The organism is Pseudolysinimonas sp., from assembly GCF_051954455.1.
GTDB lineage: Bacteria > Actinomycetota > Actinomycetes > Actinomycetales > Microbacteriaceae > Pseudolysinimonas.
Genome location: NZ_JBQCHS010000034.1, coordinates 1 through 56,791, shown reverse-complemented (window position 1 = coordinate 56,791; position 56,791 = coordinate 1). Strand labels below are relative to the sequence as shown.

The window sequence follows — 56,791 nt, the reverse complement described above, 5'->3', positions numbered from 1 at the left end:
ATCACGCCCGGGCCGCGTCGCGCCGGTAGCGCCAGACGATGAGCGCGCCGAGCGCGAAGCTCCAGACGACGAGCACGATCGCGGGGGTCATCGCGTCGCCCGAGCCGAGCGCCCCCATCTGGCCCAGCTTGTTGAGCCAGTACGACGGGACCACCTGCGCCACGTTCGAGACCCAGGCCGGCATGATCTGCAGCGGCACCCACAGGCCGCCGAGGATCGCCATCCCGAAGAACACGACCATGAACAGCGGCTGCGCGAACTCGGGCTTGGCGAACTGCCCGATGAGGATCGCGATGAGCGCGAACGGCACGATCCCGAGCCAGAGCGCCACGCCCGCGAGCGCCCAGTCGCCGGCCGGCAGCGAGGTGTGGAGCACGGCCATCGAGACCCCGAACACCAGGGCGATCGAGATCGCGGCGACCGCGAGCGCGGAGGCGACCTTCGTGACGAGGTAACCGGCACCGCTCAACGGCGTGATGCGCAGCTGGCGGTTCCAGCCGAGCGAGCGCTCGTTCACGATCGTGAACGCCTGCCCGAGCGCCGACATCATCGCGCCGTAGCCGGCCATCTGCACGGTCGTGACGACGAGCCACGGCAGGTGCGTCGTGTGGTCGACGCTGCCGTTGCCGCCGTAGGCGCCGCCGAAGATCAGCAGCATCACGACGGGCAGGGCGAACGTGAAGACGAGGTTGCGCACGTTCCGGAGCTGGCGCAGGACCTCGAGGGCGACGTAGCGGATTCTCATCGGACGGCTCCTTCGAGCTCGGAGGACTGGGTGAGGGCGAGGAAGGCGTCGTCCATCGTGCGCGAGAGCACCTCGACGTCGTGGGCGGCGGGGTAGTGGGCGAGCACGGCGCGGAGCGTCGCGTCGGAGTCGGCGGTGCGGATGCTGACGCGCTCGCCGCGGCTCTCCACCTCGGTCACGCCCGGCAGCGTCGCGAGCGCGTCGTGGAGACCGGCCGGAAGGCCGTCGAGCGAGAAGCTGACGACGCGTCCCGAGACCACCGACTTCACCTCGGCGGGCGTGCCGTCGGCGACGACCCGGCCGTGCGCGAGGATCACGATGCGGTCGGCGAAGGAGTCCGCCTCCTCGAGGTAGTGGGTGGCGAACACCACGGTGCGCCCCTCGTCGGTGAAGGCGCGCATCGACTCCCAGAAGACGTGCCGGGCCTCGACGTCCATCGCGGCGGTCGGCTCGTCGAGGATCAGCAGGTCGGGGTTCGAGACGACGGCGACCGCGAACCGCGCCCGCTGCATCTGGCCCCCCGACAGCTTCGCCACCCGTTGTTTGGCGATGTCGGTGACCCGCGCCCGCTCCATCGCCTCGTCGACGGGGAGCGGGTGGCGGTGCGCCGCGGCGACGAGCTCGATGCTCTGGCGGACGGTGAGGGTCGGCAGGAGGGCGCCGCCCTGGAGCATCGCGCCGACACGGCCGGCGACGATCGCGGACCGCGGGGTCCCGCCGAACAGTTCGGCCGTCCCCTCGTCCGGATTCGAGAGACCGAGGGCGAGGTCGATCGTGGTGGACTTGCCGGCGCCGTTCGGGCCGAGAAGGGCCACGACCTCGCCGCGGCCGATCTCGAGCGAGACGCCGTCGACGGCGGTGAGCTGGCCGAAGCGCTTGCGGAGTCCGCGGAGCGCGATGGCGGGGGTGTCGTTCATGTCCACCACGATGCCGGGGCTGCGGGACCCGCTCGTAGGGCCCCCGTCACGATCCGACCGTGACGTTTGTCACGCCCCCGCGACGTCCCCTGCCCCTCGACCGACGCCCCCACCCCCTCGAGTCGTGCGAAACCGCCGGTCGGGGCGGCCGGCACCCGCGGTTTCGCACGATTCGACGGGGCGCGGGAGGGCGCGGCGGCGGGAGGCGCGGGGCCGGGTACCCTGAACCGACGCTTCGGACGAGAGGGCGCGCGTGTACCTGAAGAGCCTGACCCTCAAGGGGTTCAAGTCCTTCGCGCAGCCGACCACGTTCGCGTTCGAGCCCGGGGTGACGTGCGTCGTCGGGCCGAACGGATCGGGCAAGTCGAACGTCGTCGACGCACTCGCCTGGGTGATGGGCGAGCAGGGCGCCAAGACCCTCCGCGGCGGCAAGATGGAGGACGTCATCTTCGCCGGCACGGCGACGCGCGGTCCGCTCGGCCGGGCCGAGGTGATCCTCACGATCGACAACGCCGACGGCGCCCTCCCGATCGAGTACAGCGAGGTCACGATCTCGCGCACCCTGTTCCGCAACGGCGGCAGCGAGTACGCGATCAACGGATCCCAGGTCCGGCTGCTCGACGTGCAGGAGCTGCTCTCCGACTCCGGCCTCGGGCGCGAGATGCACGTCATCGTCGGGCAGGGGCAGCTCGACCAGGTGCTGCACGCGACCCCCGAGGAGCGCCGCGGGTTCATCGAGGAGGCGGCCGGCATCCTCAAGCACCGCCGCCGCAAGGAGCGCACGCTCCGCAAGCTCGACGCGATGCAGGCGAACCTGACCCGGCTCTCCGACCTGGCGGGCGAGATCCGGCGGCAGCTGAAGCCGCTCGGCCAGCAGGCCGAGATCGCCCGCGAGGCGCAGACCATCGCGGCGATCGTGCGCGACGCGCGCGCCCGGCTCCTCGCCGACGAGGTCGTCGAGCTGCGCGCCGCGATCACCAACGTCAGCCGCTCGGAGTCGGAGCGCAAGACCCAGCGCCTCGTGCTGCAGGAGCAGCTCGACCAGTCGCGCCTGCGGCAGGAGCGCCTCGAGGCGTCGATGACCGGCGATGCCGTGGACGACGCCCGCCGCGTCGCGTTCGGGCTCGAACAGGTGCAGGACCGCCTCCGCTCGCTCTACACGCTCGCCAACCAGCGCCTCACCCTGCTCGCGCAGCAGGCGGAGCTGCCCGGCATGTCGGCGACCGTGTCGCCTCGCATGGTCGAGGACGCGCGCGAGGAGGCCGTTCGTCTTCAGGGCGGCGTGACGCAGGCCGAGGCCGCCCTCGGCGCCGGCAGCGCCGCCACGGCGACCGCGCGGGCGGCCCTCGACGCCCTCGACGAGGAGATCAGCGCGCAGAGCGCCCTCGTCTCCCAGCACGACCTCGAGCAGGGCCGGCTGACCGGTGCGGTCGACGCCGCGGAGTCGCGCGCCGCCGCGACCCGCGGCGAGCTCGACCGCCAGCGCGCCGCCCTCGAGGCCTCGGAGGCCCGACGCGAGCAGGCCCGCCTCGAGCTGCTCGAGGTGGAGGACGACGGCTCCGGGGTCGACGCGGACGTCGACCTGAACGAGGCCGCCGCCGCGGCGGAGGCGGCGGTGCGCGCGCTGCAGGCCGAGGTCGAGACCCTGCGCGACGAGCTGCACACCGCCGAGCGGGAGCGCGACGCCCTCGCGGCCCGCACCGGCGCGCTCGCCCTCGCCCTCGACCAGCGGGACGGGTCCTCGACGATCGTCGGGGCGACCGGCATCCGCGGGCTGGTCGCCGAGCACCTGACCGTCCGGCCCGGCTTTGAGGCGGCCGTCGCGGCGGCGCTCGGGTCGCTGGCCGAGGCGGTGCTCGCCGACTCCCGTGAGGCAGGCCTCGCCGCGCTCGGGCAGGCGCGTGACTCCGACGCCGGGCGGGTCGAGATCGTCGTCGCCGATGCGTCCGACGCCGCACCGACCACTGCGCTCCCGCCGGGCGTCGAGGCGGCGGCCGACCTCGTCGACGCCCCCTCCGGCATCCGCGGGCTCCTCGCCGGCATCGTCGTCGCCGACGACCTCGACGCCGCGCGCGCCGCCTGGCCGCGGCTGGCCCCCGGATCCACGGTCGTGACGCGCGACGGCGACGTGCTCACCGAGCACGTCCTCCGCGGCGGGTCGGGCGGCGGCCGCAGCCGACTCGAGCTCGTCGCCGAGCGCGACGCCGCCCAGGCCCGGCTCGTCGAGGTGACGACGCAGATCGAGCGGCAGCGGTTCGCCCTCGCCGAGAAGCGCGAGGCGCTCGACACGGCGCAGATCGATCAGGCGCAGGCGGTGGCCGCGCTCAAGGCCTTCGATGCGGCTCTCGCGCAGCGCAGCGAGGCGCTGGGCCGCTCGCGGGTCGCCCTGGAGGCGGCGACCGCCGAGGGCGAGCGCCTCGCCCAGGCGGTCCGCGCCCTCGAGGAGTCGGTGGCCGAGGTCGACGCGGCTGTGGCCCAGGCGGTCGCCGCCCGCGACGCGCACGCGGCGACGCCCCGGCCGATCCTCGACGTCTCGGCGCGCGACGGCCTGCTCGCGGAGCTGGAGGCCGCGCGGGCGGCCGAGGTCCAGGCCCGCGTCGAGCTGGAGACGGCGCGCGAGCGGGTGCGCGCGCAGGTCGCGCAGGCCGAGGCGCTGCAGCGCCAGCTCGAGGCGGAGCGCACCGCCGCCGAGGAGGCGGCGAGGCTCGCGGTGCTGCGCCAGCACCAGGTGGCGGCCGCCGAGGACGTGGTCGCGGCGCTGCCGGCGGTGCTCGACGTCGCCGACCGGTCGCTCGCCGAGGCCCGGGTGCGGCTCGCCGCCGCCGAGGCGGAGCGCGCGAAGCAGAACGAGGAGCTCGTCGAGCTGCGCCGCACCGAGGCCGGCCTCCGCGACCGGCTCGGCGCGCTCAACGACGACGTGCACGGGCTCGAGATGCAGGCCTACGAGAAGAAGCTGCACCTCTCGACGCTGCTGGAGCGCGCGGCGGAGGAGCTGGGGCTCGTCGAGGACGTGCTCGTCGCGGAGTACGGCCCCGAGGTCCCGGTTCCGCTCGACGTCGCCTCGGGTGACGAGGTCGCTGAGGGTGGAGAACCTGCGACCGAGCCCTTCGACCGCGCGAAGCAGCAGGCCCGCCTCGCCCGCGCCGAGCGCACGTACCAGCGGCTCGGCCGGGTGAACCCGCTCGCGCTCGAGGAGTTCGCGGCGCTCGAGCAGCGGCACAAGTTCCTCACCGAGCAGCTCGAGGACCTCACCGACACCCGCAAGGACCTGCTGACGATCATCGAGGAGATCGACGGCAAGATGCAGGACATCTTCGCCGGCGCCTTCGCCGACACCCGCGACGCGTTCGACCGGGTGTTCCCGATCCTCTTCCCGGGCGGCTCCGGCTCCCTCACCCTGACCGATCCGGACAACATGCTCACGACGGGCATCGAGGTCGCGGTCAAGCCGGCCGGCAAGAAGATCGAGCGGCTGTCGCTCCTCTCCGGCGGCGAGCGCTCGCTCGCGGCGGTGGCCCTGCTGTTCGCGATCTTCGAGGCGCGCCCGAGCCCGTTCTACATCATGGACGAGGTGGAGGCGGCGCTCGACGACGCCAACCTCGGCCGGCTGCTGCAGGTGATGGAGGGGCTCCGCGACAGCGCGCAGCTCATCGTCATCACGCACCAGAAGCGCACGATGGAGATCGCCGACGCGCTCTACGGCGTCTCGATGCGCCAGGACGGCGTCAGCGCGGTCGTCGGGCAGCGGGTCGCCGCCCGCGACGCGGAGCCCGCGAGCGTCTAGTTCTGGCGGACCGCCTACCCGGCCATCCCGGGCCAGTGACGCCCTTCGTCGTCGGCCGCCTCGCACGGCTCCCCGTTCACGGTGAGCACGTCCCAGCGCCCGTCGATGCGCTCGGCGGTGGAGACAGTGCCGTTCAGGATCCCGGCGATCGGATGCCCCGCGAGCGACGCGAGCGTGTACCGGATCAGCGTGCCGTGCGCCACGATCACGACCTGCTGCTCGCCGTACGCGTCGGCGATCTCGTCGAGGGCCCGGCGACCGCGGGTCGCCACCTCGTCGAGGGTCTCGGCGCCGGGGTAGTCGCGGTGCGGGTGCGCCGCGACCGCCGCGCTCGAAGAGGTGCCCTCGAGCGCTCCGTAGTCGCGCTCCACCAGGTCCGGGTACGACGGACCGAGCTCAAGGCCGAGGTCGCGGGCGATGATCTCCGCGGTCTCCCGCGCCCGCGACAGGGGGGAGCTGACGATCGCATGCCAGGTGCCGACGGCCGCGAGCGCGCCGGCGGCCGCGTGCGCCTGCGCCCGTCCGGCGTCGTTCAGCGGGATGTCGCTCGAGCCCTGGAGCCTGTCGTCGCGGTTCCAGTCGGTCTGGCCATGCCGGATGAGCGCGAGGGTCACCTCCCCATCCTCTCCTGGATGCGGCGGGGCGACCGTCACGTCAGGTCGTCGACCTCATAGCGGCGCGTGCCGGTGCGCTCGATCCGCATCGTCAGCCGCTCCTCCGGGTCGGGGCAGCACACCAGCGCGTCCCGCTCCAGCCAGTCGTCCGCGGCCAGGGCGCGCTGCTTCGCGGGCAGCAGGGGAAGCGCCGCCTGCAGCGCGAAGACGCAGAAGTGCTTGCCCTCGGGGATGCGCACCTGGCTGCTCTCGGTCAGCTCGAAGTAGTCGCCCACCGCGAGCCCGCAGACCGAGCGCCCCTCGATGCTCTCGACCGTGACCCGCAGGTCGTACAGCTCATAGCCCACGTCCGAGCACCTCCCTCAGCGGGCCGAGGCCCATCGGTCCGAGTCGCAGCGCCCGCATGTGGAACTCGCGGGCGTCGAATCCGTCGCGGGCCGCGGCGGCGGTCCGCAGCTGTCGCCACAGTCGCGCGCCGACCCGGAAGGCGAGCGCCTGCGCGGGCCAGCCGAGGAAGCGGTCGACCTCGAAGCGTGCCGTGGCGGCGTCGCACCCGGCCATCCGCTGCAGCAGCTCCACCCCGTCCTCGACGGTCCAGGGCGAGCCGTCGCGCATCGGGAACCCGAGGTGCAGCCCCATGTCGATGACGATCCGAGCGGCCCGCCAGCGCTGTCCGAACAGCATGCCGAGGCGCTCGCCGGGGTCCCGTAGCAGCCCGAACTCGTCGGCCAGTCGCTCGCTGTAGTGCGCCCAGCCCTCGGCGTAGCCGTGCACGTGCACCATCGACCGCTGGTACGGATGCAGTCCCGGCTCGGCCAGCGCGACGGCGATCTGCAGGTGATGGCCCGGCACGCCCTCGTGGTGGACGGTGGTGACCGCGTGCCACGTGCTCGTGCGCCCGTCGGCGGCCGGCGGCCACCACACGCGTCCGGGACGGGTGAACCGCGGATCGGGCGGCGAGTACGACATGACCCCGGCGGTCGTCGGGGGCGTGGCCGCCTGCGGTCGGCGGGCCTGCGGCGGCAGGTCGACGTGGACGCCGTCGATCGCCTCCACCGTCTCGTCGATGCGCCGCTGCAGCCATCCGGTGAGCTGGTCGTTGCCGAGAGCCCGCGCCGGGTCGGCGTCGAGCGCGGCGACGGCCTCCCCGATCGTGTCGTAGCCGAGCTCGCGGGCGACCTCGACCATCTCCGAGGTGAGCCCGTCGAGCTCGCTCCAGCCGAACTCGTACGTCTCGCGCAGGTCGATGCGCTCGCCGAGGAAGGCGCTCGCGGTGACCTCGTACAGCTCGGCGCCGACGGCGTCCCGCCGGGGCGCGCGCGGCAGCAGCTCGGTGCGCAGGAACGCGGCGAACTCCCGCGTCGCCTCCGACGCCGCGTCCGCGAGGCCGCGCAGCTCGGGCTGGTCGGCGACCAGGCGCGTGTAGAAGTCGTCGCGGGCGGGGTCGACCCATGTCTCGCACTGCTCCGCGGCCCCGAGCACCTGCCGGGCGGCGACGACCCGCGGCGCGGTCCGCAGCGTCTCGGCGTAGTCGCGGAGCGCCTCGGGCACGCGCGCCAGCTCGTCGGCGCGCTGCTCCGGCGCGACCTCGTCGAAGACTCCGCGGATCGCGTGAACGGGCGTCGCGAGCGGCGCCAGCAGCGCGGTCGTGAAGCCGGCGTCGTCGAGCGCGAGATCGGACGAGAGACGCTCGCGCAGCACCGTCGCGAGCACCGAGTCGTCGTCGCCGAGAGCCGCGAGCGCTCGGGACGCCGCCTCGTGCCGCGCGGCGAAGTGCTCGGGCGCGACGAGCGGCATGACGCGCTCGGGCGTCCGGCCCAGCGTCTCGGCGGCCGTCGGATCGAGCGGCGCCAGATCCTCCAGCAGCCGGTCCGCGACCTCCTCGGCGCTCACGAGTGCAGCTCCGGCAGCACGTGCTCACCCAGCAGCTCGAGCCCGTGGGTCGGCACGGCCGCGTGCGGCGTGCCGAACTCGATGCGCGAGGCGCCGGCGGCGACGCACTCGGCCGCGTGCGCGGCGATCTCGTCGGGGGAGCCGGCGAAGGTGAACTTGCGCAGCACCTCCTGCGGCACCGGCCCGTCGGGCAGGGCGACCGTCTCGTCGAGCGGGGCGACGACGTCGAGGTACATCTCGACCTCCGCGCGGGCGAGCTCCCAGGCCGCGGCGGACGACTCGTCGACCACCGTCACCGCGCCGGCGACGAGGCCCACGTGCGCGCCGCCGGCCGCATCCAGGCGCTCCCGGGCCAGTCGGATCATGTCGGGATTGGCGCATCCGCCGAGTTTCACCTCGTCGGAGACCCGCGCGGCCAGCGCGAGCCCGCGCGGACCCCAGGTGCCGAGCAGGACGGGGACCGGTCCGGGCGGGTCCTCCAGCCGAACGCCCGGCTCGAGCGGGAAGATCTCGCCCGGGTAGCCGCTGTCGTCGCCGGTCAGCAGGCGGCGCACGACCTCGATCGACTCCTCCAGGCGTCGCAGCGGCCGGTCGGCGCGGATGCCCACGCGGTCGAGCCACGCGCCGCGGGCGATGCCGACGTAGGCCCGCCCCTCCGACGCCGTCTGCAGGGCCGCGGCCTGGCCCGCGATCTCGACCGGATGCAGCAGCGACGGGTTCAGGCACGCGGCGCCGAGGCGCACCCGCGAGGTCGCGCGGGCCATCTCGAGCAGCGCGAAGATCGAGGGCTGGAATCCGAAGTCGTGGAAGACGGAGACGCCGTCGAATCCGAGGTCCTCGGCGAGCGCGGCCAGCTCGGCGTACTCGGCCGCGGTCTTGTCGGTCTGGAAGGCGACGGAGACGGCTACCACCCAGCGGCCCTGCCCTGATCGTCGCGGTGGACGACGCCGTCCTTCATGACGAGGTCGAGCGTCCGGAGCGCGGAGATGTCGCGGGTGGGATCGCCCCGCAGCACCACGAGATCGGCACGACGGCCGGGCGACAGCGATCCGAACACGTCCGAGGCGTCCAGCCACTCGGCCGGACGCGAGGTCGCAGAGCGCAGCACGTCGAGCGGCGACATGCCGGCCTCGACCATGAACTCCATCTCGCGGACGGTCGCCGTCGTGCCGTCGTACGGCTCGGCGGGCGCCATGTCGCTGCCCATCGCGATCGTCACGCCGCTGGCGATCGCGTTCTGCAGCGACTCCCAGTGCCGCGGGCCCGCCGCCAGTGCGCGATCCTGCAACCACTGCTCGACCCCGTGCCGCTCGAAGAACTCCCGGCTGCGCGAGACGACGATCGTCGGCACGTACCAGACGCCGCGCCGGGCCATCTCGTCGGTGAGCTCGCGACTCATCTCGTACCCGTGCTCGACGCAGTCGAGCCCGAGCTCCACCGCGCGCCGGATGACCGCGTCGGGCCCCGAGTGCGCGCACACCTTGCGGCCCCAGTCGTGCGCGGTGTCGATCACCGCCGCCATCTCCTCGTCGGTGAGCTGCGGGGTGTCGATGTGCTCGTGCTCCCCGGCGATGCCGCCCGAGATGCAGATCTTGATGCAGTCGGCGCCGGCCCGCAGCTGCAGGCGGGTGGCGCGCCGGAACCCGTCGGCGCCGTCGGCCTCGAGCGCGTCGGCGTCCCAGCCGTGCCCGCCCGTGCAGCACAGGGCGTGGCCCGCCGTGTAGATGCGCGGGCCGATCACCGCCCCCGCCTCGATCGCGCGGCGGAGCTTGAAGTCGGTGTACCCCGTCTCGCCGACCAGCCGCACCGTCGTCACCCCGGCCAGCAGCGTCGCGCGCGCCGTGCCGGCCATGTACAGCGCGAGGTCGACATCGGTCTCGGGCTGCGGCATCCCGGGCAGCGCACCCCCCAGGTGCACGTGCATGTTGACGAGGCCCGGGATGACGGTGTCGCCGCCGAGGTCGACGACGTGCTCGCCGTCCTGCGGCGCGAGGTCCGTTCCGACTTCCGTGATGGCGCCGTCGACCACCCGGATCGAACTGTCGGGCACGAGCGTCGTCCCGTCGAAGACCGCGCCGTTCGTCAGAAGACCCACGTATGCATCATGCCCGCTGCACGCGGGGTGGGAGCGCGACGCCCGCGTCGGCCCCGGTCCGTAGGGTCCGAGCATGACGCGCACGCGCTGGCTGCTCGCCGACCAGCTCGGCCCGCACTTCGACGACGGCGGCCCGATCGTCCTGGTCGAGGTGGTGGAGCTGTTCCGCCGCCGCCCGACGCACCGGCAGAAGGCGCACCTGATCCTGTCGGCGCTGCGGCACCGGGCCGCGGAGCTCGGCGACCGCGTCGAATACCGCCGCGCGGTGACCTTCGCCGAGGCGCTCCCGGACGGCGAGCTCGAGGTCATCGGCCCGACGTCATGGGCCGCACGCCGGCTCGCCCACCGGGTCGGTGCCGAGATCCTGCCGAGCCGCGGCTTCGTCGCGAGCGAGGAGGAGTTCGCCGGCTGGGTCGCGGGCCGCGACACCCGCTCTCTCGTCATGGACCGCTTCTACCGCTGGCAGCGGGAGCGGCTCGGCATCCTCATGGACGGCGCGCAGCCGGAGGGCGGCCGCTGGAGCCTCGACGCCGACAACCGTCAGCCACCGCCGCGCGGCGCCTCCGGACTCGGTCTGCCCGACCCGTGGATGCCGGTCGAGGACGAGATCGACGCCGAGGTGCGTCGCGACCTCGACGCACTCGAGGCCGATGGCGTCCGGTTCCTCGGGCGCGACGGACCGCGTCGCTTCGCCGCGACACGGCGCGAGGCGCTCCACCAGCTCCGCGACTTCGTCGACACCCGGCTCGCCGACTTCGGCCCCTACGAGGACGCGTCGCTCGCCGGCGACGACTGGATGGCGCACTCGCGGCTCAGCGTCGCGCTCAACCGGGGACTCCTGCACCCGATGGAGGTTGTCGAGCGCGTGCTCGCCGCCTCCCACGACGGCGCGGCGCCGCTCGCGAGCGTCGAGGGCGTCGTCCGCCAGCTCATCGGCTGGCGCGACTGGGTCTGGCACCTGTACTGGCACCTCGGTGAGGACTACGTCGCCCGCAGCAACCACCTCGACGCGCGCCGCCGGGTGAGCGATCCGTTCTGGGCGCTCGACGGCGCGGGTGTCGAGGCCGCGTGCCTGCATCACGTGCTCGACCAGGTGGGGCGCGAGGGGTGGACGCACCACATCCAGCGGCTCATGATCCTCGGCAACTTCGCGCTGCAGCAGCGGTACTCGCCGCGCGAGCTCACGGAGTGGTTCGCGGGCGCGTTCGTCGACGGCACGCCGTGGGTGATGCCCGCCAACGTGACGGGGATGTCGCAGTACGCCGACGGCGGCATCGTCGCGACCAAGCCCTACGTCGCCGGCGGCGCCTACATCGACCGGATGAGCGACTTCTGCGCCGGTTGCCCCTTCGACCCGAAGAAGCGGCTCGGCGACGACGCGTGCCCCTTCACCGCCGGCTACTGGGCCTTCCTCGACCGCAACGAGCGCCGGCTGGCCGGGAACCATCGGATGGCGCAGCCGCTCGCCGGGCTGCGGCGCCTCGCCGACCGCGAGCAGGTCGTCGAGCAGGAGGCGCACCGCACCCGCTGGTGAACCTAGGCTGGTCGCCATGGCTTCCTGGTCCCTCGGCGGCGCGCTCCGCGGCATGTTCGCGAAGCGCACCATCGACGACGAGACCTGGTCCGATCTCGAGGACGCCCTGATCGGCGCCGACTTCGGGCCGGACGTCACCGACACCATCGTCGAGGAGCTGCGCGGCAAGGTCGCCCGCTACCGCACGGAGGATCCGAAGGACCTGCAGCGGATGCTGCGCGAGACGATCGAGGAGCGCCTCGCCCGCCTCGACCCGACCCTCACCCTGTCGAACCGCCCCGCGGTCGTGCTCGTGGTCGGCGTCAACGGCGTCGGCAAGACGACGACGATCGGCAAGTTCGCGAAGTTCCTGACCAACTACGGCCGGAGTGTCGTCGTCGGCGCGGCCGACACCTTCCGCGCCGCCGCGGTCGAGCAGCTCGCGACCTGGGCGGAGCGCGCGGGCGCCTCGGTCGTGCGCCCCCAGCAGCAGGGGCAGGATCCGGCCTCCGTCGCGTTCCAGACGGTCGAGAAGGCGCAGCGCGACGGGATCGAGATCGTGCTCATCGACACCGCGGGCCGGCTGCAGACCAAGTCGGGGCTCATGGACGAGCTCGGCAAGGTCCGCCGCGTCGTCGAGAAGCTCGAGCCGATCGCCGAGGTGCTGCTCGTGCTCGACGCGACGACCGGCCAGAACGGGCTCAATCAGGCCGAGGCGTTCATCCAGCACGCCGGGGTGACCGGCCTGGTGCTCACCAAGCTCGACGGGTCGGCCAAGGGGGGCTTCGTGCTGGCGGTGCAGGAGAAGACCGGGATCCCGATCAAGCTCATCGGGCAGGGTGAGGGCATCGGCGACCTCGCCGGCTTCAGCCCGTCGCAGTTCGCCGCGCAGCTGGTGGGCTGAGCCGTGACTGCACCCTTCCTCATCGACGCGGGCGGCGATCCCGGCACCGACCCCCGGGCGTTCGCGGCCGGCGCGGCCGATCTCGAGGCCGCCGGCTACGACGGCATCTTCGCGGCCGAGACCCAGCACGACCCGTTCGTCTCGCTCACCGCCGCGGCGATGCGCACCGAGCGCGTCGCGCTCATGACCGGCATCGCGGTCGCGTTCGCGCGGAGCCCCATGACGGTCGCCGAGACCGCGAACGACCTGCAGCTGGTCTCCGAGGGGCGCTTCACGCTCGGACTCGGATCCCAGATCAAGCCGCACATCGAGCGCCGGTTCTCGATGCCGTGGTCGGCGCCGGCGGCGCGCATGCGCGAGTACGTCGCGGCGCTGCACGCGATCTGGGAGTCATGGCGCACGGGGGAGCGGCTCCGCTTCGAGGGTGAGCACTACCGCCACACGCTCATGACCCCGTTCTTCTCCCCGGGCGAGAACCCGTTCGGGCCGCCGCCGGTCTGGATCGCCGGGGTCGGCGCCGTCATGACCGAGACGGCGGGCGCCGTCGCCGACGGGCTGCTCGCGCACACCTTCACGACCGAGCGGTACCTCCGCGAGGTGACCTTGCCGGCGCTCCAGCGGGGCGCGGAGTCGGCGGGCCGGTCGCTCGAGACCTTCGGCCTCAGCATCCCGGCCTTCATCGCGGTCGGCGAGACCCCGGCCGAGCTCGACGTCGCGATCGAGGCCACCCGACGGCAGATCGCGTTCTACGGCTCGACCCCCGAGTACCTCGCGGTCATGGAGCTGCACGGCTGGTCAGGCGTGCACGAGACGCTGCACGCGGCATCCCGTCGCGGCGAGTGGGCGGAGATGGCGCGCGCCGTCGACGACGACATGCTCGCGGCCTTCGCCGCGGTCGGCTCGCCCGCGGAGGTCGCGGCGCAGCTCCGCGCGCGCTTCGCCGGCATCGCGACGCGGCTCTCCTTCAGCGCGGGCTACCCGATCCGCCCGGAGGTCTCCGCGGCGCTGCTCGCCGCCCTCCGCGCCTGACCCTCGGCGCCCACTCGGCCCCGCCGACCCCCTGCCCACCCACTCCGCATAAAAGCCCTGTGCCGCCACCGGCCCACAGGGCTCTTGTGCGGAACGGTGATGCCCCACCCGCCGCTGCGCGCCGGACTCGTCGCCGTGTGCGGTGCGGTGCGGTGCGGTGCCGTGCGGCGGGTCCAGGCGGTCAGAGCGCGCGGTGCTTCGCCGCGAGGTCCATGTAGACGGTCGCGTTGCGGTCGACGCGCGCCCGGACCTCGGGGTCCGTGATCTCCCCGCGCACCTTCGCCGGCACCCCGGCGGCGATCGCGTTCGCCGGGATCTCCTGCCCCTCCAGCACGACGGACCCGGCCGCGACGAGCGCCCCCGCACCCACGACCGAGCCGTTGAGGAGCCGCGCGCCCATCCCGATGAGCGCGCCGTCATCCACGCTCGCCCCGTGGATGATCGCGGCGTGCCCGATGCCGACGTGCCGTCCGATGCGCACCGGCACCCCGCCGTCCACGTGGATCACGGAGTTGTCCTGCAGGTTGCTGCCCTCGCCGAGCTCGATCTCGTCGAGGTCGCCGCGGATCACGGCGCCGTACCAGACGCTCGCGTTCGCGCCGATCCGCACCCGCCCGATGATCGTCGCGTTCGGGGCGATGAATGCGGTCTCGTGGATGTCGGGCACGTGGCCCTCGAACGGCAGGATGAGCGGCATCCCCCCACGGTAGCGACGGGCGCGGCCCTTTAGACTTGTCGCCTCATGGCCACCTTCGGATCCCTCTCGGATCGCCTCACCGCGACCTTCCGCAACCTCCGCACCAAGGGCAAGCTGACCCCGGCGGACGTCGACGGGACGGTGCGCGAGATCCGTCGCGCCCTCCTCGATGCGGACGTCGCCCTCGAGGTCGTCAAGGACTTCACCGGCCGGGTGCGCGAGCGCGCGCTCTCCGATGAGGTCAACAAGGCGTTGAACCCGGCGCAGCAGGTCGTCCAGATCGTCAACGAGGAGCTCATCGGCATCCTCGGCGGCGACCAGCGCCGGCTAGAGTTCGCGAAGAAGCCGCCGACCGTCATCATGCTCGCCGGCCTCCAGGGCGCGGGCAAGACGACGCTCGCCGGCAAGCTGTCGAAGTGGCTGAAGAAGGAGGGCCACACGCCGCTCCTCGTCGCCGCGGACCTCCAGCGCCCGAACGCGGTCACGCAGCTGCAGGTGGTCGGCGAGCAGGCGGGCGTGCCGGTGTGGGCGCCGGAGCCCGGCAACGGCGTCGGCGACCCGGTCAAGGTCGCGAAGCAGGGCGTGCAGGAGGCCGAGCGCCGGCAGTACGACACCGTCATCGTCGACACGGCCGGCCGCCGCGGCATCGACGCCGAGCTGATGAAGCAGGCGTCCGACATCCGCAAGGCCGTCGACCCGGACGAGGTGCTCTTCGTCATCGACGCGATGATCGGTCAGGACGCGGTGCAGACGGCCCGCGCGTTCCAGGAGGGCGTCGACTTCACCGGCGTCGTGCTCTCCAAACTCGACGGCGACGCCCGCGGCGGTGCGGCGCTCTCCGTCGCCTCCGTCACGGGGCGCCCGATCATGTTCGCCTCCACGGGTGAGGGGCTCGACGACTTCGAGCCGTTCCACCCCGACCGCATGGCGAGCCGCATCCTCGACCTCGGCGACATCCTCACCCTCATCGAGCAGGCGCAGTCGGCCTTCGACGAGGAGGAGGCGCGCAAGACCGCCGAGAAGTTCGCGACCGACTCGTTCACGCTCGACGACTTCCTCAAGCAGATGCAGCAGCTCAAGAACATGGGCTCCATCAAGGGGATGCTCGGCATGCTGCCGGGCGCGCGCGGCATGCGCGAGCAGCTCGACAACTTCGACGAGAAGGAGATCGTGCGCACCGAGGCGATCATCCAGTCGATGACGCCCGCCGAGCGCGCCAACACGAAGCTCCTCAACGGATCGCGGCGGCTCCGGATCGCGAAGGGCTCCGGCATGACGGTCACCGACGTCAACGGGCTCGTCAACCGCTTCGAGCAGGCGGCGAAGATGATGAAGACCGTCGCGAAGGGCGGGGTGCCGAACGTGCCGGGCATGGGGCCGATCCCGGGCGCCTCCTACGCCGGCAAGAAGAAGCAGCAGGCGGCGAGGAAGTCGAAGTCGGGCAACCCGGCGAAGCGCGCCGCCGAGAACGCGGCGCTCGCCGCGGGCAAGCCGGTCGGCAGCGCGGCGGCGCCGAGCGGATCGGGCTTCGGTCTGGGCGGCGGGCGCAAGCCCGACGCGGGTGCGGCGCCCTCCGAGGAGGAGATGGCCGCGCTGCAGCGGATGCTCGGCCGCCGCTGACGCCCCGCTCGACGGCCGCCGCCTAGGCTCGGAGCATGCCGTCCGAGAACATCCGCGTCGCGATCCAGGTCACCAACCAGCACTCGACGTACGCGGGCATCCGCGAGACGGTGCAGCGGCTCGAGGACCTCGGCGTCGACGTCGTCATGAACTGGGACCACTTCTTCCCGCTCTCGGGCGACCCGGACGGCCTGCACTTCGAGGCGTGGACCATGCTCGCCGCGATCGCCGAGCAGACGGAGCGCGTCGAGCTCGGCCCGCTCGTCAACTGCAACCTCTACCGCAACCCCGACCTGCAGGCCGACATGGCCCGGACCATCGACCACATCTCGGGAGGCCGGTTCATCTTCGGCACCGGGTCGGGCTGGTTCGAGCGCGACTTCACCGAGTACGGCTACGACTTCGGAACCGCCGGCTCGCGCCTCGACGCGCTGGCGACCGACCTGCCGCGCATCAAGGAGCGCTGGGCGAAGCTCAACCCGGCGCCGCTCCGTCGGATCCCGATCCTCATCGGCGGCGGAGGCGAGAAGAAGACGCTCCGGATCGTCGCCGAGCACGCCGACATCTGGCACAGCTTCTCCGACACCGAGACGCTCGAGCGCAAGCTCGGCATCCTCCGCGAGCACTGCGCCGCCGTCGGGCGCGACCCCGAGGAGATCGAGCTCTCGACCGGCGTCATGATGCGCCGCGGCGGCCGCGCCAACGACGGGCGCGGGATCGACACCGCGCAGCTCGAGCGGCAGTACGAGCTCGGGGTGCGGCTCTTCCAGACCGACTGCGACGGGCCGGATCACGACCTCGAGCCCGCCCGGCAGCTGCTCGCCTGGCGCGACGCGTTCCTCGGGCGCTGACCCGAGGTGCTCGGCTCGCGGACCCCGGTCCCCGGGCCGGCCGAAAGTCTGCCAGAATAGACCCTCGGTCCCGCCGCTCGACCCTCTATCCGGCGCCGGTGACCATCCCAGAGCTCTCTGCCGCGTGTGCCCCACGCGCACGGCCGCAGTTCACAACTCACTCACGCACACATACAGGAGAACCGTGGCTGTCAAGATCCGCCTCAAGCGGCTCGGAAAGATCCGCGCGCCGTACTACCGCATCGTCGTGGCCGACTCGCGCACCAAGCGCGACGGACGGGTCATCGAGGAGATCGGCAAGTACCACCCGACCGAGGAGCCGTCGCTCATCGAGGTGAACTCGGAGCGCGCACAGTACTGGCTCGGCGTCGGCGCGCAGCCGACCGAGCAGGTCACCGCGCTGCTCAAGCTCACCGGCGACTGGGGCACCTTCAAGGGCGACAAGGACGCGAAGTCCACCGTCAAGACCCGCGAGGACAAGGTCGCCTTCCAGGCCGACGAGAAGAAGAAGCCGGTCCTGAAGCCCAAGGCCGAGAAGGCGCCGAAGGCCGAGGAGGCCCCCGCGGCCGACGCCGCCGCCGCCGGTGCCACCGCTGACGACGCGGCCGCCGTCGAGCCCGAGGTCGCCCCGGAGTCCGAGGCCGTCACCGACGCCGAAGCGGCCGTCGATGACGCCGAGGGCTCGGGCGACAAGGAGTAGTACCGATCGTGCTGGCATCCGCCCTCGAGCACCTCGTCAAGGGGATCGTCGACCACCCGGACGACGTCCGCGTGCAGTCGTCCGACACCTCCCGGGGTGAGCTGCTCGAGGTGCGGGTCCACCCCGACGACCTCGGTCGCGTGATCGGCCGCGCCGGTCGCACCGCCAAGGCCCTCCGCACCCTCGTGACCGCGCTGGCCGACGGCCGTCGCGTGCGTGTCGACGTCGTCGACACCGACGAGGCGTGAGTCCCCGCGCTGAGGCCCCTCGGCCCGGAACCACGCAGCTGCGCGTCGCGCGCCTCGTCAAGGCTCACGGGCTGAAGGGCGCGCTCAAGCTCGAGCTCTACACGGACGATCCCGAGCGCCGGTTCCAGCCGGGCGCCACGTTCGCGCTCCAGGTGCCGACGTCCTCCGACTGGCACGGCAAGACCCTCGAGGTGCGGGAGCTCCGCTTCTACAACGGGCATCCGGTCGCATTCTTCGTCGGCGTCGACGACCGCAGCGCGGCCGAGACGCTCGTCAAGGCCATCCTCTGGGTCGACCAGGATGCGGCCGAGCTCCCCGAGGAGAAGGACGCCTGGTACGACCACCAACTGGTCGGGCTGCGGGCGCTCCGCGACGGGGTCGAGGTCGGTCGCGTCGCGCGCGTCGACCACCTCCCGGCGCAGGACCTGCTGGCTATCGCGACGGACTCCGGCGAGGTGCTCGTCCCGTTCGTGGCGGCGCTCGTCCCCTCCGTCGATATCGCCGCCGGCACGGTGACGCTGACGCCGCCGCCGGGGCTCTTCGAGGAGCTGCCGGACGACGACCCCGAGCCTCCGGCTGCGGGTCCCGCGGCGTCCGACGCCTGAATCGGTCACCCGACCGCCTGTCGCGGCTCAGATGCCGATCGCGGCGCTCCGCGCCACGCGGTCCCGCCCTCGAAGGCGGTGCTCCTCGCGCCCGATGAGGGTCAGCAACGCACTCTCGACCCCCGCCCAATCGTCGATCACGCGGCGATAGCTGATGCGCACGACGAGAAAGCCGCGCACCGTCAACTCGAGGTCGCGTCGCCGATCGACCTCGAAAGCCTCCGGGCTCGCGTGCCACGCCGCGCCGTCGATCTCGAGCACCAGACGCTCACCGATCAGAAGGTCCACGCGGCCGACGCCGGGCACGACGACCTGCGGTCGCAGTCGCACCCCGCGTCGGCCGAGCGCGAGCCGCGCGATCGTCTCCGTGCCGGACTGGCTCCGACCGTCGACGTGGTCCAGCAACCACCGTGAACGGCGACTGCGATCGAAGACCGTCGCCAGTGCCGATCGCGTGACGAGGGTGTGCTGCAGTGCTGAGTTCATGGCGATGACCGTCTCCATCGCGGACGCGCAATGGCTGAGCTGCTCCAGCGCCTCGAGCGGCGACTCGACGAGCCCATCGGTCTGCTCGGCGCGGAGCGTCCGGTGATGGATGCGGCGCCCCCGCTCCGATCGGCGGTGGGATCCGTCCCGGACCGCGACGTGCAGACCGTCCTCCCGCAGGACCCAGACGCCGTGCATCGCGAGTGCGGATGCGCAGGCGACCCTCCCGCCCGCCGCGACCGCCGACGCGACGCGCGGTTCAGCGAGAGGGCCCGCGAACCACCCGCGGCGCAGCCGTCGGAGCCGTCCAGCGGTCACCGCCGCGGCGATCGCGCGCTCGCTCATGCCCGCTGAACGGAGATCCTGGGTGGTCGCCAGGCCATGGCGGCTGGCATCGCTCGTGTGATGCATGCGACGAGGCTGCCGACCTCGCGTCGCCCGCGGGACGGCTCCCGCACTTCTGGGGACGTATTCGTCGGCGGCTGAGTGGGGAGGAGCGCCGGATTCGGCGTCTCCACCGCGAGCCACGATCGAGGTGCCGATCGCGGAGACGTCAGCGCCCGGCGAACACGAGCCAGGCGCCGACTACGCTCGACGGGTGCGGATCGACATCGTCACGATCTTCCCGGAGTTCTTCTCCGTGCTCGACGTGTCGCTCCTCGGCCGCGCGCGGGGCAAGGGCCTGCTCGACGTCGTCGTGCACGACCTCCGCGACTTCGCGCACGACCGGCACCGCACGGTCGACGACACCCCGTCCGGCGGCGGGGCCGGGATGGTCATGAAGCCGGAACCCTGGGGCGAGGCGCTCGACACCATCCTGACGCCGGCGTCCACCGTGATCTTCACGACGCCGGCGGGAGCCCTCTTCCGCCAGGCGACCGCGCGCGAGCTCGCGGACCGTGAGCACCTCGTGTTCTGCTGCGGCCGCTACGAGGGCATCGACCAGCGCGTCGTCGACTGGGTGCGCCGGGAGCACGAGGTGCTGGAGCTCAGCCTCGGCGACTACGTGCTGAACGGCGGCGAGGTCGCGGCGATGGCGATCGTGGAGGCCGTCGGCCGTCTGGTGCCGGGCGTCGTCGGCAACCCGGACAGCCTGGTCGAGGAGAGCCACGAGGACGGACTGCTCGAGTACCCGAGCTACACCAAGCCCGCCGAATGGCGCGGGATGCGAACGCCCGATGTGCTCCTGGGCGGCAACCACGGCGCGATCGCCGCGTGGCGGCGCCAGCAGCAGATCGAGCGCACCCGGCGGGTGCGGCCGGAGCTGCTCGACGATCCCGAGCTCTGAGCCGGTCGCGGCAGCGAGCCGCCGCTAGGACGCGCGCGCCGAGAGGACGACCGGTCCGTCGTCCGTGACCGCGACGGTGTGCTCCGCGTGCGCACCCCGCGAGCCGTCGCGCGAGCGCAGCGTCCATCCGTCGTCGTCCGTGTAGATCTTGTCGGTGCCGAGCATGAACCACGGCTCGATGGCGAACACCAGCCCGGCACGGAGCGGCAGCCCTCGGCGCGCGCGCCCGTCGTTCGGGATGTGCGGGTCGCCGTGCATCTCGCGCCCGACCCCGTGACCGCCGAAGTCCGTGTTCACCTTGAGCTTCGCGCGATGCGCGACCTCGCCGATCGCGGCGGAGATGTCGCCGATCCGGTTGCCGACGACCGCGGCCGTGATGCCCGCCTCGAGCGCGCGCTCTGTGGTCGCGATGAGCTGAAGGTCCTCGGGCCGGGGGGTGCCGACCACGATCGACAGGGCGGAGTCGGCCACCCAGCCGTCGACGGACGCGGCGAAGTCGAGCGACAGCAGGTCGCCGTCCTGCAGCCGGTAGTCGTGGGGCAGGCCGTGCAGCACCGCGTCGTTGACGGACAGGCAGATCACCTTGCCGAACGGCGAGGCGCCGAAGGAGGGGTGGTAGTCGATGTAGCAGCTCTCGGCGCCCTCTGACCGGATCATGTCGTGCGCGAGCGCGTCGAGCTCCAGGAGGTTGACGCCCACCGCGGCGGCGTCGCGCGTCGCCTCGAGGACGCGTCCCACGAACGCGCCGGCGGCCCGCATCTGCTCGATCTCGGCCGGGGTGCGCAGTTCGATCACCCCGCGAGTTTACGGGGGAGCCGGGAGTCTGGCATGATGGACCCTTGTGCCCGGCGGGCTCTGCCCCGGGGGAGCCGATTCTGACGCTCGGGCGCACATCCATTCTTCATCGAATCGCGTAGCGACCCGCGGCGCGCGCAGAGAGCGAACCACGCCATGCACATCCTCGACTCCGTCGATGCCGCCTCTCTCCGGTCCGACGTGCCGGACTTCCGCCCCGGTGACACCGTCAAGGTGCACGTGAACATCGTCGAGGGCAGCCGCTCCCGTATCCAGGTCTTCCAGGGCGTGGTCATCGGTCGTTCCGGCGAGGGCATCCGCGAGACCTTCACGGTCCGCAAGGTCAGCTTCCAGGTCGGCGTGGAGCGCACCTTCCCGGTGCACTCGCCGATCATCGACCACATCGAGCTCGTGACCCGCGGTGACGTCCGGCGGGCGAAGCTCTACTACCTGCGCGAGCTGCGCGGCAAGAAGGCCAAGATCAAGGAGAAGCGCGAGGCGTAATCCGCCTCGGACCTCCCACGACGGCGCGCGCGGCTTCGGCCTCGCGCGCCGTCGTCGTTCTCCGGGGTGAGGTTGCTTAGGATTGCCGCGACCCCGAGGGAGACATGACGCTGAACGACACCGCGGTGGCCGACCCGGCCGACGACGCGCCCGCCTCCTCCCGGCGTCGGGGCGGTGCCGCGCGATTCCTGCGCGACGTGCTCATCATCATCGTCGCGGCGATCCTCATCTCCTTCCTCATCAAGACGTTCCTCATCCGGTCGTTCTACATCCCGTCGCAGTCCATGGAGGACACGCTCCTCGTCAACGACCGGATCATCGTCAACGAGCTGCAGCCGAAGGTCTTCCCGCTGCAGCGCGGCGACGTCGTGGTCTTCAAGGATCCGGGCGGATGGCTGCCGCCGTCGCAGCCCGACACCAATCCCATCGACTGGGCGCTCTCGATCGTCGGGCTGACGGCTCCGGACTCCAACGACCACCTGATCAAGCGCCTCATCGGGCTGCCGGGCGATCACGTGACGTGCTGCAACTCGTTCGGCCAGATCAGCGTCAACGGCTCCCCGCTCGACGAGCCGTACATCAAGCTGCCCACGGGCGTGACGCAGGCGGCCAAGTACCCCTTCGACGTGACCGTTCCGAAGGGCTACATCTGGGTCGAGGGCGACAACCGCTACGACTCCGACGACTCGGTCGAGCACAACCACGACGGCAGCCCGGACCGCGGCTTCATGCCGATGAAGAACGTGGTCGGCCGCGCCATCCTCATCACCTGGCCGGTGGACCGCTGGACCTGGCTCGACAACCACCCGCTGACCTTCGCCGACGTCGGCACGCCCGGCGACGCGAAGGCCGGCGACGATCGGACCGACGAGTCATCGGCGCCGACCCCGACCGCGACGACGAGCGGCAGATGACCGTCGCGGATCCGACCCTGCGCGTCGAGCGGCGGATGATCCGCGAGGGCGCGGCCATGGTGATCGGCGTCGACGAGGTCGGGCGGGGCGCGATCGCGGGCCCGGTGGGCGTCGGGCTCAGCGTGTTCGACGGACACGGGCGTCGGATCCCGGACGGCCTCCGCGACTCCAAGATGCTCCCCGAGCCGAAGCGCGAGGCGCTGCACCCGCTCGTCCAGACCTGGTCGACGGCGCACGCCGTGGGCCTCGCCTCCAACGAGGAGATCGAGGAGATCGGGATCATCGCCGCCCTCGGCGTCGCGGCGCTGCGGGCGTTCGCCGGACTGCGGGCGGCGGGCGTGACGACGACGGATGCGGTGGTGCTCCTCGACGGATCGCACGACTGGCTCTCCCCGGCCTTCGACCGCGCGGGGGAGCGCCCGCGCCCGCAGGTCGTCACCCGGGTCAAGGCCGACCGCGACTGCGCGGTGGTCGCGGCCGCCTCGGTGCTCGCGAAGGTTCACCGCGACCGCATCATGATCGCGGCCGACGGCACGCATCCCGGCTACAACTGGGTCGGCAACAAGGGGTACGCGAGCGTCGACCACTACGCCGCGATCGACCGCCTCGGGCCGACGCCGCTCCACCGCTGGTCGTGGCTGCGGACCCCGTCACTGTTCGACGAGCTCCCCGCCTGACGTCGCGCTCCTCTGCGCCTGCCGCGCCCCCGGCGCTCGCCTAGACTCCCCTCGATGGACGACGACGAGATCGAGGACTACGACCGCGAGGTCGAACTGGCCCTGTACCGCGAGTACCGCGACGTCGTGAGCCAGTTCCGCTACGTGGTGGAGACGGAGCGCCGCTTCTACCTCGCCAACGAGGTCGCGGTGGACCGCAAGGACACCGAGCACGACTTCTACTTCGAGATCCAGATGAACGACGTGTGGGTCTGGGACGTCTACCGGTCCGACCGTTTCGTGAAGAGCGTGCGCGTCATCACCTACAAGGACTTCAACGTCGAGGTCCGCGGTGACAAGGACCTCGAGCTGCCCAAGGAGCTCGCGCTCGACGAATAGCGCTCCTCGTCCACAGCGGCGTTCGCGCGCCGCCCTCCACGGGGCGGGTCGCGGTCGCCGCGGGCCGCGGCGGATCCCGGGACGATCGTCCGCATGGCCGCCAAAGACGTCCTCGGAGCCCGAGGCGAACGCCTCGCCGCCGCGCACCTGACCCGGGGCGGGCTGCGGGTCCTCGACCGCAACTGGCGCGGTCCGTCGGGGGAGGTCGACCTCGTCCTCCTCGACGGCGCCTCCCGCGAGATCGTCGTCGCGGAGGTGAAGACCCGGGCGAGCACCGCCTACGGGCACCCGTTCGAGGCGATCACGGCGACGAAGCTCGCGCGGCTCCGACGGCTCGCGGGCGAGTGGTGCGCCGCTCACCCGGATCAGGCGGGCGCGCATCCGCGGGTGCGGATCGACGCGGTCGCCGTCATCGCCCCGCGGGATCGGCCGGCGGTCGTCGAGCACCTGCGCGGGGTGTTCTGATGCCGCTCGCCCGGACCCACGCGGTCGCGCTGCTCGGGATCGACGGCGTGATCGTGCAGATCGAGGCGGACATCTCGAGCAACCTGCCCGGTTTCGTGCTCATCGGCCTGCCGGACGCGGCGCTCGGCGAGGCGCGCGACCGCGTGCGCGCTGCCGCGCACAACTCGGAGCTCGCGATCACCGCGCGGAAGCTGACCGTCAACCTGTCGCCCGCGGCCCTGCCGAAGCACGGCTCGGCCTTCGACCTGGCCATCGCCCTCGCGGCGCTCGCCGCCGACGGCAAGGTGCCGGCCGCGTCGGTCGACCGGGTGGTGCACCTCGGAGAGCTCGCCCTCGACGGGCGGGTGCGTCCCGTCTCCGGCGTCCTCCCCGCGGTGCTCGCGGCGGCACGGGCCGGCTACGAGACCGTCGTGGTTCCCGCGGGCAATGCCGATGAGGCGCGGCTCGTCGAGGGCGTCCGCATCGTCGGCATGGCCTCGTTGCGCGACGCCGCGATCTGGCACGGGGCGGAGCTCGACCAGGTCGAGTGCGATCCGATCCCGGGCCCGGCGCCGACGGAAGAGCCGGAGGACACCGGCGATCTCGCCGACATCGTCGGCAACGAGGACGCGATCGACGCCGCCCAGGTCGCCGCAGCCGGCGGGCACCATCTGTTCCTGCTGGGGCCGCCCGGCGCAGGCAAGACGATGCTCGCCGCACGACTTCCCGGTCTTCTGCCCGACCTCGACGACGACGCCGCGCTCGAGGTCGCCTCGATCCGCTCGCTCGGCGGCTCCCCGGTGGGGGCCCGACTGACCCGGCGTCCGCCGTTCGAGGCGCCGCATCACACGTCGAGCGCCGCGTCCATGATCGGCGGCGGCAGCGGGTGGATCCGTCCGGGCTCGGTCGTGCGGGCGGCGCACGGGGTCCTGTTCCTCGACGAGGCCCCCGAGTTCCCCGCCGCCGCGCTCGACGCCCTGCGGCAGCCGCTCGAGTCCGGCGTCGTCGCGATCTCCCGCGTCTACGCGACGGCGCGGTACCCGGCCCGGTTCCAGCTCGTGCTCGCGGCGAATCCCTGCCCCTGCGGACTCGCGGGCGTCGACGACAGCGCCTGCACATGTGCGCCGTTCACTCGGCGACGGTACCTCGGCCGACTGAGCGGACCGCTGCTCGACCGGGTCGACATCCAGCTCACCGTTCGACGCATCACGGCGGCGCAGCTGCGCGCGACGCCGGAGCATCGACGGACCAGCGGCGACACGCGGGCCCGGATCGTCGCGGCGCGAGGGAGGGCCGCGGACCGCCTGCGCGCGACGCCGTGGCGGCTCAACGCGCAGGTGTCGGGGCCGTGGCTGCGGTCCCCGGCGGGCGCCCCCGTGCGTGGTGCGACCGCGGCGCTGGATCGCGCCCTCGAACGCGGCGCGCTCACCATGCGCGGGTACGACCGCGTGCTCAAGGTCGCCTGGACCGTCTGCGACCTCGAGGACGCCGAGCGCCCGACCGCGGAGCACATCGGCCGGGCCCTGTTCCTGCGGAAGGCGATGGCGGAATGAGCGCGTGCAGGCGATGAGCGAGAGGGAGACCGCATGACGATCCTGGGGATGCCCGAGACGGCCGTCGCGCCGCTCGTGCGCGCGGTGGCGGAGGCACCCGATCGGGCGGCGGTCGCCGAGCGATTCGCCCGCGCGGCCTGGAGCCGCGTGGTCGAGCCGGGCGACGGCGATGCGGGGCGGCTCGTGGCGGAGAACGGAGCCGAGGCCGCGCTGGCGGCGCTCGTCGCCCGGGTGCGGGGCGAGGGGGCGGCGGGCGCGCCCGTGATCCCGCCCTCGGCGCTGGAGCGCTGGCGTCCCCGGGTGGACGCCGCGCGGGTGCAGCTCGACCTCCGGCAGGCGGCGCGGTTCGCGGTGTCGCTCGTGATCCCGGGCGACCCCGAGTGGCCGACGCGGCTCGACGATCTGGGCGAGCATGCACCGCTCGCGCTCTGGGTGCGGGGCGACCGCGCGCGGTTGCGAGCGCTCCGCCGATCGGTCGCGATCGTCGGCGCCCGCGCCGCGACCGCGTACGGCGAGCACGTGGCGATGGAGGCCGCCGCCGGCCTCGTCGACCGCGGGATCGCGGTGGTCTCGGGCGCCGCCTACGGGATCGACGGGGCGGCCCACCGCGCGGCGCTGGCCGGGCAGGGAGCGACGATCGCGTTCCTCGCCGGCGGGGTCGACACCTTCTACCCGTCGGGGCATGACGGACTGCTCCGCACGATCGAGCAGCGCGGAGCGGTCGTCGCCGAGGTGCCGCCGGGAGTGTCCCCGAGCCGCTGGCGCTTCCTCCAGAGGAACAGGTTGATCGCCGCGGCGACCGGGGCGACGGTCGTCGTGGAGGCCGGCTGGCGGTCGGGGTCGATCAACACCGCCCACCACGCCGCGCAACTCGGGCGGCCGGTGGGCGCGGTGCCCGGGCCTGTCACGAGCTCCGCCTCGGCGGGATGCCATCGCCTCCTCCGCGAGAGCGATGCGATGTGCGTGACGTCGGCGGCCGAGATGGCGGAGCTGCTGGGGGAGGACGGGGTCGGTGACGGCGTCGCCCCGGCCCCTCTCGACGCCGATCGGCTCAGCGCGACCCGCATGCGGCTCCTGGACGCGATGAGCACCCGGGCCGGGCGCGCACCCGAGCAGCTCGCCGCGATCTCCGGGCTCGCTCCCGACCGCATCCGCGCGGAGCTCGGTCTCCTCGAGCTGGAGGGCCTCGCCCGGCAGCGGCCCTCGGGATGGATCCGCACGGTGGCCGAATCGGCGGCGGCCCGGTGACGTCGCCACGGTCGGACGATGCTGCGAGAGTGAGGGCATGGCCCTCGACCACCGCATCCAGCTCGGCCAGTACGGTGCGCCCCTGCATCGCATTGCGCATGTCAGCGACACGCACTTCCTGGGCGGTCGGCGCCCGCTCTACGGTGCGGTCGACACCGATGGGCACCTGGCGCGTGCCCTCGAGCAGTTGGAGCGGTCGGGGCGCCGACCCGAGGCGATCGTCATCACGGGCGACCTGGCCGACCTCGGCGAGCCCGAGGCGTACGAGCGGCTCCGCTCGCAGCTCGAGCCGGTCGCCGATCGGATGGGATCGCGGATCATCTGGGTCATGGGCAACCACGACGAGCGCGAGCCCTACTCGTCGATCCTCTTCGGCGAGGAGCCCAGCGCGGATCCGCAGGACCGGGTCTACGACCTGGACGGTCTCCGAATCATCTCGCTCGACTCGACCGTCCCCGGCTACCACCACGGCGAGGTCACCGACCAGCAGCTCGACTGGCTGCAGGAGGTGCTCGCCTTCCCGGCCGCGCACGGCACGCTGCTCGCCCTGCACCACCCGCCGCTGCCGAGTCCGGTCGAGACCATGGCGATCCTCGAGCTCCAGGAGCAGGAGCGGCTGGCCGAGGTGCTCGAGGGATCCGACGTCCGGGCGATCCTCGCGGGCCACCTCCATTACGCGACGCACGGCACGTTCGCCGGCATTCCGGTGTCGGTCGCGGCCGCCACCTGCTACACGATCGACACCAGCGGCCCGCCCGACGCGCTGCTCGGCGTCGACGGCGGCCAGTCCATCACCCTCGTCGACGTGTACCCGCATGCGGTGGTGCACTCGGTCGTGCCGGTGACGTCGGCGCCCCAGGTCACGGGCTTCGACGGCGCCGTGCTCGAGCGGCTCGCCGCCATGACGCCGCACGAGCGACGGGAGGCGTTCTCCCATAAGGCGTCGACGTTCACCCTCCTCGACGTCGAGGGCGGATCCCGCGAGTCGTGACGGGGGGCGCGTCGCGCGGGCGCGCGGCACGGTACGGCGAGACGATGTCCGGGTGAGGATCGACGCCGCGATCGACGCCTTCGTGCGTCAGCTGACCGTCGATCGCGGGCTGAGCGAGCAGACGGCCCGGGCGTATCGCGGCGATCTCGTGGACCTGGCCGCCTTCGCGGAGGAGGCGGGCGTCACCGAGGCCGAGGCGATCGACCTCGAGCTGCTGCGCGACTGGCAGTGGCACGTGAGCGATCGACTCGCGAAGTCGAGTCTCGCCCGTCGAACGGCGGCGGTCCGGGGATTCACGGCGTGGCTCGCACGGACCGGCGCCGCCGCCGGTGACGCGGGCGCTCGGCTCCGCGCGCCGAAGAGCGACAAGCATCTGCCGCGCGTCCTCGACCGGTCCCAGCTCGACGTGCTCTTCGCCCGGCTCGAGGGGCGCGCCGCCGGCGACGACCCGGTTGCGATCCGCGACCTCGCGATCGTCGAGCTGCTCTACGCGAGCGCCATCCGCGTGAGCGAGCTCGTCGGGCTGGAGCTCGGCGACGTCGACCGCACGCGCCTCATGGTGCGCGTCCTCGGCAAGGGCGGCAAGGAGCGGGTGGTGCCGTTCGGCGTCCCCGCCGCGAGGGCGCTCGACCGCTACCTCGGCGCCGGCCGGCCGGCCCTCCTGCGCGACGGGATCGACGCGCTCCTGCTCGACACCCTCTTCCTCGGCGCCCGCGGAGCACCGCTCACCGCGCGCACCGTGTACCAGCTCGTCGCCTCGCTGCTCGCCGACCTGCCCGGGTCCGGCCCGGCGGGGCCGCACACGTTCCGCCATACGGCGGCGACCCATCTGCTCGACGGGGGTGCCGACCTCCGCGCCGTGCAGGAGCTGCTCGGGCACGCGAGCCTCGCGACGACTCAGATCTACACGCACGTCTCGGCCGAGCGCCTGAAAGCCGCCTACGCGACGGCGCATCCGCGCGCCTGACCTCACCCGCCCCGCGTCGGATACAGCACCGCACGCCGAACGCCACCGAGGAAGATCATCGGGTTCACGTACTGACCGTCCACCCGCGCTCCGAGATGAAGGCACCCGGCATCCACGCAGTGCCCGGCGGCCAGCATCCCGACGACCTGGCCGCGATGCACCGCGTCGCCCGGGTGGAGCTCGCTCGTGACGGGCTCGAAGCTCGACAGCACACCGCCGGCGTGCTCGACCGAGAGCACCGGCCGATCGACCACGACTCCCGCGAAATGCACCACACCGTCGTCCGGCGCGAACACCGATGATCCCTCGACGGCGCCGATGTCGATGCCGCGATGCCCGGCCCCGTAGGGCGTCGGGGGCGCGAGGTAGGCGCGGACGACGGGGTGCGGCGAGGCGATCGGCCACGTCCAGACCGCGGCACCGTCCGCGACGCCTTCCCCGGAGCCGGAGCCGGAGCCGGGGCCGGACGGCGGTGCCGGGCCGGCCGCGGCCCCGCTCGGGCCCGTCGCGATCACCAGGGCGGCGACCGCGACGACCACGGCCGCCGCGGCCGCCCGGGGGAGTCGTCGCGATCGCATGGCGACCACCCTGCCGGCGACCGCGGTCGGCACGGGGCGGGGGATGCCGTCCGGTGCACGAACCGGCATGCGGGGGAACGGGGAAGGAGGCTACACTGACGATGCACTCCGCCCCGGCGGGGTGACTTCGCGTGCCATTCGGCCCCCGCATCCATTCGGTCCGGTCCCGTGCGTTCTGTTCACTCAGACGCTGTGGGTCCGGCGGGTGCGCGCCCGGCACCAGGGATCCCGGCACCCGCCGCGCGATCGACACAACCGAGAAGTCCCGCACCGCCCCCGGGCCGTGCGGGAGAAGAAGGAGAACGGCCATGGCCGTCGTCACCATCCGCCAGCTGCTCGACAGCGGCGTCCACTTCGGGCACCAGACCCGCCGCTGGAACCCGAAGGTCAAGCGCTTCATCCTCACCGAGCGCTCGGGCATCCACATCATCGACCTGCAGCAGTCGCTGTCGTACATCGACAAGGCGTACGACTTCGTCAAGGAGACCGTCGCCCACGGCGGCACCGTGCTGTTCGTCGGCACCAAGAAGCAGGCGCAGGAGTCGGTCGCCGAGCAGGCGACCCGCGTCGGCCAGCCGTACGTCAACCAGCGCTGGCTCGGCGGTCTGCTCACCAACTTCCAGACGGTCTCCAAGCGCCTCGCGCGCATGAAGGAGCTCGAGGAGATCGACTTCGACGACACGACGAAGGGCTTCACCAAGAAGGAGCTCCTCATCAAGAAGCGCGAGCTCGACAAGCTGCACAAGACCCTGGGCGGCATCCGCAACCTCACCAAGACGCCGTCGGCGATCTGGGTGATCGACTCGAAGCGCGAGCACCTCGCCGTCAACGAGGCGACCAAGCTCGGGATCCCGGTCATCGGCATCCTCGACACGAACGCCGACCCCGACGAGCTCCAGTACCCGATCCCGGGCAACGACGACGCGATCCGCTCCGTCGGCCTGCTGACCCGCATCATCGCGGACGCCGCCGCCGAGGGTCTCGTCCAGCGCCACCAGGCGCCGGCGGCCGAGGGCAACGTGTCGGCGGTCGAGCCGCTCGCCGAGTGGGAGCGCGAGCTCCTCGAGGCGTCCGAGACCCCGCAGTCGACCGCCGAGCGCATCGAGGCCGTCGACCAGGCGCCGGACGCCGAGGAGAAGGTCGCCGAGATCGTCGCTGCCGAGGTCCCCACCGAGGAGAACGACGCCGACGCGAAGCTCGCCGAGACCGCCGCGGTCGAGGACGAGTCGCTCACGCCGATCCACCACCCGGAGTCGGAGGAGGCCGCCGAGGCGCGCCTCGAGGCCGAGGCCACCGACGCCGAGAAGGAGACCCCGGCCGAGAAGGCCGCGGCCGCCGAGAAGTAGTCGGGATCGGGGCGCCGCGTCCGTCGCGGCGTCCCGTCATCCCCCAGAGAACCGGCACAGCCACTTTCGATCAGTAAGGAACAGCCATGGCCAATTTCAGCCTGGAAGACGTCAAGGCCCTGCGCGAGCGACTCGGCACGGGCATGGTCGACACCAAGAACGCCCTCGTCGAGGCCGACGGCGACGTCGAGAAGGCCGTCGAGATCCTGCGCCTCAAGGGGGCGAAGGGCAACGCGAAGCGCGCCGATCGCTCGACGAGCGAGGGCCTCGTGCGCGTCGTCGAGTCCGCGACCGCCGTCACGATGTTCGAGCTCGCCTGCGAGACCGACTTCGTCTCGAAGAACGAGAAGTTCATCGCTCTCGCGGACCGGATCGCCGAGGCGCTCGCCGACTCCGGCGCCGAGACCGTCGACGCGGCCCTCGCGGTGACGCTCGAGAACGGCACCGTCGCGTCGACCATCGAGGACGAGGCCGCCATCATCGGCGAGAAGATCGAGCTGCGCCGCCTCGTGCGCATCTCGGGCGACCACTACGCGGTCTACCTCCACAAGACCTCCGCCGACCTGCCGCCGCAGATCGGGGTCGTCGTGGCGTACCAGGGCTCGGACGCGGAGACCGCGCGCAGCATCGCGCAGCACATCTCGTTCGCCGACCCGCAGTACCTCTCGAAGGACGACGTGCCGCCGGCCGAGGTCGAGAACGAGCGCCGCATCGTCGAGGAGATCAGCCGCAACGAGGGCAAGCCGGAGGCCGCGCTCCCGAAGATCGTCGAGGGCCGCATCGGCGCCTTCTACAAGCAGATCGCCCTCCTTGAGCAGGAGTACGCCCGCGACAACAAGCTGACGATCAGCAAGGTCGTCGCGGACGCCGGGCTCACGATCCAGGGCTTCGCCCGCTTCAAGGTCGGCGCGTAAGCACCGCATCAGCACCGCACGACGGGCCCGGGAGCGATCCCGGGCCCGTCGTCGTCCGGGCGGCGGAGACCCGAGCCGCCGATCCTGGTCGGAGCGGACCCGTCTCCACGACGGTCCCGCGTCGCGGACGAGAGACCGGGTTCCGTCGACCGGTACCCTGGACCGAGCCGCCGACCCCCTGCGAGGAGACCGCCCAGATGACCGACCGCCGCCGCCGCGTCCTGTTGAAGCTCTCCGGTGAGGCGTTCGGCGGTGGCTCGCTCGGCGTGAACCCCGACGTCGTCTCGGGCATCGCCCGCGAGATCGCGGCCGTCGTGCCGAAGGACCAGAACGACCCCGAGGGCGTCGAGGTCGCCGTCGTCGTCGGTGGCGGCAACTTCTTCCGCGGCGCGGAGCTCAGCCAGCGCGGCATGGACCGCGGCCGCGCCGACTACATGGGCATGCTCGGCACCGTCATGAACGCGCTCGCGCTGCAGGACTTCCTCGAGAAGGCCGGCGCGCCGGTCCGCGTGCAGTCGGCGATCACGATGTCGCAGGTCGCGGAGCCGTACATCCCGCTCCGCGCGGAGCGCCACCTCGAGAAGGGCCGGGTCGTCATCTTCGGCGCCGGCGCGGGACTCCCGTACTTCTCCACCGACACGGTGAGCGCGCAGCGCGCCCTCGAGATCGAGGCGGATGCCGTGCTCGTCGCGAAGAACGGCGTCGACGGCGTCTACACCGACGACCCGCGCACGAACCCCGAGGCCCAGAAGCTCGACCGCGTGACCTACCAGGACGCGCTCGTGCAGGGCCTCAAGGTCGTCGACTCCACCGCCTTCAGCCTCTGCATGGACAACAAGATGCCGATGGTCGTGTTCGGCATGGAGCCGGCCGGCAACGTCACGAAGGCGCTCCGCGGCGACACCATCGGCACCCTGGTGACCGTGTGAGCGGTCCCGGCGCCCCGCGCGTGCTCGGTGCCCCGGGGCGCGGTGCGGGGCGGTGCCGCGCGGCGTGGGACATCGCCCTGTCGGCCGTCCTCCTCGTGGTCGCCTACGTCGGCTACTGGATCGGCGCGCTCTTCGGGTTCCTGCAGCTCTCGCTACTGACCCCGTGCCCGGACGGCGTCTGCGGCACGGCGCAGGCCGGCGGCGTGCAGTTCACCGCGGCGCTGGTCATCTTCCTGCTCGGCGTCGTCGGGACCGCGGGCACCGTCGCGCTCCAGGTGTTCCGCCGTCGCTCGTGGTGGGCCGCGCTGGCGACCCTGGTGCTGTCGATCGGCGGCTGGTTCGCCGCGTCCGCGATCGCGCAGGCGGCGCTGGCCTCGTGAGCGACCGGTACGGTCACGACGTCCTCGCCGGCGACTGGCGCACCCGCGGCCGGAAGATCGTCCGCGAGGTCGACGCCGAGCCGGGCCTGGTCGTCGAGCTGCCGGAGCCGGGTGGCCGCGAGGGCTTCGTCGGCGCCGTAATCGGCATCGTCAAGGGTGTCGTGGAGCTGGAGGACCGCCGCGGTGCGCGTCGCCAGTTCCCGCTCGGACCCGGTTTCCTGATCGACGGCGAGCCGGTGCGCCTGCGCGCCCCGCGCGTCGCTGCTCCGGCGGCGCCCGCGCGCACGGCCTCCGGCTCCCGCGCCGCGCCCGAGCAGCGGGCCCGCGTCGCGCGCGCCCACCGCATCTGGGTCGAGGGCCGGCACGACGCCGAGCTCGTCGAGAAGGTCTGGGGCGACGACCTGCGCGCCGAGGGCGTGGTCGTCGAGTACCTCGAGGGCGTCGACCACCTCGCCGACCGACTGGCCGAGGTCCGGCCCGGTCCCGACCGGCGCATCGGCGTGCTCGTCGACCACCTCGTGCCGAACTCCAAGGAGAGCCGGATCGCACAGTCCGTGAGTGGTCCGCACGTGCTCGTGGTGGGGCATCCGTACGTCGACGTGTGGCAGTCGGTGAAGCCGCAGCGGCTCGGTCTCGAGCGCTGGCCCGACATCCCCCGGAACGTCGAATGGAAGCACGGCATCTGCGCCGCGCTCGGCTGGCCGCACGCCGACCAGGCCGACATCGCGCGGGCCTGGCAGCGCATCCTCTCCCGCGTCCGCAGCTACACGGACCTCGAGCCGTCGCTCCTCGCCCGGGTCGAGCAGCTGATCGATTTCACCACCGCGCCGGAGAGCTGAGCGCTCAGTCCAGAAGGTGCCGCAGGTAGCGCTGCGGCGACTGCAGGTACGAACGCCAGTGCTGCACGACCTCGAGGTCGTCCCATGCCGCCTCCCGCATGCCCCAGGGGCCGAGCTCGAGGATCCGAGCACCGGGGAACGCCGCGAGCACGGGGGAGTGCGTCGCGCACACCGCCTGCCCCCCGCCGCGCACGAGGTCGTGCAGGGTCGCCATGAGCGCCAGCGTCGAATCGAACGAGAGCGCCGCCTCCGGCTCGTCGAGACAGTAGAAGCCGGGGGAGTCGAAGCGCGTGCCGAGGACCGCCAGGAACGATTCGCCGTGGCTCATCTCGTGGAAGCGCGGGTCGCGGACCCCCGGGTTCTGCTCCAGATAGGTGTAGAACCCGTGCATCGTCTCGGCGCGGAGGAAGAAGCCCCAGCGACCGGCGCCGAGGCCACGGCGCAGCTCGATCCAGCCCGAGAGCGGCGACTCCGTGGGTCGGGTGCGGTGCTGCGCGTGCACCGATCCGCCCTCGGGCGAGAGACCGTAGGCCATCGCGACCGCCTCGAGAACCGTGGACTTGCCGGACCCGTTCTGCCCCACGAGGAGCGTCACCCCGCGCGCGAGGGCCAGCCCGTCGCGCAGCAGCTGCTCGACCGCCGGCACCGTCTTCGGCCACCCGGGACCCGCCTCCCGATCCCGCCCGTTGGGCACCACCGACAGCACGGGCGGTTGATCGAAGTCCATGACCCCAGTCTCGCGCCGACCTCCGGCGATCGGACGGGCGGCTAGGCTGGGACGACCGCCTGTTCCGTGAGGAGACCGAAGTGATCAGTGACGTGCTCGCCGAGGCCCGCGAGAAGATGGACCGCGCCGTCGACGTCGCGAAGGACGACTTCAGCACCGTCCGCACCGGGCGCGCGAACCCCGCGCTGTTCCAGAAGCTGATGGTCGAGTACTACGGCACGCCGACCCCGCTCGCGCAGCTCGCCGGCCTTCAGAACCCCGAGGCGCGCGTGCTCATCATCACGCCCTATGACAAGAGCGCCCTCAAGGACATCGAGAAGGCGATCGTCGCCGCTTCGCACCTCGGCGCGACCCCCAACAACGACGGCACCATCATCCGCGTGACCATGCCGGAGCTCACCGAGGACCGCCGCAAGGAGTACGTCAAGCTCGTGCGCTCCAAGGGCGAGGAGGCGAAGGTCGTGCTCCGCAATCTGCGGCGCAAGGCCAAGGACGACCTCGACGCCCAGAAGGAGGTCGGCGAGGACGAGATCGCCCGCGCCGAGAAGGAGCTCGACGCCGTCACGAAGTCGCACGTCGACGAGATCGACGAGGCTCTGAAGCGCAAGGAAGCCGAGCTCCTCGAGGTCTGATGCCGACGCCGCCCGAAGGCTCTCCGGCGCCGAAGGCGCCGCACGACCGTCACGACCCCCGCGCCGACATCGAGGCGGGGCTGCGGGAGGCGCGCGCCCAGTTCGACGCCGCCAACGAGGCGATCAACCGCCGCAGCGGCCGCAACCTGCCGGCCGCGATCGGCATCGGGATCCTGCTCGGGGGCGCCTTCCTCGTCAGCCTCATCATCTTCAAGTGGCTGTTCATCATCTTCGGCGCGGTCCTCATCGGATTCACCGCGTGGGAGCTGACCACCGCCATCCGCGTCGCCGGGCGGATGACGCCTCGCGTCGTCTCGGTCGTGGTCGGTGTGCTCGCCGCCCCCGTCGCCTTCTTCGCCGCCGAGCGCGGCCTCTCGGTGGAGGGCCTCTGGCTCGGCACCCTCGGCGCGATCGTGATCGTGTCGCTCTGGCGGCTCGGCGAGCTCGCGATGCCGAGCCACCGCACGGGCGCGAAGAACGTGCTGCTGGACATCGGGGCCGGCATGTTCGTGCAGGTCTACATCACGTTCATGGCCGGCTTCTACCTCGTGCTCACGGCCTCGTCCGGCCCGCACCACGACTCGGTCGGCGGCGAGTACTGGACCCTCGCGTGCATGATCATCGTCGTCGCGACCGACACGGGGGCGTGGGGCACGGGCATCTGGCTGGGCAAGCACAAGCTCGCGCCGAACATCAGCCCCGGCAAGACCTGGGAGGGATTCGCGGGCTCGATCGTCGTCGCGATCGTCGCGGGCATGATCCTCGCCCCCCTCATGCTGCACGTGCCGATCTGGATCGGCATCGTGATGGGTCTGCTGCTGGCTCTCGTCGGCACCGCCGGCGACCTGACCGAGTCGCTCATCAAGCGCGACCTCGGCATCAAGGACATCTCGAGCATCCTGCCCGGGCACGGCGGCTTCCTCGACCGGCTCGACTCGATCCTCCCGAGCGCCGCGGTCGCGTACGCGATCTACTACGTTCTGGGCGTCGCGGGCCTGCGCTGAGCGCGTCGCGCTCCCAGGTTCCCGAGGGGTCCGCCGCTAGGATCGCCGGGTGAGCTCGACCTTCCCGCGCGCCCCCAAGGGGCGCGGCTACGACACGGCCGAGGTGGAGGACTTCCTCGAAGACGCCCGCCGCGCCTACGCGGCCCCCGCCGGGCAGTCGGGGCTGAGCGCCGAGCGCATCCGCACGACGGCCTTCTCCATGAAGCGCGGCGGCTACGACCCGGCGGTCGTCGATGCGGCGCTCGAACGTCTCGAGGACGCGTTCGCGACCCGCGAGCGGCAGACCGCGATCGACCGTGCCGGCGATCAGGCCTGGTATCAGGACGCGCGGGAGCTCGCCCAGATCGTCCTCGACCGGATCTCCCGCCCGCGCGGGCAGCGCTTCCGTCGCATCAGCTGGTTCTCGACCGGCTACGCCGTGCGCGAGGTCGACGCGTTCACGAATCGCACCCGCCGGTTCCTGCAGACGGGCACCCCGATGACCGTCGAGGACGTGCGTCAGGTGGCCTTCCACCCCCAGCGGGGCGGCTATGCCGAGGCGCAGGTCGACGCCCTGCTCGACGCCGTCGTGCGCGTGCTGCTCGCGGTGAGGACGTCCTGACCCGGTCGCGTCCACCCCGTTCCCAGGCGCTCGGGACCGCGTCGCGTAGACTTCTGGGACTGTGAGCGGGTTCCGAAGCACGGGGGTGCACTACGCGCCCCGACGTCACGCGGTCCGGGCGGAGCGTCAGACCCGTTCCCGGTACGTCCTGTCGCTCCTCGCCGTCAGCGTCAGCGCCGGCCTCGTCGCGCTCACGCTCGCGGCCCCGCATCAGCGCGCGCTCGCCGACGCGGCGCCGGTCGCGCCGCGGGCGCACCAGGCGTTCGAGCTCGTCTCCGACGTGTCGACCGCGGTCACCCGCGACGGATTCGCGGTGACCGTCGCGCCGCCGCCTCCGCCGCCCCAGACGGCGGCGGTGCGCTCCGGGGGAGCGCCGCACGCCGGGACGCCCGACCCGGGCACGGCGCAGGCGATCGCGCAGCAGATGCTCGCCGCCCGCGGCATGGGGCAGGACCAGTTCGACTGCCTCGTGTCGCTCTGGAACCGCGAATCCCACTGGAACGTCTACGCCGGCAACCCGTCGACCGGCGCCTACGGCATCCCGCAGGCCCTGCCCGGCTCGAAGATGGCGAGCGCCGGCGCCGACTGGGCCGACAACCCCGCGACGCAGATCACCTGGGGCCTCGGGTACATCTCCGGCCGGTACGGCACGCCCTGTGGCGCCTGGGCGCACTCGCAGTCCTCGGGCTGGTACTGATTCCTTAGGCTGGAGGCGTGCCCCGTCGCCGCGTCCGTGTCCCGGAGCCGGAGCCGCTCGATCTCGAGCGCGCCCTGGCGGGTCGGCTGCGCGTCGAGTCGAAGCGCGACGGCGCCTGGAACGTGCAGCCGCAGTCGGCGGCGGCGGCCGTGAAGGAGTACGTCTGCCCCGGCTGCGGCGGCGAGATCGCTCCCGGCACGGCGCACGTCGTGGCATGGCGGGCGGACGGTCTGTTCGGCGAGGCCGACGACCTCGCCGGACGCCGGCACTGGCACGCGCACTGCTGGAGGACCCGCACGTGAGTGACGCCGCGACCGAGGGCCCGATCCGGATCTCGGCCGGCGTGGAGCTGCCCGCGCGCCGCGAGGACGTCGAGCTGCACACCGCCGACGGCCTCACGCTCGTGGGGGAGTTGGCGACGCCTCTCCGCGCCGAGCCGGTGGCGACGATCGTGGCGCTCCACCCGCTGCCGACCCACGGCGGGTTCATGGACTCCCACATCATCCGCAAGGCGGCCGCCCGACTGCCGGCGCTGGCCCAGCTGGCGGTGCTCCGCTTCAACTTCCGCGGGGTCACCTCGCCGCGCGGCACGAGCGAGGGCGAGTTCGGGCACGGGGTCGCCGAGCGCGCCGACCTCGCCGCCGCGATGGACCTCGTGGCCGCCCGCGGACTGCCGAGGCCGTGGCTGGTCGGCTGGTCGTTCGGCACCGAGGTCGCCCTCACCTGGGGTCGCGAGCAGCCGATCGTCGGCGCCATCCTCCTGTCACCGCCGCTGCACCGCGCGTCGGAAGAGGATCTCGCGGCCTGGCGTGGGAGCGGCAAGCGGCTCGTCGCCGTCATCCCCGAGCTCGACGACTACCTCCGCCCGGCCGAGGCGCGCGAGCGGTTCGCCGTGGTCCCGGAGGCGGAGGTCGTGGAGGTCGAGGGCGGCAAGCACCTCTGGGTCGGCGAGAAGCAGACCGTCCGCGTCCTCACCGAGATCGTCGCGCGGCTGAACCCGGCCGCCCTTCCGCTGCCCGCCGAATGGAGTCCCGAACGATGAAGAGCATCACCCCCGGTGAGTTCGCGAGACTGCAGGGCGCGACGCTCATCGACGTCCGCGAGCCCGAGGAGCTGGCCGAGGTCCGTGTCGACGACGCCGTGCCGATGCCCATGAGCACATTGCAGGAGCACCTGGGCGAGCTGCCCGAGGGTCCGCTGTTCATCATGTGCCGGTCGGGCGCCCGCAGCGCCCGGGTGACGCAGTTCCTCGAGCAGCAGGGATGGGATGCGACCAACATCGAGGGCGGCATCCTCGAGTGGGAGGCCGAGGGCCTTCCCGTCAGGCGGGGCTGACCACCGCCGTCAGAGCGCGTTCTGCCGCGGCACGATGACCTGCTTGACGATGAGCAGGATGGCGGCGGCGACGGGGATCGCGATGAGCGCCCCGAGGATCCCGAGCAGGGTGCCGCCCGCGAGGGCCGCGATCACGACGACGACGCCCGGCACCTTCACCGCGCGGTTCATGATGTTCGGGCTCAGCACGTACGCCTCGACCTGCATGTAGACGATGTAGTACGCGCCCACGATGATCAGGGTCCAGAGGTTGAAGTCGCTGAACAGCCAGGCCGAGAGCGTGATGATGATCGACCCGACGAGCGTCCCGACGAGCGGGACAAGCGAGAACAGGAACGCGATGAAGGCGAGCAGCGCGTAGTACTTCACGCCGGTGGCGAACGACATGATCAGCAGGAAGATGAAGCTCAGGATGCCGTTGCAGAGCCCGAGCGACACCTGCCCGATCACGTAGCGGCCCACCGCCTTGCTGATCTGCTCGGAGATGTCGATGAACTTCTCGCGCCGGGTCGCCGGCACCAGCTGGTAGAGCCCGCGCTTGATGCTCGAGAGCGACGCCACGAAGTAGAGGGTCAGGATCACGACGATCAGCACGCCGAACGCGCCGGAGCCGATCGTCACGGCCGTCGTCAGCACGCCGCCGGTGATCGACTGGACGTTCTTCGTGAAGAAGTCCTGCACGTTCGTCAGCACGTCGTTGTACTTCAGCCAGGGGAAGGTGTGATTCCACCAGCTCTCGATCTGCCCGTTGTTGAACGCCTGGGTGATCGTGGGGATCTGCTTGATCAGGTTGGTGATCTGGTCGCTCAGCACCGGGATGAGCGCGAAGATGAGGCCGGCGGCGACGCCCAGCACGACGACGAGCACGACCGCGATCGCTGCCGGCCGCGGGAACTTGTGCCGCTGCAGGAACGACACGGCCGGGTCGATGCCGAGGGCGAGGAACAGCGCGGCGCCGACGTAGGTGAGGATCGTGGCGAGCGAGGTCACCGCGCCGCCGATGACGATGGCGACGAGCACGCCGAGGCCGCCGAACAGGCCGAGCCGGAACGCGTTCTGGATCTTCACGATCGAAGGCTAGCGGAGGGCCCCGGCGCGACCGGGCTCTTGACAGCGCGGGTCAGGAGGCGTGCTGGCGTGCGCGCCCGTCCGCCGGGGCGTCCTCGTCGTCGGTCCCGTCCACCGGCTCCTCGGAGTCCGTGTCCTCGTCGCCGGTCGGCGTCTCGGCGGCCGTCTGTTCGAGCGGGAATCCGTGATCCGAGGTCGCGCGCTCGGCCTGGGCGAGCACGCCCCGCAGGCTCTCGATGTAGCCCGCGACCGACTCCCGCTCCATGCGGATCTTCGCGAGACGCTCCTCCGCGTCGCCGAGCAGCGCCGCCGCCCGCTCCTCCGCGTCCTTCACGAGCGTCTTCGCGCGGGCCTCGGCGTCGGCGACCGCCTTCTTGGCCGCGGCGCGCGCCGTCTCCGTCATCTCGGCGACGGCGGCCTTCGAGTCGGCCTCGATCCGGTCCGCCTCCGCGCGCTTGTCGGCGGCGTCCTTCTGCGCGGTCGCGAGCTGGTCCTGCGCCTGCGTGAGGTACGCCTCCGTGGCGCGCGCGGCCTCGGCGTGGGTTCTCGCGTACTCCTTCTCCGCGGTGTCGCGGCGGGCGCTCAGCTCCACCTCGAGGTCCGCTCGGGCCTGCTCGGCGGCCGCGGCGAGCGTGGCCGTCTGCTCGTCCGACTCGTGCTGGATGCGGGCGCGATGGTTCTCGAGCTCGTGGGCCGCCTCGGCGCGCTGCTTGGCCAGGTCGCGGTCGTGGTCGGCGCGCTCCTTCTCCAGCTCCGCCGCGTGCGCGGTCCGGGCCTGCGCGAGCTCCGTCTCGAGCCCGGCGCGCGCGCCGGCGAGCTCGGCGGCCAGGGTCTCCCTCGCGCCCTTCCGCTCCGCCTTCCAGGCGTTCTTCTCACCGGCCAGCTCGGCGTCGTGCGCCGTCCGCGCCGCGGCGAGCTCGGTCTGCAGAGCCGTCCGCTGGGCCTCGACGTCGGCATCGACGGCGGTGCGCTTGGCCTCGACCTCGGCATCGATCGCCGCGCGCTGGGCGGCGATCTCGGCCTCCGCCTCGGATCGGGCCTGGCCGACCTCGGTCTCGGCATCGGCGCGGAGCCGCGCGACCTCGGTCTCGGTGCGCGACCGCAGCGAGGCCAGCTCGTTCTCGACCTCCGTGCGCGCCGCGGCGAGCTCGGCCTCGAGCGCGGCGCGCTTGCCGGTGATCTCGGCCTCCAGCTCCGCGCGCGAGCGGCTCACCGTCGCCTCGTGGTCCGCCTTCGCCTTCTTGACCGCGGCGTCGTGCTCGGCCTTGGCCTGCGCGGTGCGGGCGTCGAGGTCGGCGCGCGCCTTCTCGGTCTCGGCGTCCAGCGCGGCGTTGGCCGCGATGGTGTCCTGCTCGAGCTGCTCGCGGGCCTGGGCGGCGTCCCGCTCGAGATTCGTGCGCCCCTCCTCGAGGTCGTGCTCGAGCTCGGCGCGCCGGCGGGTCTGCTCGGCCTCGAACTCGGCACGGGCCTTCTCGGTGTCGCGTGCGAGCGCGGCGGCCTCCTCACGGGCGGCGGCGACCTCGCGCTGGGCGGCGACGCGCAGCTCCGCCGCTTCGCGCTCGGCCTCGGCGCGGATCGCGGCGCCTTCGCGTGCGCCGGTCGCCTTGGCATCGGCGACCTCCGTCGCCGCGGCGCCCCGGATGGCGGCGGCCTCGCGCCGCGCGTCATCGAGGATCGTCGCCGCCTCCGCCCGGGCACGGTCGACGAGTCCGTCGGTGTCGGCGGCGGCGCTCGCGCGCACCCGCTCCGCGTGCTCGTCCGCCTCGCGCATGAGCTGCTGTGCGCGCTCCTCCGCCTCCTGCCGGTGCGCCGCGACCTCCGCCTGGACGGCGGCGCGCATCTTCTCCGCATCGATGTCCGCCTGGCTGATGAGCCGGGTCGACTGCTCCTCGGCGATGCGGAGCGTGTTCTCGAGCTTGGTGCCGAGGCCGGAGTAGGTGGGGCTGCCGACCTCGTCGAGCTCGGCCTGCAGATCCTCGGCGACGGCCTGGAGCCGCTTCAGCTCCTTGCCCTGTTCGGCCTTGTCGGCGTTCGCCTTGATGAGTTCCCGGCGGAGCTGCCCGACGACCTCGTCGACCTCGTCCTTCTTGTAGCCTCGCAGCTCGGTTCCGAATGCGTCGTCTGCCACCGATTCGCTCCTTGATCCCGGGAAGAACCCTCCGAGCATAACGACGCGGGGTGACGGCTCGACCCCCGTCCGGGGCGCCTCGTCGGACCCCCGGCGCAGCCCGCCCCCAGAGCCCTCCCAGCCAATGCGGAAGGGCTCCGATATCCTGGAACGTCTTCGTCCCTGCCCCGCCGTGCCCTTGGGCGGGATCCGGGAGGGCCTCCGGCCCCCGGACGGACCCGGCGACCGCGCCCGGTCCGGCAGCCCGAGAGGAGTTCCCTTGCGATTCGTGATCGCGATCGTGCTGTTCGTCGTCGCCTTCGTCTCCGTCGGCTTCGGCATCGCGCAGCGCACCGTCCTGGCCGGGCCGTCCTCGGTCTCGCGGTCGGTGACCGTCGACGGCAGCGCGCCGCTCACCATGGTGCGTCCCGCCGCGCTGCACGGGCACGACGGGACGCAGACCGTCACGGTGACCGGCGGCAAGACGATCTTCGTCGCCGCCGGACGGGACACCGACGTCCGCGCGTGGATCGGCTCGACCGACTACAACGTCGTCGGCTGGAACACCACGAAGGCGGCCTTCACCGCCCGCACCGTCGACGGAACGGCGAAGACGGCGCCGTCGCCCGCCGGATCCGACCTCTGGGTTCAGGAGTACACCGGGTCGACGGAGCTGACCCGCAAGATCAACGCGCCGGCCGATGTCGCGCTCCTCGTCGCCGCGGACGGCAAGGCGGCCGCGCCGTCGCGGATCAGCGTCACCTGGCCGCTCGACAACTCCACCCCGTGGTCGACGCCGCTGGTCATCGGCGGGATCGGGGTGCTGGTCCTCGGTCTCCTCGCGTTCATCTGGGCGCTCGTGCACGCCCGTCGGAGCCGCGGTCCGCGCCGCAAGACGCCCAAGACCCCGCGCAACCCCCGTCCGCCGCAGCTCAAGCGCGCCCCCGAGCGCAAGCAGATCGACGCGCCCGGCCGGGGTCGTCGGCGCAGCACGGTGCTCGGCCTCGTCGCCGCAGGCGCCGTCGCGAGCGTGCTGCTCGCCGGCTGCAGCACGACGGCGGCGCCCGCCGCGTCGCCCAGCGCGACCGCCAGCCCCGCCGCCAAGCTGCCGCCGACGGCGGTCACCGAGCAGCAGCTCGGCATCATCCTGCAGCGGGTCCGCACCGTGGTCTCGGCCGCGGACACGAACCGCGACGCCACCTCGCTCGCGACCCGCATGGACGGCCCGGCCCTCGCGCTGCGGACCGCCACGTACAAGATCCAGGCCGCCGACTCCGCGACGCCGGCGCCGGACCCGATCCCCTCCGGCAAGGTCTCGATCGTGCTGCCGCAGCAGACGGACACCTGGCCGCGCGCGGTGTTCGCCGTGGTGCAGGGCGCCGCGGATGCGAAGACGCCGCCGGTCGCCCTCATGCTCCAGCAGAGCGCGCCGCGGGAGAACTACAAGGTCACCTACGCGACGGCGCTCGAGCTCGACGTCCCCGCGGTCGCCCCGGCCACGATCGGATCGCAGCGCCAGCCCGCCGACAACAAGATCGGCATCCTGCGCCCCGAGCAGCTCGCTGCCGCCTACGGCGACACGCTCATCAACGGCGACAAGAGCAAGTACGCGGAGGACTTCCAGACCGAGGGAGACAAGCTCGCCCCGGCCATCGGCTCGAGCTACAAGGCCGACAAGAAGTCGAAGCTGCCGGCGACCGCCACGATCGCCTACAGCAACACCCCCGGTACCGGCGAGACGATCGCCTTCGGCACGAACGACTCCGGTCAGATCGTCGCGGTCGACGACCACGACATCGAGACGGTCACCCCGACCGAGGCAGGGGCGTCGATCAACCCGCAGGGCACCGCGGTGAAGACGCTCTCCGGCAAGGACTCGAGCCTCAAGGGCTACGTGTCGACCTACGGACTGCAGCTGCTGTTCTACGTGCCGCCGGTCAGCGCGCGGGGCAAGAAGATCCAGCTGCTCGGCTTCGCGCAGGGTCTCATCTCCGCGTCCGAGGTCCCGTAGACCGCGTCACTCCTGGAAGGATCGATCGGGTGAGCAACGTCCCTCCCGCCGTCGGCAACCTGCGGGGCGCCGTCGACCTGTCGTCCCTCGTCCGCCGCGCGAACGCGCCCGCCCCGCAGCCGGGGGAGCCCGCCGAGGGCGGCGGCGACGCGATCGTCTTCGACGCCACCGACGCGACGCTGCAGCGGCTCATCGAGCTGTCGGCGCGGGTCCCGGTCGTCGTCGAGTTCTACACGGCGGGCCGCGCGCCGCGCCTCGGGCCGATCGTCGAGTCGTACGGCGGGCGTCTCGCGCTCGCGATCGTCGACGGGTCGACCAACCCGCAGCTCGTGCAGGCGTTCCGCGTGACCTCCGTGCCGTTCGAGGCCGCCGTGATCGGCGGGCAACCGGTCGAGCTGCCGCCGGTGCCCGACGAGCAGCTGCGCCAGGTGCTCGACCAGGTGCTCCAGCTCGCGGCGCAGAACGGCATCACCGGCACGATCGGCGGCGGTGCGCCCGAGGGCGAGGAGGGCACGGCCCCGGAGCCGGCCGAGGAGCCGCTGCCGCCGCACCATCAGGAGGCGTACGACGCGATCGCGCGCGGCGACTACGCGGCCGCGGTCCGCGAGTACGAGACCGCGATCGCCCAGAACCCGCGCGACGACCTCGCGGTCGCCGGCCGCGCCCAGGCGTCGCTGCTGCTGCGTCTCGACGGCGCCGACGCCGCGGCGATCCGGGAGGCCGCGGGTCAGCGGCGCGACGACGTCGACGCCCAGCTCGCGGTCGCCGACCTCGATCTGAGCGGCGGCCACGTCGACGATGCGTTCGACCGGCTCATCGAGCTCTTCCCCTCGCTCCCCGCCGACGGCAAGGACGCGGTCCGCAAGCGCCTGCTCGAGTACTTCGAGATCGCCGGCGCCGAGGATCCGCGGGTCGTCACCGCGCGGCGCCGGCTGGCGTCGCTCCTCTACTGACGAGCCCGCGGGCCGAGTAGCGGCGGAAGGCCGCGTCTCGAGACCTCGATCGCTCGCGGTCTCGATACGCCGCTGCGCGGCTACTCGACCCGCTCGGCCGCGCGCGTCAGCCAGATCGCCCCGAGCGGCGGCAGCGTCAACTCCGCCGACGCCTCCCGGCCGTCCCAGGGCACGTCCTCCGCGGTGACGCCGCCGAAGTTGCCCACGCCCGATCCGCCGAAGTCCGCCGCATCGGTGTTGAGGATCTCGTCCCATCGCCCCGCCGCCGGCAGCCCGATGCGGTACGACCCGACCGGGTTGCCGCCGAAGTTCACCGCGCAGACGAGTTCCTCGCCCGACGCCCCGCGACGCACGAACGCGAGCACGTTGCGCTCCGCGTCGCTCGCGAGGAGCTCGAAGCCGTCCCCGGTGAAGTCGAGCGACCACAGCGCGGGCTCGGCGCGATAGATCCGGTTGAGCTGCCCGACCAACCGCTGCAGCCCCTGGTGCGCGGGCTGGTCGAGGATCCACCAGTCGAGCCCCCGCTGCTCGCTCCACTCGGACGGCTGGCCGAACTCCGATCCCATGAAGACCAGCTGCTTGCCGGGGTGCGCCCACATGAACGCGAGATAGGCCCGCACGTTCGCGAGCTTCTGCCACTGGTCGCCCGGCATCTTGCCGAGGAGCGACCCCTTGCCGTGCACGACCTCGTCGTGGCTGATCGGCAGGAGGAAGTTCTCGCTGAACGCGTAGACGAAGGAGAACGTGATCTCGCCGTGGTGCGACGCGCGCCACATCGGGTTCTCGTGCATGTACTGCAGCGAGTCGTGCATCCAGCCCATGTTCCACTTGAGACCGAAGCCGAGCCCGCCCTGATCGGTCGGCTTGGTGACGCCCGGCCAGGAGGTCGACTCCTCGGCGATCATCATGATGCCGGGGGAGCGCTTGTAGGCCGTCGCGTTCACCTCCTGGAGGAAGCTGATCGCCTCGAGGTTCTCGCGCCCCCCGTACCGGTTGGGGATCCACTGCCCCTCGGCCCGGGAGTAGTCGAGATAGAGCATCGACGCGACGGCGTCGACGCGCAGACCGTCGATGTGGAACTCCTCGAGCCAGAACAGCGCGTTGGCGACGAGGAAGTTGCGCACCTGCGAGTCACCGAAGTTGAAGACGTGGGTGCCCCAGTCGGGCTGGTCGCCGAGCCGCGGATCGGAGTGCTCGTAGAGGGCCCGGCCGTCGAACTTGGCCAGGGCCCACTCGTCCTTCGGAAAGTGCCCCGGGACCCAGTCCATGATCACGCCGTAGCCGGCGCCGTGCAGCCGGTCGATGAGGTGTTTCAGGTCGTCGGGATGCCCGAACCGGCTGGTCGGCGCGTAGTAGCCGGTCACCTGGTAGCCCCACGAGCCGCCGAACGGGTGCTCGGCCAACGGCAGGAACTCGACGTGCGTGAACCCGGTCTGGTCCAGGTACTCGATGAGCTGGTCCGCGGCGTCGCGGTACCCGAGGCCGGGCCGCCACGATCCCAGGTGGATCTCGTAGACGCTGATCGGCCCCTGGTGCGGATCGTGCGCGGCGCGCTGCGTCATCCAGGCGTCGTCCGTCCACGCGAACTGCGACACCTCGATCTTCGAGCCGGTGAGCGGCGGCGTCTCGGTGAAGCGCGCCATCGGGTCGGCGCGGGTCACCCAGGCGCCGTCCGGGGTGAGGATCTCGAACTTGTAGACCGTGCCCGGCTCGAGACCCGGCACGAAGAGCTCCCAGATGCCGTTGTCGTCGAGGCGTCGCATCGCGTGCTGGACGCCGTTCCAGGAGTTGAAGTCGCCGACGACGCGGACGGCCTGCGCGTGCGGAGCCCACACCGAGAACGCGGTGCCGTCGACGTCCTCGTGCGGTCGATAGTGCGCGCCGAGCGCCTTCCACAGCTGCTCGTGGCGGCCCTCGCCGAAGAGGAAGAGGTCCATCTCGCCGAAGGAGGGCACGAAGCGGTAGGGGTCGCCCGCCGTCCAGGCGGGAGCGTCGGCGTAGCTCGTCTCGACGTCGTAGGCCTGGCCGTCGCCGGGCAGGAACCCCTGCCACAGGCCGTCCTGCACGTGCTCCAACTCGACGCGGGTGCCATCGGCGCGCACGATCGTGACCGCCTCCGCGAGGGGGCGGATCACGCGCACCACCCAACCGCCCGGCACCGCGTGCTGGCCGAGCGCGTCGTGCGGCCGCGGGTGGCGCCCCTCGACGAGGGCCGCGATGTGATCGGGGTGCAGCGTGGGCAGGGCGACGGACGTCATCGACGGACCTCCAGGATGTGGACCGGCTCGGTGAACGCGTCGAGCCGGACGTAGTTGTCGGTGGACCAGATCCAGTCGGCCCCGGTCACCTCGTCGTGGACGCCGAACCGGTCGCCGGGCTGCAGGCCGAAGACGGTCGGATCGAGGTGCACCGTGGTCTCGCGCACCGAGTGCGGGTCGGTGTTGACGACGACGATGAGGGTGTCGGGCGCGCCGGACTCCGTGAAGCGGCCGTCGAGGTGCTTGACGAAGACGAGGATCGCGTCGTCGTCGCTCCAGTGCACGGTGAGGTTGCGCAGCTGCCCGAGCGCGGGGTGCCGGCGGCGGACGTCGTTGAGCATCGTGAGGTACGGGGCGAGGGTGCGCCCGCTCTCCGCCGCGCCGGCCCAGTCGCGCGGCCGGTACTCGTACTTCTCGTTGTCGATGTTCTCCTCGGACCCCGGCCGCGCCACGTCCTCGAACAGCTCGTAGCCCGAGTAGACGCCCCAGAGCGGCGACGCGGTCGCGGCGACCGCGGCCCGCACCTTGTAGGCCGGCACGCCGCCGAACTGCAGGTACTCGGTGAGGATGTCGGGGGTGTTGACGAACAGGTTCGGCCGCACGTAGTCCGCGTCCTCGCCCGAGATGGTGGTGAGGAACTCCTCCAGCTCCTCCTTGGTGTTGCGCCAGGTGAAGTACGAGTACGACTGCTGGAACCCGGCCCCCGCGAGCGCGTGCATCATGGCCGGGCGGGTGAACGCCTCCGCGAGGAACACGACGTCGGGATGCGCGGCGTTGACCTCGCCGATCAGCCACTCCCAGAAGTCGAGCGGCTTCGTGTGCGGGTTGTCGACGCGGAAGGTGCGCACTCCGCGCTCGATCCAGAGCTCCACGATCCGCAGGATCTCCGCGCGGATCCCCTCGGGGTCGCGATCGAAGTTCAGGGGGTAGATGTCCTGGTACTTCTTCGGCGGGTTCTCCGCGTAGGCGATGGTCCCGTCCGGCCGCTGGGTGAACCACTCCGGATGCTCCGTCACCCAGGGGTGGTCGGGGGAGCACTGCAGCGCGAGGTCGATCGCGACCTCGAGGCCGTGCTTGCCCGCCTCCCTGAGGAAGGCGCGGAAGTCGTCGACCGTGCCGAGGTCGGGATGGATGGCGTCGTGGCCGCCCTAGGCCGCGCCGATCGCCCACGGGCTGCCCGGGTCGCCGGGGCCCGCCTGCGGGGTGTTGTTCGGGCCCTTGCGGAACGTCGACCCGATCGGGTGGATCGGCGGCAGGTAGACGAGGTCGAACCCCATGGCCGCGATCGCCGGGAGCCGCTTCGCCGCGGTCCTGAACGTGCCGCTCACCCACTGCCCGGCCCGCGGACCCGACTTGAGCCGCCGGGCGCCCTCGGAGCGCGGGAAGAACTCGTACCAGGAGGCGACCCCGGCCTTCCGCCGCTCCACCCGCAGCTCGAGCGGCGGCGTGTAGGTCTCGAGCGAGATGATCGGCTCCGCCTCGATCGCGGCGACGAGCCGCGGGTCGTGGGCGACGCCCAGCCGCGCGGCCGGCGTGAGCTTGCTGTCGACGAGCGCGGCGCGTGCCTGCTGCTGCACGCGTCCACGGGATCCGGCCAGCAGCTCCGCGCCCATCGCGAGCACGAGCTCCGTGTCCTGACCGGCCAGGATCTTGATCTCGGCGTCGTGCAGCCAGCTCGCCCAGTCGTCGCTCGCCGCGTGCACCTGGTAGCGCCACGAGCCCGGGAGGTCGAGCTGGACCTCGGTGCCCCAGCGGTCGAGGCCGACGCCCTGCTCGCTCAGCCGGTGCCGCGACTCCGCGCCGGTGGGGTCGGTGAGCACGAGCTCGGCGAACAGGAGCCCGTGCCCCTCGCGGAAGACGGTCGCCGAGAACGGCACGACCTCGCCCACGACGGCCTTCGCGGGCCATCGGGCCTCCGGCTGGAGGGGGCGGAAGTCGCGGATGGGGATGCGCCCGATGCGCGCGGGACGGGAGCCGCGTGTGGCCATGCCTCGACGGTAGTGCCTGGGCTCGCGGCATCGGGGGCGCGCTGAGCGTCCGTCCAGGTGGCGCTCCAGGTCGTTCATCCGTCCGCAACGCGCGTGTCCTAACGTGGGACGCGTGAAGGCGATCCGCAGATTCACCGTCCGTACCGTCCTTCCGGAGCAGCTGGGCGCGCTCGACGAGCTCGCCGCCAATCTCCGGTGGTCCTGGCACGTCCCGACGCAGGAGCTGTTCCGCGAGATCGCTCCTGCGGTGTGGGAGAGCCAGGGCAAGGATCCGATCGGCGTCCTGGGCGCCGTGCCGCCGAGCCGGCTCGCCGAGCTCGCGGCCGACGAGGACTACGTCCGCCGGGTCCACGCGATGCGCGACGACCTGCGCGCCTACCTCGAGCAGCCGCGCTGGTACCAGTCGCTCGGCGACGACACGGCGAAGACGATCGCCTACTTCTCGCCCGAGTTCGGGATCGCGGCCGCTCTCCCGCAGTACTCCGGCGGCCTCGGCATCCTGGCCGGCGACCACCTCAAGGCGGCCTCCGACCTCGGCGTGCCGATCGTCGGCGTCGGGCTGTTCTACCGCGCCGGCTACTTCCGTCAGGCGATCTCGCGCGACGGCTGGCAGGAGGAGAGCTACCCGGTCCTCGACCCGGACGGGCTCCCGATGCGGGTGCTCCGCCATCCCGACGGCACGGCCGCGCAGGTGCAGCTCGCCCTGCCCGACGGTCGCACGCTCTCCGCGCGGATCTGGCAGCTCGCGGTCGGCCGCGTGCCGCTCCTGCTGCTCGACACCGACATCACCGAGAACGACGAGGACCTCCGCGGCGTCACCGACCGGCTCTACGGCGGCGGCGGCGAGCACCGCCTGCTGCAGGAGCTGCTGCTCGGCATCGGCGGCGCCCGCGCGGTGAAGACGTTCACGCGGCTCCAGGGGCTGCCGGCGGCCGAGGTGTTCCACACCAACGAGGGGCACGCCGGATTCCTCGGCCTGGAGCGGATCAGCGACCTGGTCGGCGAAGGTCTCACCTTCGCGGAGGCTCTGCAGGCCGTCCGTGCGGGCACCGTGTTCACGACCCACACGCCGGTGCCGGCCGGCATCGACCGCTTCGACGCCGCGCTCGTCGAGCGCTACTTCGACACGGCGCTGCTGCCGGGCGTGGACGTCGCCGACGTGCTGGCGCTCGGCGCCGAGGACTACGAGGGCGGCACCCCCAACACGTTCAACATGGCGGTCATGGGCCTCCGCCTCGCGCAGCGCGCCAACGGCGTCTCGAAACTGCACGGCGACGTCTCCCGGCACATGTTCGGCGCGCTGTGGCCGGGCTTCGACGCCGACGACGTGCCGATCACCTCGGTGACGAACGGGGTCCACTCGCCGACCTGGACGGATCCCAAGGTCTGGCACCTGCACGGCGACTTCAGCGAGGGCGCGGTCAGCGATGCCGAGCTGTGGGCGCTCCGCTCCCGCCTCCGCGCGCAGCTCGTCGAGGACGCGCGTCGGCGCGAGGCCGCCGCGTGGGCGGAGGAGAACCCCGGGCTGTCGACGCCCGCGTGGATCCAGCGCCTGCTCGATCCCGACGTCCTGACGATCGGGTTCGCGCGCCGGGTGCCGACCTACAAGCGTCTGACGCTGATGCTCACCGACCCGGACCGGCTGCGGAAGCTGCTGACGGATCCCGAGCGGCCGATCCAGCTCGTGATCGCCGGCAAATCGCACCCGGCCGACGACGAGGGCAAGCGCCTCATCCAGAAGCTCGTCGAGTTCTCGATGGAGCCGGAGGTGCGGGGCCGCATCGTCTTCCTGCCGAACTACGACATTGGCATGGCGCAGCTGCTCTACCCCGGCACCGACATCTGGCTCAACAACCCGCTGCGTCCGCTCGAGGCGTGCGGCACGTCGGGCATGAAGGCGGCGCTCAACGGCTCGCTCAACCTGTCGATCCTCGACGGGTGGTGGGCCGAGTACTTCGACGAGGAGAACGGCTGGGCGATCCCGTCCGCCGATTCCGCGGGTGACGGCGCCGAGCGCGACGCGCTCGAGGCGGCGTCGATGTACGACCTCATCGAGCACCAGATCGCCCCGCGCTTCTACGACCGGGGTGCGGACGGCGTGCCGACCCGCTGGGTCGCGAACATCCGCCACACGCTGCAGACCCTGACGCCCGCGCTCTCCGCGGACCGGATGGTGTCCGAGTATGTGGAACGGCTGTACCTGCCTGCGGCCCGGGCGGAGCGCGCGATCTCGGCGTCGGACTACGCGGCCGCGCGCGATCTCGCGGCGTGGAAGGCGCGGGTGCGGGCCGCGTGGCCGCAGGTGCACGTGACCCACGTGGAGTCCGGCGGCGTGGATGCGACGCCGGAGGTCGGCGAGACGCTCGAGGTGCGCGCGTACGTGTCGCTCGGCGAGCTGAAGCCCGACGATGTCGCGGTGGAGCTCGTGGCGGGGCGGGCGCGCGAGGACGACGCGCTCACCGAGGTCTCGCATCGGCCGCTGGGATGGGAAGCGACCACGAACGGCGCCGACGTCTACGCCGGCTCGATCGAGTTCGAGCGGGCGGGCGCGTTCGGGTACACGGTGCGCGTCGTGCCGCGGCATCCGCACCTGGCGTCGAGTGCGGAGCTCGGCCTCGTCGCGACGCCGGTCGGCTGACCGGAATAGCCCGCCGGGTCCCGGCGTTCTATGCAACATCATGAACATCGGGATCCTGGGGGCCGGCAAGGCCGGAACGTCCATCGCCCGCGCCGCGCTCGCCGCGGGTGACGCGGTGCGGATCGCCTCGTCGGGAGACCCGGCCCGCATCGCGCTGATCGTCGACGTGCTCGTGCCGGGGGCGGTCGCGACGACCGCCGCCGACGCCGTGCGCGACGCGGACCTCGTGATCCTCGCGGTGCCGATGCACAAGTTCCGCGACGTCGACGCCGCGTTGCTCGCGGGCAAGGTCGTCATCGATGTCATGAACTACTGGGAGCCGATCGACGGTCTCGTCGAGGAGCTCGAGGACGCGCCGGAGGGCACCAGCGTCATCGTGCAGCGCGCCTTCCCGGGGGCGCGGCTCGTGAAGAGCCTCAATCATCTCGGATATCACGAGCTCGAGGAGGACGCCCGGCCGTCGGGTGCGGCCGATCGCCGCGCCGTCGCCGCGGCCTCCGACGACGGGGGCGCCCTCGCGATCGTGCTCGACTTCGTCGACCGCATCGGGTTCGAGCCGATCGATGCCGGGTCGCTGGCCCAGGGTGCGGCGCTCGAGCCCGGATCGCCGCTGTTCGGCGCGCGCTACGACCGCGACGCGTTCGAGGCGATCCTGCAGTCGCGTCTCGCCCAGGCGGCGTGAGCGGCCCGGCTCTCACCGCGCGATCGCGGCCACCGTCCCACCAGTCACGGCGATCAGATCGACGGGCGACAGCTCGAGGTCGAATCCCCGCCGTCCTCCGCTGACGAAGACCGTGTCCCACAGCTCGGCGGTCTCGTCGATCACGGTCGGCGACGGGGTCTTCTGCCCGACCGGGCTGATGCCGCCGACGACGTAGCCCGTGCGGCGCTCCGCGAGGGCCGGGTCGGCCATCGCGGCCCGCCGACCGCCGCTCGCCACGGCCAGTGCCTTGAGGTCGAGCCGTGCCGTCACGGGCACGATCCCGACGACGATGCGGTCGTCGACGTCGGCGAGGAGGGTCTTGAAGACGCGATCGGGCTCGACGCCGAGGGCCTCCGCCGCCTCCCGCCCGAAGCTCGCCGCGGCGGGATCGTGCGCGTAGGCGTGCTCGCGGAAGGCGACGCCCACGGACCGCAACGCGACGGTCGCGGGCGTCCCTGCCACTAGCCGGCCACTAGAAGGAGCTGGAGCCGTAGCTCGTGCTGCCGCTCTGGCTGATCGAGAACGCGATGACGGCGATGATCACGACGATCCACACCAGCGTCAGGCCGAAGCCGACGATGATGCCGGCGATGGCCATGCCGCGCCGGTCGCCCTGCTCCCCGCGGGCACGCATCTGGTTCGCGCGGTTGAGGCCGATGATCGACACGATGCCGCCCGCGATCGACGCCAGGATGCCGCCGACGATGATGCTGCCGCAGGCGAGGATGAGGCCGACGAGCGCGAGGCTGTTGCTCGGCGCGGACGGCCGGTAGGCCGGAGCGCCGTACGGGTTGTAGTCCGGCGCGGCCGGCGGAGTGGCGTACGCACCGTAGGCCGGCTGCGCGGGGGCCGCCGGAGCCGCGGCCGGATACGGCGACGCGCTCGCCGAGGAGGCGGGCTCCGCGGCGGGCGCCGGGCCGCTCGGCATGGCGCCGGGGGCGACGGAGCCGTCGGTGGGAGCGGCAGGCGGGACCGGGACCTCGGGCGCGCTCGGCGTCGCGGGCGCGGCCGGGGCGACGGTCGACGGGCGACGGTGGTCGGACCACGCGGCGCCGTCCCACCAGCGCTCGGCGGCGGCGTTCTCGGGGTCGGGGTACCAGCCGGCGATCGGCTGCGAGCTGTCGGTCACGGCTCGATGCTATCCGGAGGGATCGCGCGAGCGGCGCTCAGCGCGCCCGGAACAGCTGCATCGATGCCGGCCCGACCGCGAGCGCATCGCCCGGCCGGCGGTCGAGCTCCGCGCCGGTCAGGTCGTCGCGGGAGGAATCCCACAGCAGGGTGTACCCGGCGACGCCCTCGTGGGCGGGCAGGGTCACCGTGACCTCGCTCTCCAGCCCGTGCACGACGAGCAGGATCCGGTTGAACGGCTCGACCTCCGGGGTCGACGCCGCGAGGTACTGCAGGGTGCGCTCCGCGGGGGAGTCCCAGTCCTCGAGCGACATCGACAGGCCCTGCTTGTTGTACCAGTCCATCTGCGTGGCGCCGCGGGTGGTCTCGCCCCATCGCCCGAAGCGCACCGGCCGGAGCGCCGGGTTCTCGCGCCGGAGCCGGATCAGCTCCCGCACGACCCGGTGCAGCTGCTGCTGGCGATCGGTGCGCCCGGTCCAGTCGAGCCAGGTGAGCTCCGAGTCCTGGCAGTACGCGTTGTTATTGCCGCGCTGGCTGCGCCCGTACTCGTCGCCCGCGGTGAGCATCGGGACGCCGGCCGACAGCAGGAGGGTGCCGAGCAGGTTGCGGATCGCCTTGCCGCGCGCCGCCACGACGTCCGGGTCGTCGGACGGTCCCTCCACGCCGTGGTTGTAGGACTTGTTGTCGTTCGAGCCGTCACGGTTGTCCTCGCCGTTGCCGAGGTTGTGCTTCTCGTCGTACGAGACGAGGTCGGCGGCCGTGAACCCGTCGTGCGCGGTGATGAAGTTGACGCTCGCGAGCGGTCCGCGCTCGAGCGCGAAGACGTGGTTCGAGCCGGCGAGGCGCCGGGCGAGCGAGCCGATCCCCTCGGACGGGAGCCCGTGGTGGCGGCCGGCGGCGATGTCCCGCAGCCAGAAGGTGCGCATCCGGTCGCGGTAGCCGTCGTTCCACTCCGACCACGGCTTCGGGAAGTTGCCGACCTGCCAGCCGCCCATCCCGACGTCCCACGGCTCGGCGATCAGCTTCGAACCCTGCAGCCGCGGGTCGAGGGCGATGTCCTCCAGGAGCGGGTGGTGCGGATCGAACTCCGCCGCCGCGTCGCGCCCGAGCGTCGCGGCCAGGTCGAAGCGGAATCCGTCGACCTGGACCTCCTCGGCCCAGTAGACGAGGGAGTCCAGCACGAGCCGCTGGGCGGCCGGCTGCGAGAAGTCGATGGTGTTGCCGCAGCCCGTGGTGTCGATGTAGCCGCCGTCCGGCAGGTGCCGGTAGTAGCTCGCGTCGTCGAGCCCGCGGAGGCTCGTCGTGGGACCGCCGCGACCCTCCTCGGCGGTGTGGTTGTAGACGACGTCGAGGATCACCTCGAGGCCGGCCTCGTGGAGCCCGCGCACCATCCCCTTGAACTCGCGCAGCACGGCCCCGGTGCCGCCGAACTGCGCCTCGCGGGTCGCGTAGGCGGCGTGCGGCGTGAAGAAGTTCAGGGTGTTGTAGCCCCAGTAGTTGGTGAGGCCCATCTGCTGCAGGCGCTCCTCGCTCACGTGCTGGTGCACGGGCAGCAGCTCGACGGCGGTGACGCCCAGGTCCTGCAGGTACTCGACAGTCGCGGGATGCGCGAGGCCGGCGTAGGTGCCGCGGAGCTCCGGCGGGAGCGCGGGGTTGCGCATCGTCAGACCCTTGACGTGCGCCTCGTAGATGACCGTGCGATCGAGCGGTGTCGCCGGCTTGGCGACGCCGCCCCAGTCGAACGCGCCGTCCTGCACGTAGCCGCGCCAGCCTCCGTCCGCCGTGCGACCGAGGCCGCGCGCGTACGGGTCGAGCAGGTGGCGCGACGGGTCGAAGTCGTCGCTCGGACCGCTCGGCCCGCTCGCGCGGACGGAGTAGTAGGCGCCCGGCACCAGCAGCTCGCTCGTGCCGCTCCACACCCCGTGCCGATCCCGGCGGAGGGCGACGGAGTCGGCGACCCAGTCGCGGTCGCGCGCGTCGAAGACGCAGAGCTCCACGGTCGTCGCCCGTCGGCTCCAGACCCGCAGCTCACCGCCGCCGTCGACCGGGCGGACGCCGAGGTCCGCGAACGGATCGGTCGAGGGCATGCGCTCTAGGTTACGGACTCCTAGGTTGGGGTCGTGCGCGTCTACCTGGACCACGCGGCGACGTCCCCGATGCCGCCGGCGGTGCTCGACGCGTACGTCGATGCGCTGCGGGTCGTCGGGAATCCGTCGTCGATCCACGGGGCCGGGCAGGCGGCGCGCGAGCTGCTCGAGACGGGGCGCGACGCGGTCGCGGCATCGATCGGCGCCGACCCCGCCGAGGTGGTGCTGACGGGCGGCGGGACCGAGGCGGTCAACCTCGCGATCAAGGGGCTGTACTGGGGGCGGGCGCCGCGTCGGCGGATCGTCGTGCCGGACGGCGAGCATCACGCGACGGTCGACGCGGTCGAGTGGCTCGCGTCGCACGAGGGGGCGCTGCTCGACCGCGTCCCCGTCGACGAGCTCGGAAGGATCCGTGTGGACGCCCTCGCCGACGTGCTCGGGGCCCACGCGGACGACGTCGCGCTCGTCACCGCGCTGTGGGCCAACAACGAGGTCGGCACCGTCCAGCCGGTGGCCGAGATCGCGGCGCTCGCCGCGGCCCACGGCGTGCCGCTGCACCTCGATGCGATCGCCGCCTACGGGCAGGAGCCGATCGACGTCCGCGCCCTGCCGGGCCTCACGGCGCTCAGCCTCGCGGCGCACAAGATCGGCGGACCGGCCGGCGTCGGCGCGCTCTTCCTCACCCGCACCGCGCCGGTCGAGCCGCTCCTGCACGGGGGCGCCCAACAGCGGGCGCGCTCCGGGACGCAGGATGCGGCGGGCGCCGCGGCGTTCGGCGTCGCGGCCGCGCGGGCGGTCGACGGGCTCGCGGAGCGGTCGGTGCGGATCGGACGCCTGCGCGACCGGCTCGTCGACGGGATCCGCGCGGCCGTCCCCGACGCCGTGCTGTGCGGTGACCCGGAGCCGGGCGGCCGGCTCGCCTCCAACGCGCATTTCACGTTCCCGGGCTGCGACGGCGACGCGCTCCTCTTCCTCCTCGATCTCGCGGGTTTCGCCGTCTCGACGGGCGCGGCGTGCGCGGCGGGCGTCAGCGAGCCGTCGCACGTGCTCGCGGCCATGGGCGTCCCCGAGGACGCGGCGCGCGGCGCGCTGCGCTTCACGCTCGGCGACGACACGACGGACGACGACATCGACGCCCTCGTCGCGGCGGTGCCGGGTGTCGTCGCCCAGGCGCGGGCGGCGGGGCTGTCCTCCCGGGAGCCCACCCTCGGCCGCTGACCTCCGCGCGCGCCCCGGTGCTGTCGCCCGAGCTCGCTCGCTCCACCCGCGGTGGGGGGTGGGGTGAGAGCCGGGTGGATGGAGGCGGGGGGGGGGGGGAGCAAAGTGATGGAAGAATTTGGGGAATTCGTTAGAGTTGGAATGGGAAGATTGGACGACGGAGGGGCCCAGAGAGGGCTTGAGCGACACA

Annotated in this window: 54 protein-coding genes and 1 pseudogene; 36 read left to right on the top strand and 19 right to left on the bottom strand. The window is 72.6% G+C overall.

Features of this window, described 5'->3' with window-relative positions:
• Position 1: 1 nt before the first annotated feature.
• The gene (locus ACTHM3_RS14840; RefSeq protein ID WP_440407103.1) at positions 2-745 is read right to left on the bottom strand and encodes an ABC transporter permease; all 744 of its coding nucleotides are present in this window, start codon (positions 743-745) and stop codon (positions 2-4) included.
• A complete protein-coding gene (locus ACTHM3_RS14835) occupies positions 742-1,662 on the bottom strand; it encodes an ATP-binding cassette domain-containing protein (RefSeq protein WP_440407101.1) in 921 nt (306 codons plus the stop codon). Before ACTHM3_RS14835 ends, ACTHM3_RS14840 begins: the two co-directional genes overlap by 4 nt.
• A 253-nt stretch (positions 1,663-1,915) precedes the next feature.
• Between ACTHM3_RS14835 and smc the strand changes: the two genes are divergently transcribed.
• Positions 1,916-5,446 carry a chromosome segregation protein SMC gene (smc, locus tag ACTHM3_RS14830; protein WP_440407098.1) on the top strand — a complete coding sequence of 1,177 codons (3,531 nt, stop codon included), beginning with the start codon at positions 1,916-1,918 and terminating at the stop codon, positions 5,444-5,446.
• Positions 5,447-5,460: 14 nt separating this feature from the next.
• Here the strand turns inward: smc and ACTHM3_RS14825 are convergent, their stop codons facing one another.
• Genes ACTHM3_RS14825 through ACTHM3_RS14805 form a run of 5 tightly spaced genes read right to left on the bottom strand, consistent with a single transcriptional unit; the run spans position 5,461 to position 10,048 of the window.
• Complete coding sequence (locus tag ACTHM3_RS14825) at positions 5,461-6,060, bottom strand: histidine phosphatase family protein (protein ID WP_440407097.1); 600 nt, start codon at positions 6,058-6,060, stop codon at positions 5,461-5,463.
• Positions 6,061-6,095: 35 nt separating this feature from the next.
• Positions 6,096-6,407, bottom strand: a complete 312-nt coding sequence (locus tag ACTHM3_RS14820; protein ID WP_440407096.1) for a TIGR04076 family protein — start codon at positions 6,405-6,407, stop codon at positions 6,096-6,098.
• Entirely contained in the window at positions 6,397-7,953 is a 1,557-nt protein-coding gene (locus ACTHM3_RS14815; protein ID WP_440407094.1) for a DUF885 domain-containing protein, read from the bottom strand. Before ACTHM3_RS14815 ends, ACTHM3_RS14820 begins: the two co-directional genes overlap by 11 nt.
• A complete protein-coding gene (locus ACTHM3_RS14810; RefSeq protein WP_440407092.1) occupies positions 7,950-8,864 on the bottom strand; it encodes an LLM class flavin-dependent oxidoreductase in 915 nt (304 codons plus the stop codon). Before ACTHM3_RS14810 ends, ACTHM3_RS14815 begins: the two co-directional genes overlap by 4 nt.
• On the bottom strand, positions 8,858-10,048 hold the full coding sequence (locus tag ACTHM3_RS14805) for an amidohydrolase family protein (RefSeq protein ID WP_440407090.1): 1,191 nt from the start codon (positions 10,046-10,048) through the stop codon (positions 8,858-8,860). The genes ACTHM3_RS14810 and ACTHM3_RS14805 overlap by 7 nt, the downstream gene beginning before the upstream one ends.
• 73 nt (positions 10,049-10,121) lie before the next feature.
• Here ACTHM3_RS14805 and ACTHM3_RS14800 point away from each other — a divergent pair, with 73 nt between their 5' ends.
• Genes ACTHM3_RS14800 through ACTHM3_RS14790 form a run of 3 tightly spaced genes read left to right on the top strand, consistent with a single transcriptional unit; the run spans position 10,122 to position 13,494 of the window.
• Entirely contained in the window at positions 10,122-11,582 is a 1,461-nt protein-coding gene (locus ACTHM3_RS14800) for a cryptochrome/photolyase family protein (RefSeq protein ID WP_440407089.1), read from the top strand.
• 16 nt (positions 11,583-11,598) lie between these two features.
• The gene (ftsY, locus tag ACTHM3_RS14795; protein WP_440407088.1) at positions 11,599-12,465 is read left to right on the top strand and encodes a signal recognition particle-docking protein FtsY; all 867 of its coding nucleotides are present in this window, start codon (positions 11,599-11,601) and stop codon (positions 12,463-12,465) included.
• Between the two features lie 3 nt (positions 12,466-12,468).
• A complete protein-coding gene (locus tag ACTHM3_RS14790) occupies positions 12,469-13,494 on the top strand; it encodes a TIGR03617 family F420-dependent LLM class oxidoreductase (RefSeq protein WP_440407086.1) in 1,026 nt (341 codons plus the stop codon).
• A 181-nt stretch (positions 13,495-13,675) separates the two neighbouring features.
• Here the strand turns inward: ACTHM3_RS14790 and ACTHM3_RS14785 are convergent, their stop codons facing one another.
• Positions 13,676-14,191 carry a gamma carbonic anhydrase family protein gene (locus ACTHM3_RS14785; protein WP_440407084.1) on the bottom strand — a complete coding sequence of 172 codons (516 nt, stop codon included), beginning with the start codon at positions 14,189-14,191 and terminating at the stop codon, positions 13,676-13,678.
• A 45-nt stretch (positions 14,192-14,236) separates the two neighbouring features.
• Here ACTHM3_RS14785 and ffh point away from each other — a divergent pair, with 45 nt between their 5' ends.
• The 5 genes from ffh (at position 14,237) to rimM (ending at position 18,215) form a co-directional block, all read left to right on the top strand.
• Positions 14,237-15,811 (top strand): signal recognition particle protein, encoded by a 1,575-nt coding sequence (gene ffh / locus ACTHM3_RS14780; RefSeq protein WP_440407082.1) that lies wholly within the window; start codon positions 14,237-14,239, stop codon positions 15,809-15,811.
• 35 nt (positions 15,812-15,846) lie between these two features.
• Positions 15,847-16,662 (top strand): LLM class F420-dependent oxidoreductase, encoded by an 816-nt coding sequence (locus ACTHM3_RS14775; protein WP_440407080.1) that lies wholly within the window; start codon positions 15,847-15,849, stop codon positions 16,660-16,662.
• Positions 16,663-16,846: 184 nt separating this feature from the next.
• Positions 16,847-17,362, top strand: a complete 516-nt coding sequence (gene rpsP, locus ACTHM3_RS14770) for a 30S ribosomal protein S16 (RefSeq protein ID WP_440407078.1) — start codon at positions 16,847-16,849, stop codon at positions 17,360-17,362.
• Positions 17,363-17,370: 8 nt separating this feature from the next.
• Positions 17,371-17,610, top strand: coding sequence for an RNA-binding protein (locus tag ACTHM3_RS14765; protein ID WP_440407076.1), 240 nt, complete (start codon positions 17,371-17,373; stop codon positions 17,608-17,610).
• Complete coding sequence (gene rimM / locus ACTHM3_RS14760; protein WP_440407074.1) at positions 17,607-18,215, top strand: ribosome maturation factor RimM; 609 nt, start codon at positions 17,607-17,609, stop codon at positions 18,213-18,215. The genes ACTHM3_RS14765 and rimM overlap by 4 nt, the downstream gene beginning before the upstream one ends.
• 27 nt (positions 18,216-18,242) lie before the next feature.
• On the opposite strand, the gene ACTHM3_RS14755 is transcribed toward rimM, so the two are convergent.
• On the bottom strand, positions 18,243-19,112 hold the full coding sequence (locus ACTHM3_RS14755; protein ID WP_440407072.1) for an endonuclease domain-containing protein: 870 nt from the start codon (positions 19,110-19,112) through the stop codon (positions 18,243-18,245).
• A 187-nt stretch (positions 19,113-19,299) separates the two neighbouring features.
• Between ACTHM3_RS14755 and trmD the strand changes: the two genes are divergently transcribed.
• Entirely contained in the window at positions 19,300-19,989 is a 690-nt protein-coding gene (gene trmD / locus ACTHM3_RS14750) for a tRNA (guanosine(37)-N1)-methyltransferase TrmD (RefSeq protein ID WP_440407071.1), read from the top strand.
• A 24-nt stretch (positions 19,990-20,013) separates the two neighbouring features.
• On the opposite strand, the gene map is transcribed toward trmD, so the two are convergent.
• Entirely contained in the window at positions 20,014-20,784 is a 771-nt protein-coding gene (gene map / locus ACTHM3_RS14745) for a type I methionyl aminopeptidase (protein WP_440407069.1), read from the bottom strand.
• 156 nt (positions 20,785-20,940) lie between these two features.
• On the opposite strand from map, the gene rplS reads away from it, so the two are divergent.
• The 9 genes from rplS (at position 20,941) to ACTHM3_RS14700 (ending at position 28,460) form a co-directional block, all read left to right on the top strand.
• Complete coding sequence (rplS, locus tag ACTHM3_RS14740) at positions 20,941-21,288, top strand: 50S ribosomal protein L19 (protein ID WP_440407068.1); 348 nt, start codon at positions 20,941-20,943, stop codon at positions 21,286-21,288.
• 104 nt (positions 21,289-21,392) lie between these two features.
• On the top strand, positions 21,393-22,202 hold the full coding sequence (lepB, locus tag ACTHM3_RS14735; RefSeq protein WP_440407066.1) for a signal peptidase I: 810 nt from the start codon (positions 21,393-21,395) through the stop codon (positions 22,200-22,202).
• A complete protein-coding gene (locus ACTHM3_RS14730; RefSeq protein WP_440407064.1) occupies positions 22,199-22,879 on the top strand; it encodes a ribonuclease HII in 681 nt (226 codons plus the stop codon). The genes lepB and ACTHM3_RS14730 overlap by 4 nt, the downstream gene beginning before the upstream one ends.
• Positions 22,880-22,933: 54 nt before the next feature.
• Positions 22,934-23,257, top strand: a complete 324-nt coding sequence (locus ACTHM3_RS14725; protein ID WP_440407062.1) for a DUF2469 family protein — start codon at positions 22,934-22,936, stop codon at positions 23,255-23,257.
• A gap of 84 nt (positions 23,258-23,341) precedes the next feature.
• Positions 23,342-23,722 (top strand): YraN family protein, encoded by a 381-nt coding sequence (locus tag ACTHM3_RS14720; protein WP_440407198.1) that lies wholly within the window; start codon positions 23,342-23,344, stop codon positions 23,720-23,722.
• A complete protein-coding gene (locus ACTHM3_RS14715) occupies positions 23,722-25,254 on the top strand; it encodes a YifB family Mg chelatase-like AAA ATPase (protein WP_440407060.1) in 1,533 nt (510 codons plus the stop codon). Before ACTHM3_RS14720 ends, ACTHM3_RS14715 begins: the two co-directional genes overlap by 1 nt.
• A 33-nt stretch (positions 25,255-25,287) precedes the next feature.
• Complete coding sequence (gene dprA / locus ACTHM3_RS14710) at positions 25,288-26,502, top strand: DNA-processing protein DprA (protein ID WP_440407058.1); 1,215 nt, start codon at positions 25,288-25,290, stop codon at positions 26,500-26,502.
• A 37-nt stretch (positions 26,503-26,539) separates the two neighbouring features.
• On the top strand, positions 26,540-27,493 hold the full coding sequence (locus tag ACTHM3_RS14705; protein ID WP_440407057.1) for a phosphodiesterase: 954 nt from the start codon (positions 26,540-26,542) through the stop codon (positions 27,491-27,493).
• Between the two features lie 52 nt (positions 27,494-27,545).
• The gene (locus tag ACTHM3_RS14700; protein WP_440407055.1) at positions 27,546-28,460 is read left to right on the top strand and encodes a tyrosine recombinase XerC; all 915 of its coding nucleotides are present in this window, start codon (positions 27,546-27,548) and stop codon (positions 28,458-28,460) included.
• A gap of 2 nt (positions 28,461-28,462) precedes the next feature.
• Here the strand turns inward: ACTHM3_RS14700 and ACTHM3_RS14695 are convergent, their stop codons facing one another.
• Complete coding sequence (locus ACTHM3_RS14695) at positions 28,463-29,038, bottom strand: M23 family metallopeptidase (RefSeq protein ID WP_440407053.1); 576 nt, start codon at positions 29,036-29,038, stop codon at positions 28,463-28,465.
• A 308-nt stretch (positions 29,039-29,346) separates the two neighbouring features.
• Here ACTHM3_RS14695 and rpsB point away from each other — a divergent pair, with 308 nt between their 5' ends.
• From rpsB to ACTHM3_RS14670, 5 genes are all read left to right on the top strand, one after another.
• Positions 29,347-30,384 carry a 30S ribosomal protein S2 gene (gene rpsB, locus ACTHM3_RS14690; RefSeq protein ID WP_440407051.1) on the top strand — a complete coding sequence of 346 codons (1,038 nt, stop codon included), beginning with the start codon at positions 29,347-29,349 and terminating at the stop codon, positions 30,382-30,384.
• Between the two features lie 86 nt (positions 30,385-30,470).
• Entirely contained in the window at positions 30,471-31,298 is an 828-nt protein-coding gene (gene tsf / locus ACTHM3_RS14685) for a translation elongation factor Ts (protein WP_440407050.1), read from the top strand.
• Positions 31,299-31,495: 197 nt separating this feature from the next.
• Entirely contained in the window at positions 31,496-32,227 is a 732-nt protein-coding gene (gene pyrH, locus ACTHM3_RS14680; protein ID WP_440407048.1) for a UMP kinase, read from the top strand.
• Positions 32,224-32,607, top strand: a complete 384-nt coding sequence (locus tag ACTHM3_RS14675) for a hypothetical protein (RefSeq protein WP_440407046.1) — start codon at positions 32,224-32,226, stop codon at positions 32,605-32,607. Before pyrH ends, ACTHM3_RS14675 begins: the two co-directional genes overlap by 4 nt.
• A complete protein-coding gene (locus ACTHM3_RS14670) occupies positions 32,604-33,446 on the top strand; it encodes a DUF3097 domain-containing protein (RefSeq protein WP_440407044.1) in 843 nt (280 codons plus the stop codon). Before ACTHM3_RS14675 ends, ACTHM3_RS14670 begins: the two co-directional genes overlap by 4 nt.
• 4 nt (positions 33,447-33,450) lie before the next feature.
• Here the strand turns inward: ACTHM3_RS14670 and ACTHM3_RS14665 are convergent, their stop codons facing one another.
• Positions 33,451-34,173: an AAA family ATPase gene (locus ACTHM3_RS14665; protein WP_440407042.1), complete on the bottom strand. Its 723-nt coding sequence runs from the start codon at positions 34,171-34,173 to the stop codon at positions 33,451-33,453.
• An 80-nt stretch (positions 34,174-34,253) separates the two neighbouring features.
• Between ACTHM3_RS14665 and frr the strand changes: the two genes are divergently transcribed.
• The 7 genes from frr to ACTHM3_RS14630 all read left to right on the top strand — a co-directional run bounded on the left by frr (position 34,254) and on the right by ACTHM3_RS14630 (position 38,442).
• Entirely contained in the window at positions 34,254-34,805 is a 552-nt protein-coding gene (gene frr / locus ACTHM3_RS14660) for a ribosome recycling factor (protein WP_440407040.1), read from the top strand.
• Positions 34,805-35,809 (top strand): phosphatidate cytidylyltransferase, encoded by a 1,005-nt coding sequence (locus tag ACTHM3_RS14655; RefSeq protein ID WP_440407038.1) that lies wholly within the window; start codon positions 34,805-34,807, stop codon positions 35,807-35,809. Before frr ends, ACTHM3_RS14655 begins: the two co-directional genes overlap by 1 nt.
• A 49-nt stretch (positions 35,810-35,858) precedes the next feature.
• A complete protein-coding gene (locus tag ACTHM3_RS14650) occupies positions 35,859-36,410 on the top strand; it encodes a DivIVA domain-containing protein (RefSeq protein ID WP_440407036.1) in 552 nt (183 codons plus the stop codon).
• Between the two features lie 61 nt (positions 36,411-36,471).
• Positions 36,472-37,107: a lytic transglycosylase domain-containing protein gene (locus tag ACTHM3_RS14645; protein WP_440407035.1), complete on the top strand. Its 636-nt coding sequence runs from the start codon at positions 36,472-36,474 to the stop codon at positions 37,105-37,107.
• A gap of 17 nt (positions 37,108-37,124) precedes the next feature.
• Positions 37,125-37,409, top strand: coding sequence for a hypothetical protein (locus ACTHM3_RS14640; RefSeq protein WP_440407034.1), 285 nt, complete (start codon positions 37,125-37,127; stop codon positions 37,407-37,409).
• 23 nt (positions 37,410-37,432) lie between these two features.
• Positions 37,433-38,149, top strand: coding sequence for an alpha/beta hydrolase (locus ACTHM3_RS14635; RefSeq protein ID WP_440407196.1), 717 nt, complete (start codon positions 37,433-37,435; stop codon positions 38,147-38,149).
• Positions 38,146-38,442 carry a rhodanese-like domain-containing protein gene (locus ACTHM3_RS14630; protein ID WP_440407033.1) on the top strand — a complete coding sequence of 99 codons (297 nt, stop codon included), beginning with the start codon at positions 38,146-38,148 and terminating at the stop codon, positions 38,440-38,442. Before ACTHM3_RS14635 ends, ACTHM3_RS14630 begins: the two co-directional genes overlap by 4 nt.
• Before the next feature lie 9 nt (positions 38,443-38,451).
• On the opposite strand, the gene ACTHM3_RS14625 is transcribed toward ACTHM3_RS14630, so the two are convergent.
• Together ACTHM3_RS14625 and ACTHM3_RS14620 are read right to left on the bottom strand one after the other, a co-directional pair.
• Positions 38,452-39,510, bottom strand: a complete 1,059-nt coding sequence (locus ACTHM3_RS14625) for an AI-2E family transporter (protein WP_440407032.1) — start codon at positions 39,508-39,510, stop codon at positions 38,452-38,454.
• A gap of 52 nt (positions 39,511-39,562) precedes the next feature.
• Complete coding sequence (locus tag ACTHM3_RS14620) at positions 39,563-41,638, bottom strand: hypothetical protein (protein ID WP_440407030.1); 2,076 nt, start codon at positions 41,636-41,638, stop codon at positions 39,563-39,565.
• A gap of 259 nt (positions 41,639-41,897) precedes the next feature.
• Here ACTHM3_RS14620 and ACTHM3_RS14615 point away from each other — a divergent pair, with 259 nt between their 5' ends.
• A complete protein-coding gene (locus ACTHM3_RS14615; RefSeq protein WP_440407028.1) occupies positions 41,898-43,628 on the top strand; it encodes a hypothetical protein in 1,731 nt (576 codons plus the stop codon).
• 29 nt (positions 43,629-43,657) lie between these two features.
• A complete protein-coding gene (locus ACTHM3_RS14610; RefSeq protein WP_440407027.1) occupies positions 43,658-44,581 on the top strand; it encodes a co-chaperone YbbN in 924 nt (307 codons plus the stop codon).
• Positions 44,582-44,661: 80 nt separating this feature from the next.
• Here ACTHM3_RS14610 and glgB read toward each other — a convergent pair whose 3' ends face one another.
• Both glgB and ACTHM3_RS14600 read right to left on the bottom strand, forming a co-directional pair.
• Positions 44,662-46,839 carry a 1,4-alpha-glucan branching protein GlgB gene (gene glgB / locus ACTHM3_RS14605; protein WP_440407025.1) on the bottom strand — a complete coding sequence of 726 codons (2,178 nt, stop codon included), beginning with the start codon at positions 46,837-46,839 and terminating at the stop codon, positions 44,662-44,664.
• Positions 46,836-48,827 (bottom strand): annotated as a pseudogene (locus tag ACTHM3_RS14600) (alpha-1,4-glucan--maltose-1-phosphate maltosyltransferase). The gene glgB and the pseudogene ACTHM3_RS14600 overlap by 4 nt, the downstream one beginning before the upstream one ends.
• Before the next feature lie 112 nt (positions 48,828-48,939).
• Between ACTHM3_RS14600 and glgP the strand changes: the two are divergent.
• Together glgP and ACTHM3_RS14590 are read left to right on the top strand one after the other, a co-directional pair.
• Positions 48,940-51,465 (top strand): alpha-glucan family phosphorylase, encoded by a 2,526-nt coding sequence (gene glgP, locus ACTHM3_RS14595; protein ID WP_440407023.1) that lies wholly within the window; start codon positions 48,940-48,942, stop codon positions 51,463-51,465.
• Positions 51,466-51,505: 40 nt separating this feature from the next.
• Positions 51,506-52,147: an NADPH-dependent F420 reductase gene (locus ACTHM3_RS14590; protein WP_440407021.1), complete on the top strand. Its 642-nt coding sequence runs from the start codon at positions 51,506-51,508 to the stop codon at positions 52,145-52,147.
• A gap of 12 nt (positions 52,148-52,159) precedes the next feature.
• On the opposite strand, the gene ybaK is transcribed toward ACTHM3_RS14590, so the two are convergent.
• Genes ybaK through glgX form a run of 3 tightly spaced genes read right to left on the bottom strand, consistent with a single transcriptional unit; the run spans position 52,160 to position 55,383 of the window.
• Complete coding sequence (ybaK, locus tag ACTHM3_RS14585) at positions 52,160-52,630, bottom strand: Cys-tRNA(Pro) deacylase (RefSeq protein WP_440407019.1); 471 nt, start codon at positions 52,628-52,630, stop codon at positions 52,160-52,162.
• Positions 52,631-52,640: 10 nt separating this feature from the next.
• Positions 52,641-53,297, bottom strand: coding sequence for a DUF2510 domain-containing protein (locus ACTHM3_RS14580; protein ID WP_440407017.1), 657 nt, complete (start codon positions 53,295-53,297; stop codon positions 52,641-52,643).
• A gap of 37 nt (positions 53,298-53,334) precedes the next feature.
• Positions 53,335-55,383, bottom strand: coding sequence for a glycogen debranching protein GlgX (glgX, locus tag ACTHM3_RS14575; RefSeq protein ID WP_440407015.1), 2,049 nt, complete (start codon positions 55,381-55,383; stop codon positions 53,335-53,337).
• A 33-nt stretch (positions 55,384-55,416) separates the two neighbouring features.
• On the opposite strand from glgX, the gene ACTHM3_RS14570 reads away from it, so the two are divergent.
• Positions 55,417-56,601: a cysteine desulfurase family protein gene (locus ACTHM3_RS14570; protein WP_440407013.1), complete on the top strand. Its 1,185-nt coding sequence runs from the start codon at positions 55,417-55,419 to the stop codon at positions 56,599-56,601.
• Positions 56,602-56,791: the final 190 nt, after the last annotated feature.

Coding starts and splice junctions, on each gene's coding strand:
- ACTHM3_RS14705 (WP_440407057.1), top strand. CDS start 26,540: ATGGCCCTCGACCACCGCATCCAGCTCGGCCAGTACGGTGCGCCCCTG.
- ACTHM3_RS14715 (WP_440407060.1), top strand. CDS start 23,722: ATGCCGCTCGCCCGGACCCACGCGGTCGCGCTGCTCGGGATCGACGGC.
- ACTHM3_RS14775 (WP_440407080.1), top strand. CDS start 15,847: ATGCCGTCCGAGAACATCCGCGTCGCGATCCAGGTCACCAACCAGCAC.
- ffh (WP_440407082.1), top strand. CDS start 14,237: ATGGCCACCTTCGGATCCCTCTCGGATCGCCTCACCGCGACCTTCCGC.
- ACTHM3_RS14840 (WP_440407103.1), bottom strand. CDS start 745: ATGAGAATCCGCTACGTCGCCCTCGAGGTCCTGCGCCAGCTCCGGAAC.
- ACTHM3_RS14630 (WP_440407033.1), top strand. CDS start 38,146: ATGAAGAGCATCACCCCCGGTGAGTTCGCGAGACTGCAGGGCGCGACG.
- ACTHM3_RS14755 (WP_440407072.1), bottom strand. CDS start 19,112: ATGCATCACACGAGCGATGCCAGCCGCCATGGCCTGGCGACCACCCAG.
- rpsB (WP_440407051.1), top strand. CDS start 29,347: ATGGCCGTCGTCACCATCCGCCAGCTGCTCGACAGCGGCGTCCACTTC.
- glgB (WP_440407025.1), bottom strand. CDS start 46,839: ATGACGTCCGTCGCCCTGCCCACGCTGCACCCCGATCACATCGCGGCC.
- ACTHM3_RS14590 (WP_440407021.1), top strand. CDS start 51,506: ATGAACATCGGGATCCTGGGGGCCGGCAAGGCCGGAACGTCCATCGCC.
- rplS (WP_440407068.1), top strand. CDS start 20,941: ATGCACATCCTCGACTCCGTCGATGCCGCCTCTCTCCGGTCCGACGTG.
- ACTHM3_RS14695 (WP_440407053.1), bottom strand. CDS start 29,038: ATGCGATCGCGACGACTCCCCCGGGCGGCCGCGGCGGCCGTGGTCGTC.
- ACTHM3_RS14730 (WP_440407064.1), top strand. CDS start 22,199: ATGACCGTCGCGGATCCGACCCTGCGCGTCGAGCGGCGGATGATCCGC.
- glgX (WP_440407015.1), bottom strand. CDS start 55,383: ATGCCCTCGACCGATCCGTTCGCGGACCTCGGCGTCCGCCCGGTCGAC.
- ACTHM3_RS14655 (WP_440407038.1), top strand. CDS start 34,805: ATGCCGACGCCGCCCGAAGGCTCTCCGGCGCCGAAGGCGCCGCACGAC.
- ftsY (WP_440407088.1), top strand. CDS start 11,599: ATGGCTTCCTGGTCCCTCGGCGGCGCGCTCCGCGGCATGTTCGCGAAG.
- tsf (WP_440407050.1), top strand. CDS start 30,471: ATGGCCAATTTCAGCCTGGAAGACGTCAAGGCCCTGCGCGAGCGACTC.
- ACTHM3_RS14785 (WP_440407084.1), bottom strand. CDS start 14,191: ATGCCGCTCATCCTGCCGTTCGAGGGCCACGTGCCCGACATCCACGAG.
- pyrH (WP_440407048.1), top strand. CDS start 31,496: ATGACCGACCGCCGCCGCCGCGTCCTGTTGAAGCTCTCCGGTGAGGCG.
- ACTHM3_RS14835 (WP_440407101.1), bottom strand. CDS start 1,662: ATGAACGACACCCCCGCCATCGCGCTCCGCGGACTCCGCAAGCGCTTC.
- ACTHM3_RS14725 (WP_440407062.1), top strand. CDS start 22,934: ATGGACGACGACGAGATCGAGGACTACGACCGCGAGGTCGAACTGGCC.
- ACTHM3_RS14800 (WP_440407089.1), top strand. CDS start 10,122: ATGACGCGCACGCGCTGGCTGCTCGCCGACCAGCTCGGCCCGCACTTC.
- lepB (WP_440407066.1), top strand. CDS start 21,393: ATGACGCTGAACGACACCGCGGTGGCCGACCCGGCCGACGACGCGCCC.
- dprA (WP_440407058.1), top strand. CDS start 25,288: ATGACGATCCTGGGGATGCCCGAGACGGCCGTCGCGCCGCTCGTGCGC.
- ACTHM3_RS14665 (WP_440407042.1), bottom strand. CDS start 34,173: ATGGACTTCGATCAACCGCCCGTGCTGTCGGTGGTGCCCAACGGGCGG.